Here is a 56534-nt window from a genome sequence, read left to right on the forward strand (position 1 = left end):
GCGAGAGGCATGGCAACGCAGACCGGGTCATGGAGGCGGGGTCACCCGGCACGCTGGGTTGTCTCCCCGGCCTGAGCGGGTACGGCGGGCAGGGCGACGGTGCAGGAGGCGCAGCGTCGGGCTTGGGCGGGTACGGGGCTGAGGCATTCGGGGCAGTCCCGTTTGGGGGCCTGGACATCGTGGTGCGGGGCGAGGCGTTCGTGCAGCTTGTTGATCGGGAGCACGACCAGGAAGTAGAGGGCGCTGGCGAGGAGGAGGAAGCTGATCGCCGCGTTGATGAAGGCGCCGTAGGGGAACTTGGTGGCCCCCAGGGTGAAGGTCTTGTGGCTCATGTCACCGGTGACGCCGGTGGCCAGTCCGACGAGTGGGGTCAGGAAGGCGCTGACGAAGCCGTTCACCACGGCGGTGAACGCTGCCCCGATGACGATGCCGACGGCCAGGTCGACCACGTTGCCGCGCAGGATGAAGCTGCGGAAGCCCTTCACCTTCTCACCCCTCGGGGGCTCTTGACGTCGATGGGCGGCACCGAAAGCACGGTCAGCCCCTTCCCTTCGCCTCGGATGCCCTGCCGCCCGTCCTCCATGCCGGTCCGGCCGTGCGTCGCGGTGATGTACGTCAGGCACCCGTCGCGGCCTGAGGGGGACACCTTCTCCACCGTGTGTTGTGACCGGTGGGTGATGGGGTCAGCTGCTGGCGAGTATCGGGCCGGCCGGGGCAGCGAGTGTCTGGTGAGCGTGGGGGCAGGGCGTGACAGAAGTGGTTGCGGCAATCCGCATCCGGCGCAGGAGATCACGGGTGGTGCGCCTGCGCAACGTGCTGCGCCAGGTCAGTCCCGGGTGGCGGGACCGTAGGTGTGACAGCGCACGGGTGCCCAGACCGGTGCTGTGGAAGCGCTCGTCGATGGTGACGGTGGTGATGACGCCCTGGGCGCAGTCAGTGCAGATCTGGTAGCGGACCTGGCCGACGACTTGTCGGATGTACACCAGGAGCAGGCATTCGTGGCCCGGTCCGGGGTCGTCCGGGATGTGCGTCGACAGGAAATCGATTGCCCGGTAGGCGAGGACGCGGCGGCGCAGACGGCCGGTGCGTCGGCCTCGGCGTGAGTGCTTGGCGCCGTTGTGACCGGGCGTCGATGTCTCGGCGGTGGAGGCCTGGGCGCTGAGAGTGCTGCTGGTGGGACGCGCTTGGTGTCCGTGCATGATGTCTCGGGTGCCCGAAGAGCCGACGGATACCCGTGCAGAGCCGGGCGAGCCGCTGTCCAGCACTCGACGAACCCGCAGACAGCCCGCAACCCAACCAAGCACTACTCGTGGCGTGAGTCAGAGATTCTTGCGGTAGTTCTCGCGAGCCGCCCGATAGCAAGGTCTTGGATGCAGTCAGCCTGTCGAGGCAGAAGTCCCACGTGGTGCCGGCTGTCGACCACCGAGCGCGGGACGGCACGGCACGGCACAGTATGCGATCTGCCCACCAGCGGCGGCTCCCAGCCTGGCCCCGTGCCGGGGATGTCAGCGTAATCAGCTGAACGTGTTGCAGCTGGAGACGCGGCCGGAGCGGTAGCCGGTGGAGAACCACTGCTGGCGCTGACGCGCGGAGCCGTGCGTCCAGGTGTCCGGTGTGACCCTGCCCTGGTAGCGCTGCTGGATACGGTCGTCTCCCACGGCGGCGGCCGCGTCCAGCCCGCGGCTGATGTCGTCCTTCGTCACGTCGGTGATCAGTGGCTTACCGCTCCTGGGGTCGGGGGTGGTGGTGGCGTGGTGGGCCCACACTCCGGCGTAGCAATCCGCCTGCAACTCGAGTTTCACCGAGCCGCTGTTCTGGCCCGTTCCGCTGCCGCGGGAGATCGTTCCGCTGAGGTCCTGGACGTGGTGACCGTATTCGTGCGCGATGACGTAGGCCTCGGCGAACGGGCCGCCCTTGGCGCCGAACTTGCTGCTCAGGTCGTTGAAGAAGTCGAGGTCGAGATAGACCCTGTCATCGGCTGAGCAGTAGAACGGGCCGACGTCGGAGGTCGCGTTCCCGCAACCCGTGTTCACACTGCCGGTGAACAGGAAAGTCGGGGACTGCTGGTAGGGCTTGCCGACGGCTGTCTCCGTCTGCTCCCAGAATGCCTGCACGCTGTCGACCACAGCGACGATCCGGCACTCCTCCTTGCGGTTGGCGTCGGCACCGGTCCGGCAGTCCGCCGCGAGGTCCGCGGCCGACTTGCCGGACGAGGACGTGTCGCCGCTGCCCGAGTCGAACATGCCGGGGTCGACACCCAGGAGCACGGACACGACCAGCACCACGAGCCCGACCAGTCCCCCGCCGACGGTCTTCCCGCCGCCGGGGATGCCGGACAGCGTACCTCCCCGCCCGTCCACGACCTCGGACGTGTCCAGAGCAGCATCGTCGTCGAATTGCATACGGTGACCCTCCCTCAAGCAGCGCGCCGGGCCGCCCCGCGTCGTCCCGCTCGCCTACCCCGTAGGAGAGCCTCCCCATCCCGCCCTCTTCCTGCTTCGCCTCTGGAAGGAGCCAGCGGGCGACGCCGCTACGCCGCTCTGCGGGTCGCGTCCGTCGACGCGGTCGTCCCCGCCCACCCAGAAGTCGACTGGAAACAGCTGCGCGCGCTGGAGAAAGGTCGGCGCTCCCCGCTCGCCGCACCGACCAATCAGGCCGCCCCGGCCTGACAGGGGCCGCTGCTCGCCGACGCCGTCCTCCCCCCCTCCGACGGGAGGGGGAGAGCCGTTTTCGTGGTCAGCTGCGGCGGCGGAACAGACCGCGAGCTTGCACGGCTCCTGGTTGTGCCTCGGCTCCGGTGGCGTGGGCGCCTGGATGCGGGCGGCTTTGGCTGCAGCTTCCTCGCGGACGGGCACCCTGGAGGCGCTGGCCGTAGCCGGTCTGGACCCGGCGCCCGTCCTGCGTCCGGGCGGACCTGCGGGGCCAAAGACCTCGTGGCTCACAGACCCGGACGGGTACCGGATCGAACTGGTGGAGTGGCCGGCCGGACACTCCGAAGGCATGACCGCGGCGCACTTCTCCTGAGTGGCGGGCGGTCCTGCCCGGCCCCTGGCGGCGGCTGTCGCGACCGGGTCCGTCCGCCTCGGGCACGCGGTCCTGGCCCATCCAGCGGCAGATCTGCTTGTCGCGTAGGAGTCCCACGCAGCGGTCCTCGTCCTCGGGTGGGTGGGGGCGGAAGCTGAGTCATTCGGTGTGCAAGACGGGTGTCATGTGGGCTCCTCGGGCGGTGCGGGCCAGGCGCATGGTCCCCTCGTCTGCCTGACCGCACGACTTCGGCACAGCCCTTGGGTCAGCACACTTTGCTGTCACTCGGGAGGTTCTTGCAGGACCGCCAAGAGAGCCGCCGAGAAATCGATAGACGATCCCGGGCTCCTCCGCCGTTCCGCGTCCAACGGATCCACGGTCGTCGACCAACTCCGCGGACCGTCGCACTAGTTGCATTACGATCACCTGGCCGCTGCTGGGCAGGACATCGCGAGGGGACACGGTTGTGTGGAAAACAGAGAGCCACGGAGGCGGTCGGCGGGGCTGGGGCGTGGCTGCGTCGACGGTCGTCACGGCGCTGCTTCCGCTGGTAGCGGGGTGCGGCGGGGGCCATGACGACTCCGATCCCCGTGTCAACGGCACCGAGGCGACTGCCGGACAGCAGGGCGGCAGCGAGAACGCAGGCAAGGGGAAGGGAGCCTTCCCAGACAAGGGTGTCATCATCACCGCCTTGTGTTCCGTACCCGCGACCAAGCCGGCCAGCGTGACGGTCACGGGTTGGAATCCCACGACGTGGGAACAAACCGTCTCGCGGACCTTCACCGTCCCGGCGGAGGCCGTGGTCGCGGAGGCCGACGACGTAGCCTCCCCTCTCGTGGAGCTGTGCGCCAACAACTTCCCTGATGTCGGCACATCGGAGGACGGGCCGCGCACCCTCCCCGCCACCCGGCTGCGGCAACTCTTCGACGAGGACTTCTCCCGGATGGCCGTCGTCCTCATCGATCGACAGACCGAGGCGACAGGGGTGGGCTACGTCGACACCAGCGGCAAGCTGACCAAGCTGTCCGCCGAACAGGGCGACGACTTCGGCGACACGCCCAGAGAGGAGAACGCCGTCTTCGCCCGTAACGGCAGTGCTCTCTGGTTCACCGAGACCGACTCCTCGGATCATGTGCGCATCGCCAGCCGTTCCGTCACCGGGGATCACGCCGTGACCCAACAAGCGGGCGGTGACGGCGAGTACATGGACGGGGCCGGCCTGGCACTCGCGGGTGACCCTGCGCGCGGGCTCTTCGGCAAGGAAGTCCGGGTCAGCCCCGGCGGGCGCAGGGCGACGGCCTTCATCACCTGGCAGGGTTACAACGTGGTCGACACGCCACAGCGCAGTGCGCTGCTCACGGCCAAGGGTGTCACGGCCGCCAGCATTCCGGTCGGCGCCGACTGCCACCCCAACGGCTGGGTCGACAACAAGACCGTGCTGTGCGGCCCACGAAACGGCGAAGCCAAAGACCCGAAGCGGAAGAAATTCCTTCTGGACGCTGGATGTCTCTCGACTCGACGGCACGGCGGATCTGGTGAAGGGTGCCCTGGGCGGTCCGATCATCCCGGCGACGGATCGCAAGAACACGGTGCGGGCCATTGCGCCGGACGGAAAGCAGATGATTTTCGCATCGCTGCAGGGCACCCGGCTCGATTACTATGCCTCCCCCATCACTCCCGGCGCGACCCCGAAGAAGATCACGGCAGAGGGCGCGGACCGGGCGCTGGGCGCGGGGGACGTCCTGGAGTGGCGGTGAAGGCCGACGTCCGGAAGCACCGCTTCGGTGTCGCGGGGCGTGGAGCGTGTAGTGGAGGACTCCCGTGGGCGTGAGAACGCCGCGGGTCGTCGTCGGACTGCTCCTGGCGTAGCCGCGGCGCCTTGATCCCGCGGAGCGAATCACCGCTCTCCGCCCGCGCGAACAGCTGCGTCAGTCGCCCTCCCTCGCGGCGCTCGTCATCGCCAGCGTCCGCCTCCACACCGAACCAGACAGTGCCCTCGGCGAAGACCCCCGAGTCTGCGACACGGTCGTCCGAGTGCCGGGGTCCGCTGCCGCCGCTGCCCAGGCCGGTGATTATGGTGCACCGGTGAGCGACATGACTGGTGAGGACCGCCGTTTCCCACCCGCGCTGGCCGATCTGGCCGACGTGGACATCGACTACGCCGACGGGCGGGGCATCGACTTCGAGCCCTACTCAGCCTTCGACTCGGCGGAGGAGACCACCGGCTGGCTGCGGAGCTGGACGGGCAACGACGATCTCGACGGGAGCCCGTATCGCGTGTTCGGTCAGGACGGCACGGGCGGGCTCGCCGCGCTGTGGTGCGTGCGGGCCGGGCGACCGCTGGCGGAACAGCCCGTGGTGTTCCTGGGGTCCGAGGGCGCCGTCGGTGTCGTGGCCGGTGACCTGTCGGACTTCCTGTGGCTGCTGGCGGACGGCGTCGGACCGATGGAGGCGGTGGAGTTCGGCGCTGTGACCGGCCGTGCGGACCCGGCCCTCGTGTCGCTGGCCGAGCGGCACGCGAGCAGGCCACGCCGGACGGCACGCGAGATCGTCGCTGCCGCCCGGGCGGAGTTCCCCTCGTACGGCGACGACATCGCGGCCCTCTGCCGCTGAGGGCCTGCCGGGTGGCTGTCAGCCCTTCACCGAACCGGAGGTCAGTCCCTCGACGATGTGACGGCTGGCGAAGGCGAACAGCAGCATCGTGGGCACGATCGTGAGCACGGCCGCCGCCGACATCGAGCCCCAGTCGATGTTGAAGCTGGAGATGAAGCCGTTCAGGGCGGTGGGGACGGTCTTGTTGCTGTCGCTGTTCATGAGGGTCACCGACAGGAACAGCTCGTTCCAGCAGTTGACGAAGTTGAAGATGAAAGCGGCGATGATGCCGGGGCGCATCACCGGCAAGAGGACCCGGAACAGCGCCGCGAAGCGGGACAGGCCGTCGATCATGGCGGCCTCCTCCAACGCGTCCGGGATGTTCTCGAAGAAGCCGCGGAGCATGACCGTGCAGAAGGGGATGCACACCGCGATGTACACGAGGATCAGGCCCAGGCGGTTGTCGACCAGTCTCAGGTCGGTCATCAGCAGGTAGAGCGGGCCCAGCGCGATGAACGAGGGGATCATCTGGGTGACCAGCGCGGCCATCAGCAGCGCCGACTTCGTGCGGAACTCGAAGCGGGCCAGCACGTACGCCGAGAGCATCGAGATCGCCGTGGCCGTCACGCCGGCCACGGTCGACACGACGAGGCTGTTGGTGAGGTAGGTGCCGAAGTCGGCGGTGCCGAACAGACCGCGGTAGTTCTCCAGGGAGAAGCGCTCGGGCCAGTACGCGATGGGGAAGTGGAAGATGTCGCCCGGTGCCTTCAGCGAGGTGACGGCGATCCAGTAGAGCGGAAAGACCGTGAAGAGCAGCCACACCCCGAGGAAGGTGAACTTGACGGCCCGGCCGGCCGCCGACCCCTTGCCGGTCACGACCTCACCCCCTTCTTCTCACGCGTGGCCAGGAGGAAGAACACCGCGAACACCAGCAGCGCGGCCACCACGAGAAGGCCGAGCGCAGACGCCCTGCCGTAGTCGCCCTGCTGAGTGATCTTGATCATCCAGGTGGTCACGATGTGCGTCTCGTCGTTCGGCCCGCCTCCGGTCATGCCGAAGATCAGGTCGGGGAAGTTGAAGATCCAGATCACGCGGAGCAGCACGGTCAGGGCCAGCGTGGTGCGGATGTACGGGATGGTGATCTGGAAGAGCGTGCGAGTCCTGCCCGCGCCGTCCAGCGCCGCCGCCTCGTAGAGCTCGTCCGGGATCGACTGGAGCGCGGCCAGGATCATGATCGTGAAGAAGGTGACGCCGTACCAGATGTTGGCGACGATCACGGCTGCCATCGCCGTGTCCGGATCCGCCAGCCAGGCGATCGGTTCGTCGATCAGTCCGGCCTTCTGCAACAGGTCGTTCACGACGCCGAACTCGCTGTTGAACAGCCAGCGGAAGAGGATGCCGATGAGGAAGCCGGAGATCGCCCAGGGGAAGAAGATCAGCGCCTGGTACAGCCCCCGGAAGCGGAAACGCCGGCGCAGCCACAGGGCGAGCGCGAAGCCGATGACCAGCTGCGGGACGATCGAACCGACCACCCACAGGGCGGTGTTGCTCAGCACGGTCCCCCAGGCGGGGTCGCTGAACACGTCGCCGAAGTTGTGCAGCCCGACCCACGAGGTGTCGGTCAGGTCGGTCAACTTCCAGTTGCGGAAGGCCATCTGACCGCCCGCGATCACGGGGTAGTAGGTGAAGATCGCCACGAAGACCGCGGCCGGTGCCATGAAGGCGGCGATGCTGAGGCCGCGCCGGGTGGTGAACTCGCGCCTGCGCCCGCCCCCGCGGGGGACGCCGCCCTTGCGGACGGCCTCCCCCGTGCCCGGCGCTGTCTTCGGCGTCCTGGTGGAGGTGAGGGGCATGTCTACTGCTCCTGCCGCCGCTTCTCGGTCCAGTACGCGTCCCAGCCCGCGAGCAGCTTCTTCGGCGTCGTCTTGCCGAGGATCAGCTTCTGCACGTCGGTGTCCGCCTTCTGCTGCCACTCGGCCCACCAGCTGACGCCGCGCGGCTGGGCGACGACCAGGTACTTGTCCGGCTGCTCGGTCATGGTGACGTAGCTCGACCAGGGGCCGGTCCGGTAGAAGGGTTCGTCGGTCGCGGACTTGAGGATGGGCACCAGGCTGTTCTTCTGCGTGAACGAGGTCGAGGCGTCACCCTGGGACAGGAACTCGACCAGCTTCACCGCCTCGGCCTTGTGATCGCTTCCCTTGGCGACGCCCCAGCCGGCGGTGGCCAGCGGCTGCACGGTCTTGCCTTCGGGCCCGGCCACCAGCGGCGCGGTGGCCCACTGGTCCTTGGAGATGGACTTCGACTCCGAGACCGTGGCGATCACTTCGGGGTCCTGAAGCAAGAACGCCGTGGAGCCGTTGGAGAACGCCTCGACCATCTCCGGATAGCCCCAGGAGACGGAGGACTTCGGGGACGCCTTCTTGAAGAGCTCAAGGTAGTTGTCGATCGCGTCCTCGGCCTCGGGAGCGGAGAAGATCGTGCGACCGTCCTTCAGCTTGAAGCCGTCGGCCGGGTCCACCTGGTCGGCGAGGTAGGCCTCGATGGCGGCGGTGGCGTTGCTGTGGGAGTTGGCGCCGCCCCGGAATGCGTAGCCGTACCGGCGCTCTGCCGGATCGTGGATGGCGGACGCCTGCTCCAGCAGTTCCTTCCAGGTGGCCGGCGGCTTGTCGAAGCCCGCCTTCTCGATCAGGTCGGTTCGGTAGAACAGGCTCAGGCCGTAGAAGCCGTACGGGACGAAGTACGTCCGGCCCTCGGCGTCCTTGGAGGCGTTGACGGCGTTCTCCGTCATGGCCTGCCAGCCCTTCCAGCCCTCCAGATCCTTCTTCATGTCGTACAGCCAGCCGTTGTTCGACCAGGGCCCGACGGTGATGTCGCGGACCTCCAGGACGTCCACCCCGCTGCCGGACTGGAGCATCTGCTGGAGCTTCTGGTCGGCCTGCTCGGTGGGCGGGGAGACCAGATTGACCTTGATCTTGGGGTTCTGCCGCTCGAAGTCGGCTATGAGGTCCTTGAGCAGGGCGGTGCGGGTCGGGTTCGTCAGGCTCTCGACCATGTCGAGGGTGACCGTTCCGCTCGCCTGGGGGCTCATGGTGGAACAGCCGGTGAGGAGGGTCGCCACGGCGGTGCCGAGCGCGAGGGCCACCGTCCTTCTTCTCATGGTGCTGACCTCTTTCCTGTGCTCTGTCGTGCCCACGTGCCGAGGACGGGGACGCATTCCTCGGCGAAGTACTCGTAGTCGGCGGCGGTGTTGTAGACGTGTGCGGACAGGCGCATGTACCCGGCGCCTGCGAAGCTGGTGAAGGCCGCCTCCACGCCCAGCTCCCGGGCCACCCGGTCCCGCAGGGCGTCCGCCTCGATCCGGTCGGCGGCGAGCCCGTCCGGCAGGCGCACCAGACGCATGCCCGGGACGGGCATGCCGACGTCGACCGGGCAGTCCGCGCCGGACGGATCGGCGAGCGCCGCGCCGATGACACGGGCGCCGTAGTCGACCAGGTCGTCCATGTAGCGGCGGGCGGTCGCCCAACCCCAGGTGTGCTCGACGAAGGAGAGGGACGTCGGCGCGGCCAGGTAGGCGGTGGCGTCGACGGTGCCCTGCTGGTCGAAGCGGTCGGGGAAGGGATCGGCCGCGGCCCAGGAGTCGATCAGCGGGTGGAGGCGCTCGCGCAGCGGCCCACGGGCGATGAGCGCCGCGGTGCCGCGCGGGGCGCAGCCCCACTTGTGCAGGTTGCCGGTCCAGAAGTCGTACGTGGCGCCGGCCAGGGGCTCTTCCAGCAGGCCGGGCGCGTGTGCGCCGTCGACGAGGACGGGGATGCCGCGACGGCGGGCCTCCGCCCCGATGCGTTCCACCGGAAGTCGGCGTGCGGTCGCCGAGGTGATCTGGTCGACGACGACGAGGCCGGTGGCGTCGCCGAGCTCGGCGGTGACCGCCTCGTACGCCTGGTCCTCGTCCGCGTCCAGTGGCACCCGGGCGGTGCGGACCCGGCCGCCGCTGCGGCGGGCCAGCCGCTCGGCGCCCATCGTCACGGCACCGTAGCCGTGGTCGGTGACGACGATCTCGGAGCGGGGAGGCAGGTCGAGCGCGGAGTAGACGACGCTCGTGCCCGCGCTGGCGTTCGGTACGAGGGCGAGATCGCCGGCGTCGGCCCGCAGGAAGCCGGCGAGCTCGACCCGTGTCGCGGCGAGGCGCTGGGGCAGCGCCGGGAACCACACGACGGGTGAGCGTTCCATCTCGGCACGCAGCAGGGCCTGGTGCTCCTGTGCCACCAGCGGAACGGCACCGAAGGAGCCGTGGTTCAGATGCTTGAGGGCAGGGTCGAGCGACCAGGCCCGGTCGGCGGGCCGGCCGTCCGCCAGGAGCAGGGGGCGCGGTGCGGTGGTCACCTCGGTCTCACTCACGGGACTCCACATCTGGGCAGGGCGGTCCTGCGGAGGTTCACCCTCCGCCGGACACATCTGATGACTCGGCATCCTGCCCACCTTCCCGAGCGGAAACAAGGGTCGTACAGTGAAAGTCATCAGATGACTTGCCGGGGAAACGTACCCGGCACATCTGATGGCCCGCCGGGCCTCGTTACAGTTCTCCGAGGGACGCGGCCTGATCGCGGCTCGCCCGGGGAGGAAGAAGGAATCGGATGTCCGCAGTCGAGAAGGCCTTCCACGGCCTGCGGCACATGATCGGGACCGGGCGTCTCGGCCCGGGCGAGCGCATCCCGCCCGAAGGGGATCTCTGCGAGGAACTGGGCGTGTCACGGGGGTCGCTGCGCGAGGCGGTGCGGATGCTCGCCGCCCTGGGTGTCATCGAACCGCGGCACGGCTCGGGCACGTACGTCTCGCAGTTGAGGCCACAGGACGTGATCGGAAGCCTCTCCCTGACCCTCGAACTTCTGCCGCTGTCGGGCCTGTTGGAGGTCTACGAGATCCGGCGGGTCCTCGAGGCGCACGTCGCGGCCCAGGCGGCGGCACGCTGCACCCCGGAGTCGGTGGACACGCTCTTCGCTCTCATCGAGGACATGGAGGCCACGAGCGACCCCGCCAAGGCGTCGGAACTGGACCACCGTTTCCACGCCGAGATCGCTCGCCTGGGCGGCAACCCGACTCTGGCCACGCTCCTCGCGGTCTTCCGCTCCCGGTCCCGCAAATACCAGGTCTTCACCCTGCCCGAAGGCCCCGAACTGCGCAGGAAGAGCGACGAGGACCACCGCGCCTTGGCCACCGCCATCGCCGATCGCGACCCGGTCGCGGCGGCCGGCGCGGCGCAGGCGCACGTCGCCCAGACGGAGCGGTGGCTGCGGGCTTTCATGCCGCCGGTCGAGGAGATCGACGACGCCGGCTGAGGTCATGGGCGACCGGGACCGGAGTGAGCGCCGATACCGGAGTGAGCACCGGTACCGATCTGCGCAACGGTCGCGAACCGGGACCCTCGGCCAGCGGGCTTCCGGCGCAGCCCGCCGGGTGAGGCAGGCGTTCCTCAGCGAGGACACCGCGGCCGCCGAGCACACCCCGCCGGGCTTCCCCCTCCCCCACATGCCGCCGCCAGGGATGTTCCGCGCGCGAACCGCCCCGGGTGAGCGGTGTCTCACCGCGGAGACGTTGCTATGCAACTAGGCGCATAGCAAGATCCCACCATGGCGCTCGAACACGCGATCCTCGTCTCCCTGCTGGAGAAGCCGGGCTCCGGCTATGAGCTCGCCCGGCGGTTCGAGCGGTCCATCGGGTACTTCTGGACCGCCACCCACCAGCAGATCTACCGCGTTCTCAAGCGCATGGAGAGCGACCGCTGGGTCGACGTCCGCGAAGTCCCGCAGTACGGACGTCCGGACAAGAAGGAGTACTCCGTCGCCCGGCCCGGACGGGAAGCGCTCTCCGCATGGCTGAGCGAGCCGACCGAGCCCGAGAGCGTGCGCCACGATCTGGCGGTGAAGATCCGGGGCGCCGCCTTCGCTGATCCGGCAGCCCTGATCGGCGAGGTCGAGCGGCACCAGCAGACGCACACCGACCGCCTCGCTCACTACCTCGCGGGCGAGTCCCGCGACTTCGGGGACCCACCGACGGACGGTTTGCTCGACGCCGAGCGGGAACTCCAGCACGCCGTACTGCGCGGCGGCATCGCGTACGAACGCATGATGATCGCCTGGCTCGACGACGTCCGAGCCACACTCGCCCGCTTCGAGACCGGTGGCTGACCGGCCGAGCCCCCCCCCGGGACTCACACCCGGGCCCACCCTCACCCCTCCCACCCCTCCCAGCCGAAAGGCGGCACACGTGACCGACGCGCTGCTCTTTAACCCGCGCACCTACGACCCCGCACACTTCGATCCGGAGACCCGCAGGCTGCTGCGCGCCACCGTCGACTGGTTCGAAGAGCGGGGCAAGCGCCGGCTGATCGAGGACTACCGCACCCGCGCCTGGCTCGGTGACTTCCTCGCCTTCGCCGCCAAGGAGGGCCTCTTCGCGACCTTCCTCACCCCCGCCTCCGCCGCGGCGGAGGACGGTGGCGACCGACGGTGGGACACCGCCCGCATCGCCGCCCTCAACGAGATCCTCGGCTTCTACGGCCTCGACTACTGGTACGCCTGGCAGGTCACCATCCTCGGACTCGGCCCGGTGTGGCAGAGCGACAACGCCGCCGCTCGTGCCCGCGCCGCCGAACTTCTCACCCAGGGTGAGGTGTTCGCCTTCGGCCTGTCCGAGAAGGCGCACGGCGCCGACATCTACTCCACGGACATGCTCCTGGAGCCCGACGGCACCGGCGGTTTCCGCGCCAGTGGTTCCAAGTACTACATCGGCAACGGCAATGCCGCCGGGCTCGTCTCGGTGTTCGGCCGCCGCACCGACGTCGAGGGCCCCGACGGCTACGTCTTCTTCGCCGCGGACAGCCGTCACCCCTCCTACCACCTGGTCAAGAACGTCGTCGACTCCTCGAAGTTCGTCAGCGAGTTCCGTCTGGAGGACTACCCCGTCACCCCGGACGACGTCCTGCACACCGGTCGCGCCGCCTTCGACGCCGCCCTCAACACCGTCAACGTGGGCAAGTTCAACCTGTGCACCGCCTCGATAGGCATCTGCGAGCACGCGATGTACGAGGCCGTCACCCACGCGCAGAACCGCATTCTGTACGGCCGCCCCGTCACGGCCTTCCCGCACGCGCGACGGGAGTTGACCGACGCGTACGTCCGGCTCGTCGGGATGAAGCTGTTCAGCGACCGCGCCGTCGACTACTTCCGCACGGCCGGCCCCGACGACCGCCGCTACCTCCTCTTCAACCCCATGACGAAGATGAAGGTGACCACCGAGGGCGAGAAGGTCATCGACCTGATGTGGGACGTCATCGCCGCCAAGGGCTTCGAGAAGGACACCTACTTCTCCCAGGCCGCCGTCGAGATCCGCAGTCTGCCGAAGCTGGAGGGCACCGTCCACGTCAATCTGGCGCTGATCCTGAAGTTCATGCGCAACCACCTCCTCGACCCGGTCGCCTACGAGCCGGTCCCGTCCCGCCTCGCCGCGGCCGACGACGACTTCCTCTTCCGCCAGGGCCCGGCCCGCGGCCTCGGCTCGGTGCGCTTCCACGACTGGCGGCCGGCCTTCGACACCTACGCCCACCTGCCCAACGTCGCCCGGTTCCGGGAACAGGCCGATGCTCTGTGCGAGTTCGTCCGCACGATGGCTCCCGACGAGGAGCAGCGCCGTGACCTCGACCTGCTCCTCGCGGTCGGTCAGCTGTTCGCGCTCGTCGTCCACGGGCAGCTGGTCCTGGAGCAGGCAGCCCTGTCGGGACTCCACGAAGAGGTGCTCGACGAGCTCTTCGCCGTCCTCGTACGGGACTTCTCGGCGCACGCCGTCGAGCTGCACGGCAAGGACTCCGCCACCGAGGAGCAGCAGCGCTGGGCGCTCGGCGCGGTGCGGCGCCCGGTCGTCGACGGCGGCCGTTCCGAGCGGGTCTGGAAGCGCGTCGAGGCACTGTCCGGGGCGTACGAGATGATGCCCTGACCTGAAGCCTCGGCACGCCCCGGGACGCACCTCGCAGACCACGCGCGAGGCGGGCCTCATGCCGCTCGGGAGCCGCGTCCGGATGCTCGAGCAGGTCGTACTCGGCGAGGGTGTGCGGACTCGGCTTCCCGGCGGCGGCAAGGGGGGCGGAACCGACAGCTGTGCACCGTACGCGGGTGCTCGTCAGCGCGTGTGCCGCTCAGGCGGACAGGACGGCGGCGTGAGCGAGGGCAGCGGTCTGCTGTGGCGTTCCGTCGATCGGGACGGCCGCGCCCCTTTCCTCCTCGCCCAGCGGTTCGAGGTCCGCCACTTGCGAACGGAGCAGTTCGGGCGGCATGAAATGGCCCCGCCGGGCGGTGATGCGTGCGGCGATGAGCTCCGGCGAGCCGTCGAGGTGGAGGAAGAAGACAGATGGCGCGGCGGAGGCCAGCCGGTCACGGTAGCGCCGTTTGAGTGCCGAGCATGTCACCACTCCGCCGCTGTCGGCATGGTCGACCAGCCACTGTGCGACCTTGTCGAGCCAGGGCCCGCGGTCCGTGTCGTCGAGGGGGCGGCCCGCTCGCATCTTCGCCACGTTCGACGCAGGGTGGAAGTCGTCCCCCTCGGCACAACCGACACCGAGGCGCTCTGCCAGCAGTCGGCCCACTGTGGTCTTCCCCGAGCCCGAAACGCCCATGACGACAACCAAGGGAACGGTGTGGTGAGGCATTCAGGTCCTTCCTTCGAGATGGTGTCACCGGCCGATCAGAGTTCGATGACCACCTTGACGTCGTCCTGTTGTGGGCTGAACGCTTCCGTCGCCCGTTCCAGCGGCACCCGCCGAGTGAGCATGCGCTCCAGCCATGGCAGGTCCGCCTGCGCCAGGGCGTCGGCAGCCTGGCGACAGTGGCGCAGGTTGGCGTTGACCGATCCCACCACCGCGTCGTTCTGCAAGACGATCTCCCTGTTGATGGCGCCGCCGTCCACGGTGGTCCTGCGGTCCGTGGGAGACACCCCGGTCAGGCACACGACTCCGTAGGGCGCGGTGCCCGTCAGGGAGGTGAGGACCACCTCGTTCGCGCCCGTGGCCTCGATGACGACATCCGGGCAGACATCGGTGATGACCTGCCCGACGTCCCCCGCGTGGTACGTGGCACCCAGGTCCCGTACCAGGGCGGGCTTGGTCCCCTCGGTCACCCGGTCGAGCACATGCACCTCCAGACCGCGCTGTGCGCCCAGAAGAGCGGCCAGCAGACCGATGGGCCCAGCACCCGTCACCAGGACGCGGCGTGGGTCGAACCACGAGCGGGCACCGACACGCTCGACCTGTTCCCATGCCTTGGCCACCACGGAAGTAGGCTCCAGCAGCACACCTACGCGCTCCAGATGCGGCGCGAGCTTCACCGCGTAGTCGGCCTCCACGCACCACGTCTGCGCGCCGAAGCCGTCGATGCTCTTGATGCCGCGTTCGGTGTAGCGGCCGTTGCGGCACATGTCGAACTCGCCCTGCGCGCACGCACCGCAGGGCTCCGGGTCCGGCCGCCGCACCACCCCGGCCACCAGGTCGCCGGCCGTGAAGTCACTGCCGGGCGGCGCCTGCAGGACTCTCCCGAGGGATTCGTGCCCCAGCACCAGCCACTCACGATCCGCGGGAGCCCAGCCGTACTCGCCCTGGACGATCTCCTTGTCCGTTCCGCACACTCCCACGGCCAGGCCCTGCACCAGCAGCTCTCCGGCTGCCGGAACGGGATCGGGCACATCCCGCACCTCGAGGGACCCCTTCTCACCGGGCCGCACGGTCAATGCACGCATCGCCAACCTTGTCCCTCCTGTCATCGGCGCCGTTCGTGCGCACCGCTTCCTGACGTATGTCCCGTCCGGAGTCCTTCAGCACCAGTCGGCGCCGGTATGACGACCGGGGAGCGGGCGGGGGGCGGTGATCGTTCCGTGTGATCAAGGCGCCGCGGCTGCGCCAGGAGCAGTCCGACGACTCGCTGCGTGCGCGGGCCGCAGATGTGGGGCGGCCGTTCGACGTCGGCACCGCCCGTGGCGTCAGTGGTAGGCGTGGACGACGGCGTGGCCCTTGCCTCGGCCGATCATCCACTTGTTGACCGGGGTGGTGATCAGGAAGGCGACGGCGAAGCCGCCGAGCAGCGCCGACCAGAACAGGCCGTCGGACAGTTGGGCGTCCATCGCGCCCGGCGTCAGGGCGATGATCGCGTTGTCGACCAGTTCCATCACCGCGATGGAGACGGTGTCGGCGGCCAGGGCCACCTTGAGGGCGGCCTTCAGGGGCAGGCCGGCGCGCACGACGGCGAAGAGGGTGAAGGAATAGCCGAAGACGAAAGCGAGGGAGATCGCAAGGATCATGGTGGGCACGTTGCCCCACACCAGGGCGGTGCCGATGACCATGCCGAGGATCTCGCCGATGGCGCAGCCGGTCAGGCAGTGCAGGGTCGCCTTCACCGCCGTCGACCAGGACGCGCCCTTGCCGTGGCCGCCGCCGTGTTCCTGATGGCCCCCGTGGCCGTGGCCAGGTGCAGGGGCCGTGTGGCCGTGCGCGGTACCGGTGTGGTGGGTGCTGTGGTCCATGACCTGTCATCCCCTGTTCGGCTTCCAGCGTGGTTGACCGGAGGCGGTCCCACAACCCAGACCATATACCCCCTGGGGGTATATGGCGAGCGGGGCTGCCCGCCTGCTCCCGGGCGGCGCACCACCGTCCGGGTGCGGCCGTCGTCGGCGCCGCGGTGCGGCAGTCGTGGCGAGTGGTTCCAGGCAAGGAGAAGGAGGCAGGGGCGGCAGGCGTGATGTGCTGCGGGGGCTGGGTGGCGCAGGCACTGGTGGTTGTACCGCCGGTGCGGGACGGGGCAGGCACCGGTGGTGCCCCGCCCGGTGGACGGTGGTGCCCGCCCCGTGCTCGGTGGTGCCCGCCCCGTGCTCGTGGAGGGGCGTCAGTCGTTGCCGAGCAGCTTGTTCATCCGCTCGATCTCCGCGCTCTGCGAGGTGATGATCTGCCCCGCCATCTTCTTGGCCGGGCCGTAGGCACCGTCGGCCTGCTCGGTCTCGGCCATCGCGACCGCGCCTTCATGGTGCTTGATCATCAGGTCCATGAAGGCGGTGTCGAACGCCTTGCCGGAGGCCTTCTCCAGCCGCTCCATCTCCTGCACGGTCATCATCCCGCCGGATGCACCGCCGTGCATGGAGTGGCCCATGGCCCCCTGGGCGGGCACTTGCTCGCCCCAAGAGGTCAGCCAGCCCGACAGCGTCTTGATCTCAGGGTCCTGGGCCTTCTTGATGTCGGCGGCGAGCTTCTTCACCTCGGCCGACTGAGCCCGCTCAGGCGCGAGGTCGGCCATCTCGACGGCTTGGCGGTGGTGCGGGATCATCCCTGCGGCGAAGGCGACATCGGCCGCGTTGTGCTGCCCTCGGGACGCCGGCGCAGAAGCAGCGGGGGAAGCGCTGTTGCTGTTGTGGCTTCCGTGCCCGGACGAGTCGTCGCCGTCGCCGCCGCAGGCGGCCAGGACGAACGCTGCCGCACTTGCGGCGGCGACGACAACGGTACGGCGGAACACGGAACGCGTACGGATCATGGTGCTGCAACTCCTTGATGCGCGGCGGTTCACGGCGCGCGATGGATCGGATGAAGGGCGTGCGAGAGCACGGCACCCGCGCAGATGGGCGCGCGGGGTGCCGGGCGGGCCGCTCTAGATCCGCAGAAGCTGCAGCTCGGACAGGTCGGGCGGCGCACGTCCGTCATGCGATGAGCCGCTGGGCGCGGTGACGAGACCGGTGGCGGCAAGTGCCTGGAGCACCGGGCCGACGGCCAGGGCGGGCGGTGTGTACGGCGAGCCGGTACCGGTGGCCGCACAGGTGGCGTCGGCGTGGTCGAGATGTCCCGGCCCGCCGTCCGTGTGCGAGCATCCCGCGCTCAGGTACGCGGTGCCGTCGGCGGCGGCCATGGCCATCTCGTGGCCGGCTCGCGCCTGCGCCGCCACGGCCCCACCGGGCGCAAGACCGTGCATGCCCAGCACTCCGGTGAGCACCGCCAGCACCAGCAGCACGAACAGCCGCCCGGCGGGGCGGCTGCTGCTGCGGATGCACCTGGTCACGGGACTCATCGTACGGGGCAGCCCGCACGCGGCAGGGTCCGTCGGCCAGTTGCCGCACCCCTTCACCCCAGGGGGCGTCACGCTCCAGGGGCGGGACCCGGCACCGGGCTTCCCGGCGGGGTGAAGGCCGCCTGAACCGTGGCGGTGATGTGGCCGGCGGTGTGCTCGGAGGTCAGGCGGCCCGCGCGGATCTCGTCCGCGGCACTGTGCATGACCGAGTGCAGGACATTGACCAGTCACGCGATCGGCAGGTCCGTACGGAAGACCCCTTCGGCGCGACCGCGGGCGACGAGGGTCTCCACTCGTGCGGCCGGGCCGCTGTGCAGCTCGCGGATGCGCCCGGCAGGCAGTTCCCGCTGGGCGGCGACCAGCAGCGCGCGGGCCTGGTCGACCAGCTGCCAGCCGACACACTGTCCGTCGCCGAGGCGTTCAACATCGCCTGAGCGCAGGGCACTCGAGGACTCCGCAGCCGGGGGCGCCCCGGCGACCGTCGCTTCGTTCACTCCGGGTGCCACCGGCGACTCTGTTCCCGAGGCTTGCAACCAGGTGGTGCCCCGCAGCGTCTCCCGGCCTCGCGACCTAGCCTGTCCGCATGGATGCGTTCGCGGACCGACTCGAGGGCGGGTGGAACTGGTGGGAGGCCGCCATGGAAGAAGCGCAGGAAGGGCGCTGGGTCCGTGACGCCGTGGAACGACAAGTGGTCAAGGACATCGCTGCCGCCACGAACCCTCTGCACGGCGGACGGATGGCCCCGTTCACCGAGGACTCGTGGCACGTACGCATCGGGAGGATCGCGAACTGGGCCGGGGTGCTGCGGCTCGCGGCCCGATCCGGCGGATGGGTGCTCCAGCCGGTCGCCGGACGCCGTCCACCGCGCCCTGCGGGCATGACCGAGCTGCTGTCCGGCATCTACGCGGTCGGCGAGCAAGGAGAAATCTGGATGCGGTACCTCCTGCAGGGCCAGTTGCCACCGGAAGACGAGATCGCGAAGGCTGAACGCTTCCTCACCGGGCCGGGATCCGTCGAGGACCTCGAGCTCTTCTTCTACGACTGAAGAGCCGTCCTCAGGCTGATGCCGCTCCCGGCCCGGAAGGTGATGCCGCCAGTGCGCTCTCCGCGTTTCCTGATCCACAAGTCCTGGCCATTCCTCAGCAGCGACGTGGGCCTGACAGTCAGGCGCTTGCCGGTTTGCACCACACTGGTGTTCGCCACCAGCACGCAGGAGCAGCACGATGAACCGACCCCTCCGCCTGACACTCGTACTGACGTTGAGCGCACTGTTGGGTGGATGCGGCAGCAGCCCGGACATGCACAGGCCCGAAGTCGCTCGAAAGCTCTTCTGGAGCGCTGAGTTCGCGGGTGCGGCCGGCACCCGTCCGCCAAGCCGGTCGTGGAACACCGAAACCGGAAACCGGGAAGCCGAGGGGTGGGGCAACAACGAGTTGCAGTACTACACCGACGATGCGGCCAACTCCGCTCTCGATGGCGCCGGGCACCTGGTGATCGCGGCACGGCGTGCCCCCGCCGGCTCGCAGCTACCGTGCTACACACGGAAGTTCTGCCCGTGGACCTCTGCCCGTCTGACCACCGAGGGGAAGGTCACGCTCACCCGCGGACGAGCAGAGATCCGCGCGAAGTTGCCCACCGGCACGGGCCTGTTGCCGGCGATCTGGATGCTCGGCAACAACGGAGTCGAGTGGCCCGGGCAGGGTGAGATCGACATCTGCGAGGTGGTTGGCGGAGAGCCGCGAACGGTGTACGCAACCGCGCACGGACCGTCCTACTTCAACGAGAACGGGATCGGTGGCTCCACCACTCTGCCGAGTGACGCGTCGCAGGACTTCCATGTCTACGCCGTCGACAAACAGCCACACCGCATCACCTGGTCCATCGACGGCAAACCGTACTTCACCTTGACTCCGGCCAAGCTGGACCGGCCAGGCGACTGGGTCTTCGAACAAGATATGCACCTCCTGCTCAACATCGCCGTAGGAGGCGACTGGCCAGGCGCGCCCGACAGCACCACGCCCTCCCCCGCCACGATGACCGTGGACTACGTTCGCTTGTACGGTGACGGTCGCGGGTGACGGCACGGGCGTGCCGCATCTGGCAGTGCTGCCCCACTCCCCCACCGTCTCCGTGGCCTCCCGGCCGAGTACGGGTCAGCCGGGCGGGACGCACACTCGCGCCGTTGCCGGCTCGGGTTGGTACGGGTTCGCCCGGCCTGACTCAGAGGCGGAGTGCAGGAGGCTCAAACGAGTTCGTCTACTCCCGCTCGGAGAATCGGACTCAGAAGTCGTCCGCGCCGTTGCGGAGTTCCGGGGTCCAGTAGCCGGTGAGGGCCCTGGCCGGGTCGACGGAGATGCCGTCGCTGCCGGGGGCAGTGACGGCGATGACCGTGGAGTCGCCCGCCAGTTGCACGGAGAACGCCGACACGGGCTCGTTGTCCTCGTCGACCCCGCCGTCCGACAGCTTGACCAGGCCGTAGGCCGGGGCCCCGGCCGTGAGCACGACCGGCGTGGCCGGCTTGCTCTTGGCGACGGCCGGGACGTCCTGCTTGTGGCTCTCCAGGAACTGGATGTGCGGGAAGCCCGTCAGCCGGCAGGAGTGCCCGGAGGTGTTGCGCGCCGTGAGCACGATGTGGGTGTAAGGCGGGCCGTCCTGCGTGGCGGCGGTGACGCGGACGTCCCGCGCGGTGCAGACCGAGGTGGAAGCCCTCCCGCGTCCTCCCGTGGAGCCGGCCGAAGAGGCGTCGGTGGATCCCTGTGCCGCCGCCGAACGCGCGGAGCCGGTCGACCCGGACGCCTCGGACGTGCCCGTGCCCTCGACTGCCGTCGTCGCACCCGCCGCCGGGGACGACGCCACCGTGGCCGCGGTGGTCGGCCGGGACGACGACGTGCTGCCTGAGTCGCTCTGGCAGGCGGTGAGCGACAGGGTGAGAGCCGTGCCCGCGACGGCGAGCAGCGTGGAGCGGTGCAGCGTGTTCATGGAGATGTCCCCTGTGTGTAGTACGAGCCGCAGCGCGGTGCCGTCGGCCCGGGTGGTGATACCGGTCGGTCGACGACGGAGGGTCCTGGCCTGTGCGCCCCTGTGCCCCGATGTTGCGTCGGCTGGGACGGGAGACCCGTACAGGTCCGTGAACAGGCGCTCCGTGTCGGCCTTCAGTCGACCACTTCCGGTAGTCCTCGCCCAGGCGGTTCTCCCGGCAGAAGTACGGTCGGCACTATGTCTGCCGGGAGCTTGCGCCGGTACGGGCCGCACGATCATCGTCATCCGCGGTGCACCACGGCCTGTGTCCGGGCAGACCTTTCGGGCAGCGGTTGCGGGTCGTACGGGTGAGCGCCGGACTGAGCCGGAGGCGCTGTGCCACGAGGCCGGGGTGAGCGTGCGGGCGCTGGCCGACGACAACGAAGTCGCCGGATCAGTTCGGCGCGCCGGGCCGTCACCGACCGTAGCGGGAGTACGAACTCACCTACCTCGCGCGGGCCTCACCCGCCTCGTGTCTTCGGTGGGTTCTCCCGGCTCCCGCAGTTCAGCCAGTTCGGCCGCGGCTTCGACTTGCCGGGGGTGATCCAACTCGGTGAGGGCCTCGTGGGCAGCCGCCAGGGTCTCCCGGGCTTCCTGGTGACGGTCGATCCGGCGGAGGACACGGCCGAGGTCGAGGCGGGCTGATTCGCACCAGGCGGGCATCCGCCCTTTGTCGAAGCGGGCCACCGCGAAGCGCAGCGGGGCCTCGGCCTCGGCCCAGCGCTTCAGCGCCGCGAGGTCGTTTCCGATGTGCTGCCGGGCCGACGCGAGGTACAGGCCGATGAGGTCGGGGGATTTGCCGGGTACGCCGGCGCTGCACATGGCCTCGCTGCGCCGGTGGATGGTCAGGGCCTCCTCGGCGCGGCCGGCCTGGCGCAGATAACGGCCCAGATTGTTGAGGGTGGACAGCTCGGCGAGGCGACTTCGTACGTCGTTGTGCCGGCCCAGTTGGTCGGCCGCTTCGCGGAGTCGGGTGATGGACTCCTCGACCCGATGGAGCCGGTGGAGCGCTTCGGCCGCGTAGTTCAGCGCCCAGCCGGCCTGAAGCCGGTCGTCGATCTCGCGCGCCACGTCCAGGGCGGCTTCGGCCGTGGCCAGCGCCGAGTCGTGGTCATAGAGGCAGACGTTGTAGGCCCAGGCCAGGTAGTTGAGGTGGACGGCCTCGTCCCGCTTGCTGCCCAGCGCGCGGGCGGAGTCGACGGATCGCCGGAAGACGTCCGCCCACAGCTCCCAGTGCAGGGTGCGATCGGAGAACCAGTGCATGGCCTCTGCCGCCTGGACGACCTCTTGGTGTCGGCCGTCTGCCTGGGCCCGAACCAGGGCCGCGAGCCACTGAGCCCGCTCCGCTTCCAGCCAGGTGTGGGCCTCTTCACGGTTGGCGGGCGCAGTGGCGGGGTCGGGATCAGCGTCGTCGGCGTGCTGACGGTGTTCGGCATCGAAGAGCAGCGCGGCGGTGGTGGCCCGGCGCAAAATCCACTTGTCGGTCCGCTCCCGGGCGGCGGCGACCTGAGCCGGCTCGTCCTCTTCAAGCACCTTTTCGCCGGCGAACAGGGCGAGCAGATCGTGGAAACGGTAGCGGTCGGCCGTGGGGTGGGGCTGCAACAGCCCGGCATCGGTCAGGTCCTGTGCGCAGCAAGCGGCCTGGCGCGGCGTCAAGTCGGCCAACAGGGCCAGGGTCTCGGGGCCGAAATCGGGCCCTGCGGCGAGAGAAGCACGGCGAAAGACGGTTCGGGTGGCCGGGCTCAGCTGCCGGTAGGACAGGTCGAAGGCGGTCCTCACCTGGAGGGAACCGGCGCGCAGGGTGTCCAGACGGCGTTCGTGCGCGGCGAGTTGGGTGACGAGTTTGGCGATGCTCTCGCCGGGCCGGGAGGCCAGGCGCTGCCCCGCGATACGGACCGCCAGGGGAAGGTTCCCACACAGGTCCGCGAGGTCGCGGGCGGCCTGGCTTTCCCGCTGTACGCGCTCGGGGCCGATGATGCGGGTGAGCAACTCGACCGCTTCCTCGCGGCGCAACAGGGCCAGTTCGGTGCGGTGGGCCGCTTCCAGAGCGGCCAGAGCGTGCCGGCTGGTGACCAGGGTGAGCGAAGGGCCCTGGGCGGGCAGCAGCGGGCGTACCTGCTCCTCGTCGGCGGCGTTGTCGAGCAGCAGCAGCACCCGCCGGTCGCGCAGCACGGACCGCAGCAGACCGCTGCGGTCCTCCATGCCGGTGGGTATGGTCCCTTCGGCCAGCCCCAGTGCCCGCAGCAGCCGGGCGAGGGCGTCGCGCGGGTGCGTCGGCGTGGTGTCCATGCCGCGCAGGTCGACGGCGAACTGCCCGTCGGGGAAATGGGGGGCCAGGGAGTGGACGGCGTGGACGGCGAAGGTGGTCTTGCCCAGTCCGGGCTGTCCGCAAATGACCGCGACTGGCGGATGGGCCGGGTCGAGGTCTTCCGCCAGCTTCAGCAGCCGCGCCAGGGCCGGGCCGCGGGCGGTGAAGTCGCGCAGATCACGGGGCAGTGCGAGGGTGTTCGGCGCGACGGGTGCCGTGATCGGGCCCGTATTCGTGCTGGCGGCCGGACCTGTCGTGTCCCCGGAAGCCGGCTGCGTGGTCGCCCCGGCGGTCTGCCCCGGGGTGTCTTCGGCGGCTTGCCGGGGTGCGGACGGGGTGGTGGGGCGAGTACGGGGGCGGGGGCGGCCCAGGCTCGCGGCCCGTTCCAGCTCCCGGGCATCGGTGGCGTCGAGTTTCAGCGCGGCGGCCAGGGCCTCGACGGTTCGGCGCTGTGGTCCCCGCGCGCGGCCGCGTTCCAGGTCCGACAGGGCCCGAACGCTCACTCCCGACGCGTGTGCCAGGTCCTCCTGACTGAGCCCGGCTCTCCTCCGTAGACCGTGCAGGCGCTCGCCGAACCCGCCGGTGGCCGGTGTACCGGTGCTCATTCTCGGAACATCCCCCTGGTCCGTGTGGTCCGGCACAACGCCGGAGCCGTCCGGCGCAATTATGACAAGGCGTTACTTCTGCCGGTGATACTGCCTGGGCCGCCCCGCTGCCCTCCGGTTGGCTGAAGGTGCTTGGGGACCGGGGGGCCACCCACCCGGCCCCGGTCCGTCGTCCTGTGCACGGAGTCCTCGCACTGGCGAGAGAGCTCCGTCGCACGACTCATCGCTCGTCACCCCAAGGAGTACCTTCCGCATGAGGCGTTCTTTGTCCGCTCGTGGGCTCATGAGCCGCATCCTGATTCTCACCCTGGCGTTGCTGGCCGCTGTCGGCCTGACACAAGGGTTGTCCCCGAAGGCCCATGCCGACCCCGAGCGGCCTTGGACCCGCATCGACTGGGACATCACCCATCTGCGGCGGGGCACCAGCAGCTTCTCGGCCGGCCAGGCCTACGACTCCATGCTCGAGAGCCTGCGCCGTACCGTCAGCCATGCGGTGCAGGCCGACTTCCCGCACAGTGCCACCACCCGGCAGACGGGCTCCTACGTCGAGATCGCGCTGATCGACCACACGGAGGCCAACAGCCACCGCCTCTCCCTGATCCTCGAGGCGAGCAACCTGTACGTGGTGGGTTACTTCACCCCTCAGGGGCGCTACATGTTCTACGGGCTGGACTCGGCTCCGGTCCGCACCGCCTACAACGCCGTGTTTCCCAGGAACCGCCTGGAGCAGGGCCACTTCCAGTCGCTCCCGTTCCGGGAGAACTACAACAGCTTCTCAAGGGAGGAGTGGCGGATGAACGACTCCTTCACGGGGCTTCGCGGCGACATCGACCATCTGGCCAACATGCCCGCCCGCGCTCCGGGGCAGAACACTCCGCCGGCAACGGCAGCCGGTCGGGCACTCACCTCGGTGGTCGCGGCGGTTTCCGAGGCCGCTCGCTTCCGGTGGATTCAGAACCGCATCGGCAACACGATCCGGGTCGGCTACGACCATGACGAAAACGGCCGGCAGGACACCCTCGGTCGTTTCGGCGCTGAGCTCGAACTGAGCTGGCGCAGGCTCTCCGCGATGCTGTCGGCCAACCTCCGAAACCGTGCCGCTGCGCCCATCACGATCGACGACCGGGTGTACCGCAACAGCACCGACATCGAGCTCGGGAACGGCCGGCGAGTGCCGGCCCTCGGCCTTGCGGTCGCGCTGGGCTCCCAGTTCTGACGAACCCTTCGCCGGCGTCCGGTTGAGAGCGCCGATGACAGGTGTGACCCCGCTTGGTGTACGGGGGTGCCGAAGCAGGGGGGAAGGAGCCGCCTCACGACACAAGTCGAGGGGGCTCCTTCCCCCCTTCCAGGTATCGGGGACACCTTGGTCGTGGACCATCGGTTCGCGCCCACGGCGTCCTCAACCGGGGCACCGGGGCTCCTGGCGGCCCGTGCTCATCCGCCCTCCCCCCGGCGTTGAGGCGGACGGCGAGCGACGATCGGCAGCCGTCAGCGGCCGGGCACTTCTCAAGCCACCTTGATGACAACCTTGCCCGAGGCATGACCGTGCTCGACGGCGGCGAGAGCGGCCGGGGCGTCGGAGAGCGGATGGACCGCTGTGATGACGGGGGCAAGGAGTCCGTGGAGGGCCAGCCGGGCCGACCGCTCCAGGTTCTCGCGGTCGACGCGACGCTCGACGAAACGCCCACCGAGATCGGGCACGGACATGTCACCCACGGCGATGACATTGCGCGGATCCCGGGCCAGCGGAGCGACCGTCCGCAGCGAGGCGCCTCCGACCAGGTCGACGATCCCGTCGAAGCCGTCCGGAACCAGTTCGCGTGCCGCGGCGGCGACGTCCTCGGCGGTGTAGTCGATGAACCGCACCCCGACGGCCTCGGCGTGCTCGCGCTTGGCCGTACTCCCGGTGCCGAGTACACGCAGCCCGCGCCCGGTGGCCAGCCGGGCGACGGCGAGGCCGACTCCGCCTCCGACCCCGTTGACCAGGACCGTGGCACCGGCCGGCAGGCTGAGCTGATCGAGCACGTCCACCGCTGTCGTCCCAGCCACCGGCAGCGTCGCCGCCACGGTCGCGGACAGACCCTCGGGTATGCGCGCGGTGTTCGCCGCGGACAGCACCGTCGTCTCGGTGTAGGTGCCACCACCGGTCAGTGCGAAGCCGAACACCGCATCACCCACCTCGAGCCCGCTGACGTCCTCGCCTCGGGCGAGAACGGTTCCGGCTGCCTCCATGCCCAGCACGCGGGGGAACGGACGCCCGCCGTCCAGCCCGTCGACCAGACCCGAACGCAGCAGGTGGTCTAGGGGATTCACGCTGGCCACGTCGACGCGGATCAGCACCTCGCCGCGACCGGGGACCGGATCGGGACGATCGAAGAACTCCTGCACCTCAGGCCCGCCATGCCGGTCGAAACCCCACGCCTGCCCCATCTTCCGCCGCCCCTCGTATGACCGACCCGGCGCTTCCGGGCGTGATCACCATCCTCACCTCTGACGTTGACGTGAGGGGCAACCGGCTGAGACGCGGATCACAACGCCAGGCCGACCGGGCCAATGGCTTCAGGGCTGTGGACAGCTCCACCCCGTGCCGGCTCTCGGCCCTGATCAGCACGCCGGGAGTGCAACCCGGGGCGCCATCAGATGCCCCGAACAGGGACGGCTCCCCGCCTCGACAGGAGGGCCGGACGACGAACAGGGCCCGGGCGTCCTGCTGGCGAGGCCCGCCCCGTCCTGAGCCCGCGTTTCCCCCCGACTGCCACGCGGGGCCGGGGCGTTGTCGGTGGCGGCCGGTACGTTGCGACCATGGGTGTCTATCTGGTGAGTGTCGTCGCGCAGGACTGGTCGCAGCCCGGGGAGGACGGGTACGGGGACGCCGCCGCCGCGCTGAACACCGAACTGGAGCGGCGCGGCCTGCCCCCGTACGAGCTGCGGCAGGCTGCACGGGAGGCTCCGGGCTGGTTCGAGGAGAAGGTCAGCCCATCCATGGACGGCTTCGTGGCGCTGTGCAGGACACTGCTGACGGATGCGGAGTCGTCGGCCCTCCTCGACTGGAACATGCTGGTGCCCCTCGCGCTGGAGGAGGAGATCGTGCTCCCCGTCGGCACCGCCTACTCCGGCGAGGAGACTACGGTCGCCGGGGCCCCTCGGGTCCTCGCCCTGGCCGAGCGGCTGGCCGACGCCGTGAGACTGCCCGTGGACGCGATACCGGCGGGTGGGAACCTCGCGCTGACCTTGTGGTTCCTTGAGGGCGGGGCGGAGCGGACCGCACGGGTGCGGCCGGGAACGTGGGCCGAGGATCGGGACGCGGCCTTCTACGTGGCCCTCTACCTGCGCGCCGCGCAGTACTCCCTGCGCAACGGCTGCCCGATGGCCTACTCCTGACTCGGCCACGACGGCGGCCGACCGTCCGTCTCTGGTCGGCACCGCCGCGTCGCGCCGCTCCCTGAACCCGGTGGCACTCCTGCGCACACCCGGGCACGTGGGCCCGAGACGCCTGTGGCAGGCGGATTGTCGTGCCGCGCACATGGGCGACCTGGGCTGCGCCGACCGCCGCCAAGCCGCTCAACGCTGCCACCCCAGCTCGCTGTAGGGGCGGCCGGCCGGATCGTGTCGATGGCGACACGGGTGCAGGGGACGATCGGCTCCGGCAGGCCCTGCGCGTCCCACCACTCCCGGGCTTCCGGGTCGAGGGCTGCATCGTCATGTGCAGGAACAACTCGTCGAACCAGTCACCGCCGATCTGTGCGGTAGTGCTGGAGGCGGCGTAGCGGGCGGTGTTCTCCATGGACGCAATGTGCGGGAGGCAGGGCAGCAGGGAGCGCTGAAGGCGCTCGGCCGCGGTACGGGTGTGCTGGTGAAGACGGGCGTTGTCGAGCCGGGGCGGGCCCGCGCGACCCGCCCCCGACCCGCTCTCCCGGCCTCACTCGTACTCCGTGCCGCCCTTTCGTGTGAGATACGCCGGACTCACCGCCTTCGCGATCGCCCGCCCCCCGGTCACCGGGCTGTACCGCTCACTGGACGGCCGTATCACCACGCCCTCCCGCAGGTGCAACCCCCGCCCCGACACCGTCTCCCGGCCGACGGCGACCTCCAGCACGTGCTCGATGTCGTACGGCCCCTGGAACAGGCGCGGGACCAACGGCAGCTCCCCCTGAAGCAGTTCGGCCGCGTCCAGCCACCGCACCTGCCCATCGATCTCCGCGGAGACGTCGAAGACGGCGTACCCGAGCGTGTCGCGGCGCCCGTCCGCGCCGTACGTCAGGTCCTGTACGCCCGCTCCGTACACCTCGCCGAAGATCCCCACCCGCCGTGCCCCCAAGCGCCCGGCGAGCCGCGCCGCGGCCTCGGCGACACCGTGCCCGCGCACCGCACGCCAGTACAGATTGCGCGGATCCTCCTTCAGTGCCAGCGCCTTCGCGCCAAAGCCTTTGGACGAGACGTGCACCCGACCCTCGCCCGCGACATACGTCAGCAGGCACGCCGAACCGTGCAGCTTCTCCGTCAGGACCACGTCCTCGCCGGGCGTGAAGATGTCGGGGAACCGCTGGATGTTCTCGATGTCGACCCACGGCAGCAGCTCCGACGCGGCCTCCACGTCGCCGTTCATCATGGGTGGCACCGGCGGCACCCACTTGGTGATGCCGAGCAGCGCGGCGAAATCGGTCCCCTCCAGCGCCGCCCGGGCCAGGTCGACCCCCGCCAGCGCCCTGGGCCGGCACACGATGCCCTGCGACAGCTCCCCCCGCAGCCGCACCGCCTTGACCCGGTCCGCGTTGCCGCCCGCGAGCCGCCCGGTCAGCCCCAACTCCTCGATCAGCTCGGACGGCAGCACCGACTGCTCGGGGATGTACACCGCAGCCTCACCCGTGCGATACACGCCCTTGGCGACGACGGCCCGGTACAGGCCCACCTGGGCCAGCTCGAGCGCATCGGCGTTCGGGTGTTCATGCACGGTCAACACTTCGGCTGTGACGCGCAGCGTCGACATGGGGGTCTCCTCCAGGTACCTACGTGGGTTTCATCGCCGCTCAGTCTCCGCACGGGAAAAGGGCGGGTCCAACGGATTGGCGCCTGGTAGCGTCACGCCCTTCGGTCCGCGAGGCAGCCGCGCACGGAGCCCTGCGGGGATCGCCCTCCCGGCCTTCGCCCGGCTCCGTGCGGCCCTCGCCGACATCGCCGCCGCCCTCGATGCCGCCGACTCGCAGGGATCCGATGCCGACGAGCGGGTCGTTCCGCATCGTCCGTCGGTGGATTGCCGATCCGCGTCAGACCCGGTCGTGGACGGTGGAAGTACGCCTCAGCTGACCCCGAGGCCGACCGCCAGCGTCAGTTCGAGGACCCGGTGCGGCGAGGTGAGATCCGGGAACAGCTCCCGCAGTTGCGACATCCGGTACCGCACTGTCTGGGGATGGACGAACAGCGCCGCAGCCACCTCGTCCCGCCTGCCCTGGTGCAGCAGCCACGCCCGCAACGTCTCCTCCATCCGCCGCGCCCGTGCAGCAGGCAGGGTCCGCAACGGCGCGAGCGCTCGGGCACGCAGGTCTGCGAACGCGTCCACGTCGGCGCTCAGCACCAGCTCGGGCAGGTGTTCCTCGGTGTCGCGGATGTCGGAGGAGAGGGAGCGCGCGCGCAGGGCTCGTGCGTACGAGGCGGAGGCCAGAGTCCATGGCCGGGCCGGGCCGGCAACGGCCGTGCGGTCGGTCAGTCTCCGCAGGAGTGACCGGTCGGCGTCGGGGACGAGCAGCACACCGGTGGCGTCCGGCAGATCGTCGAGGACGAGGGTGTTCGGGTCGAGCCTGCGGTAGGCCGGCCGGGCCTGGGCGGCGGGCAGCAGGACCGCGGTGAGAGAAACCGGAGGCTGCCACCCGGCCCGTTGGGCGGAGGCCAGCAGCACCTCCGGGCTCGCGCCGGCGAGGAGGTCGCGGGCCAGGTGTTCCAGCTGGCGCTCGTGGGCCCTGCCCTGGGCGGCCAGTTCGTCGGCGTGGCCCGCGGCGCTCGCGGCGGAGAGCTCGTCGATGTAGGCGAAGGTCAGCTCGGCGAACTTGGCCACCTCGGCGGCAGGCAGACCTGCCGGTACGGCACCCTCCGCCAGGCATCGCCAGGCCACACGTGCGCCGACACGGTAGGCGCTGAGCAGGGCGTCCATCGAACGGCCGTCGCGCACCTCCCCGCGGCCCAGCTCGTAGGCCGCGTCACCGGCGTCGCCCCCCGTGGCCTTCCCGCTCGCGAGGTCCAGGTAGTGCCCCAGAGCGGTGCGGACGGCCCGGCGGATCGTGGCGCCCATGTGGCCCGAAAGGGCGTTGGCATAGGGAGGCACCTCGTCGATGATCGCCTGGACGATCTCGTCGGCGGTGGTCTTCAGCGCGGCCCGAAGTACGGTGACCGTCTTCTCGTCCAGGGCCAGTTCGCTGGCCCTCTGGATTGCATGGCTCACTTTTTGTTCCCTGCGAACAATTCTGGCGACCAGATTCACATCCTACGGTCAGGACTTTACGCACTGAGGCGCAGCAAGCTGAAGTCATGAGGAGTGCAGCCCTGCGCGGCAGGGCGTGGAAACTACTGGAGATGGTCACGACACCGCTGCTGCCGTCGGACTACCTCGACCTGGTCAGCCCGCTGCGTGCCGGGGCCGACCTGCGCGGGCGCATCGAGTCCGTGCACCCGGAGACGGGTGACGCGGCGACCATCGTGATCAGGCCGGGACGGAGCTGGCGTGGCCATACCGCCGGCCAGTACGTGCGGATCGGGGTCGACGTGGACGGGGTGCGCCTGTGGCGTGCCTACTCCGTCACCTCGCCTGCCCACCGTCAGGACGGCCGCTTCACGATCACGGTGAAGGCGATCCCGGACGGCAAGGTCAGCAACCACCTGGTCCGCAGGGCGGAGCCGGGCACGCTGATCCAGCTCGACCAGCCGACCGGAGACTTCGTGCTGCCCCGGGTCAGGCCCGCCAAGGTGCTCTACCTGACGGCCGGCAGCGGCATCACGCCCGTGATGGGCATGCTGCGCGACACCGAGCTCGCCGACGTCGTCATGGTCCACTGCGCGCCACGGCCGCAGGACGTGATCTTCCGCAAGGAACTGCACGACCTGGTCACGGCCGGGAAGCTGCGTCTCACCGAGGTGCACACCGACACGGACGGCATGCTGGACATCGCCCGTCTCGACGAACTCGTGCCCGACTGGGCCGGCCGCGAGACCTGGGCGTGCGGGCCCGCGGGTCTGCTCGACGCCGCCGAGAAGCACTGGGCCGATCACGGCGTCCCGGAGCGTCTGCACACCGAACGCTTCCGCCCCGGCATCGTCGTCACCGGCGACGGCGGCGGCGAGGTCACGTTCAGCGCCACCGGCAAGACCGTCGACGCGGACGGCACCACGCCGCTGCTGGACATCGGCGAGGAGGCCGGCGTGCTCATGCCGTCCGGGTGCCGCATGGGCATCTGCTTCGGCTGCACCACGCCGCTCAAGGCGGGCGCCGTCCGCGACCTGCGCACCGGTGAGATCACCGAGGCGGAACCGGGCGTCCTCATCCTGACCTGTGTGTCCGCCGCGGCGGGCCCCTGCGACATCGAACGGTAGGAACACCTTGACCGCAATCGACCCCACCGCCCACCTCACCGCGGAGCAGATCGAGGAGCTCGGCCGCGAGCTGGACGCGATCCGCGACGAGGTGATCGCCGATCGAGGTGAGAAGGACGCCGCCTACATCCGCAAGGTCATCTCGGCGCAGCGCAAGCTCGAGCTGGCCAGCAGGGGCGTGCTGCTGTTCTCGTTCTTCCCGCCGGCATGGCTGCTCGGCACCGCCGGTCTGTCCGTGGCCAAGATCATGGACAACATGGAGATCGGCCACAACATCCTGCACGGCCAGTGGGACTGGATGCGGGACCCGAAGATCCACTCCACCACCTGGGAGTGGGACCACGTCTCGCCGGCCGACCAGTGGAAGCACTCGCACAACGAGCTGCATCACAAGTACACCAACGTGATCGGCAAGGACAACGACCTCGGTTACGGCATCATGCGCGTCGACGAGGACCAGGCGTGGCACCCGGTCCACCTCGGCCAGCCGCTGTGGAACTTCATCAACGCCTGCTTCTTCGAGTACGGCATCGCGGCGTACGACCTGGAACTCGGCAAGAACCTCAGCAAGCGCCGCCGCAAGAACCCGGAGTTTCGCGCGCGGGCCAGGGCCGTGGGGCGCAAAATTCGCAAGCAGGTGCTCAAGGACTACGTGATCCACCCGCTGCTGTCGGGCCCCTCGTTCCTCCCCACGCTCGCCGCCACCTTCACCGCGAACCTGGTCCGCAACCTCTGGTCCCACTCGGTGATCATGTGTGGGCACTTCCCCGAGGGTGTGCAGGTCTTCGAGCGCCGGTCGATCAAGGGCGAGACGCGCGGCCAGTGGTACCTGCGCCAGATGATGGGCTCGGCGAACATCAGCGGCAGCAAGGCCATGCACTTCATGACCGGCAACCTGTCCCACCAGATCGAGCACCACCTCTTCCCGGACCTGCCGAGCAACCGGTACGCCGAGGTCGCCGTGAAGGTGCGTGCGCTGTTCGAGAAGTACGAGCTGGAGTACGTCACCGGGCCCCTGCCCAAGCAGGTGTTCTCCGCGTGGCGCAAGGTCTTCCGGCTCTCGCTGCCGAACAGGAAGGTGGAGGTCAGCACGCACACGCCGGACCGCGAGAAGGAGCTTGTCGCAGCCTGATCGGTGGGCGGCGCAGTCCGTGAGCGCCGGTGGAGAGCAGGGCGCCGCCGGCGGTCGGTGGGCCGGCGGCGTGCGCGCGGTTGATCTGAGAGGTCTCGTCGTACGCGCACCGCGTCCGCCGGCGGCGACCGTGCGGTTCAGATGCCGCAGGTCGGGGCGGACCAGTACGGGGACGGGTCGAGTGCCACGTGGGTGTGGTCGTTGTGGTCGGGGTAGCCCGGGCCGAGGATCTCCGAGAAGCCGTGTGTGCGGGCCCGTTGGGCGAGGCGGCAGAGGGACGGGGAGCCGGTCAGATCGGCGGCGTCGCCGTACAGGTGGCGGCTGGTGGACGAACCTCCGACGGCGTTGTTGCAGGCGTAGGAACGGAAGCCGCTGGAGACGGTGAGCGGGACGTCGCCGAGCGCGTGTCGCATCGCCTCCAGTTTCCACATGGTCTTCAGCGCGTTGGCCTTGGCGGTGGCCGCCGGGACAGCGCCGCCCGACCAGTCGGAGTTGCAGCGGTTGAGCTCGGCGTAGGAGAAGTGGATCGGCGTGCAGTCCGCGTCCTGCAGCGCGTAGAGCTTGCTGAAGGTCGCGGGGCCCGCGACCCCGTCGGCGGCGAGGCCGTAAGCAGACTGGAACGCCCGCACGGCGGCGGTCGTGCGGGCGCCGTACTGGCCGTCGTAGGAGAGACGTTCACCGGAGGTGACCCAGCCCGCCACCCGGATCTGCACCTGGGTGACGTCGCTGCCGGAGGCGCCCTGGGACAGGGTTCGACTCCAGGTGTAGCACTCGTCGGCGTGTGCGGTGCCCGCGGTGGCGCCCACACCCCCCATCGCACCTGCCGCGAGCATGACAATCACAGTGACGAGTCGTGCGATCCGTCCGAGCATCCAGACCCCCTGGTCGTCGGTGCGGCCACCACTCCCGTGGCGGCCGTCGAACTCAGACTGAGCGCAAGTGCTACGCGCGTCAACAGTGCGGTCGTGACGGGCAAGGTGAACGGTGGCGGCACTCGTCACGCGAGCAAGACCTCGCCGATCCGTCGGAAGGCACCGTTGTAGGGGTCCAGTGCACATGCCACTCCGACGCACACAGCCGCGCCCGACACGGCCCAGTGTCGTTTCCGTCCAAGACACCGGCCCCGGCGGCGACCTAGCCTGATCCCAGGAGATCGGCCCGTGATCAGGAGATGCAGATGCGCAAGTTGGTCTACACCGGCTTCATGTCGCTCGACGGCGTTCTGGACTCGCCCGGTGGGCCCGAGGAGGGGCACCGCAGCGGTGGCTGGGTGGTGAAGGACCTGGAGTTCGTCCCCGAGGCGTGGTCGCTGAAGGGCGAGGAGCTCGCCGACACCACGGCGCTGATGTTCGGCCGTCGCAGCTACGAGGCCTTCGCATCGGTCTGGCCCGGCTCCGAGGACCACGCCTCCTACCAGGAGCTGCCCAAGTACGTGGTGTCGAGCACCCTGCCGGACGACGCCCTGGTCGACGGGTGGGGGCCGTCGACCATCCTGCGTACGACGCAGGACGTCGCCGCGCTCAAGGAGAGCGAGGGCGGCTCCATCTACATCCACGGGAGCGCCGAACTGGCACGACGGCTGTCGGAGGCCGGTCTGATCGACCAGTACAACCTGCTCGTCTTCCCCGTCCTGCTCGGGGCCGGCAAGAGCCTGTTCCACCGGGCCGACGCCGACAAGCAGATGCTGTCACTGCGGGAGTCGCAGAGCTATTCCAACGGAATCCTGAAGCTCGTCTACGACGTCCGGCGCTGACCGAGGTCGAGCGCGATGGCGCCGCCCGCGCCGTCGCGCAGTTGGCCGGCGGTGCGGCCCACATAGGTGCGCAGCGCCCGGGCGAGGTGCGGCTCATCGAAGTAGTCGAGCTTGGCGACGACGTCGGCGGCCGTGTCACCGGCCGCCAGCAGTTCCGCCGCCGTACGGGCCCGCTCGATCTGCCGTACGGCACCCCGCGTCAGCCCCGTGGCGGCCCGGAAACGGCGCTCCACGGTCCGTCCCGACACCACCGGTTCGTGGCCTCGCAGAACCTCGGTGACGAGCGGGTCACGCCCCACCGTCCCAGCCTTGACCAGTCGCTCCACCAGGGCCTCGGCGTCATCGGCACCCGGGGTAGGCCAGCGGGTGCCGTCCAGCCGGAACGTCCGCCGTGTGGTGTCGGGGAGCTCCACACCGCCGTCGACCAGCTCCGGAGTGGACAGGACGCGCAGCGAGGTGCCCAGGGCGAAGTCGATGCCGGTGAAGACAGCGCCGACGGGGACGGGTGCCGTGCTCGTCCGGGTCTCCGGGCCGGTCACGGCCGCCCACGACCGGCCGTCCTGCTCCCAGAACACCAGGCCCCAGCGCACACCTGCGACCGCCGTCATCGTCGTGACCTGCTCACTGGTGCAGGTCCACACGCTGTCGACCCACGGTGAGTCCGACCGGCGTATATCGAAGCGCAGCTCCACACCGGCAGGATACGACGGACCAAGCGGCGAGTGCCGGGCGTGCGGGCACTCCCCCAGGGCTCACTCATGCGGGTCCGCGCCGCCGTCCGGGCCACGGCGATCACCGCGGAAAACCGGGTGACCCCGTCGTCGCACGTCAGGACAATGGCCGGGTACCCAGAAGCGAAAGGCGGCCGACCGTGACCGTCCCCAACGTCCTGCTCTCCGGCATCGTCGGATCGACCGCGTACGGCCTCGCCCACGAAGGCTCCGACGTCGACCGCCTCGGCCTGTTCGCCGCACCCACCGCTCAGCTGCACGGACTGCACCGGCCCAAGGAGTCGCACGTCAGCAAGGCGCCGGACCACACCCTGCACGAGGCGGCCAAGTGGTGCCGGCTGGCGCTGGGCGGCAATCCGACGGCCATGGAGCTGGTATGGCTCCCGGACGACCTGTACGAGGTGCGGACCGCGCTCGGCGACGAACTCATCGGCATACGGACGGCGTTCCTGTCCGCCCGGCGTGTCCGGGACGCCTATCTGGGCTACGCCACGCAGCAGTTCCGGCGGCTGGAGGCCCGCGGCGACGGCTCGTTCTCCGCGGACACCCGCAAGCGCACGGCGAAGCACGCCCGGCACCTGAAGCGGCTGTGCACCCAGGGCCTGACGCTGTACACCACTGGGCAACTGACCATCCGCGTCGAGGATCCGGAGGAGTACCACGCCTTCGGTGAGCGCGTCGCCACAGACTCCTCGGCCGCGCGGCCCTTGCTCCGGCACTACGAGGAAGCCTTCGAGGCAGGCCCGTCGGTGCTCCCGGACGAGCCCGACGAGGCTCCGGTCGAGGCCTGGCTGCACCGCGTCCGCGCGCACTTCTACACGGAGCCGACAGCCGCCGCCGCGGCACACCGGTGAATCTCAGCGCGCCCCGAGCCTCACTCACACGTGTGCAGACACCGGTGCACCCCACGGCCTGCCCCTCCCGACGAGATGAGCCACGTTGCCCACCTTGCCCAGTTCTTCCGTCAGGCCGATCGCTGCTCTGACGATCGAACTCTTCCGGCCCGCCGATCACCTGGGTCCCGCAGCCGAGTTGCTCGCTGCCCGCCATCGGCGTGTCGCCCGGCTCGAGCCGGCGCTGGGCGGGCGCTTCGCCGTCCCGGAAGAGTGCCGGGCCTTGCTGGAACAGGCGTGGGAGGACGGCGCCCGTGGTGCGGTCGCCGTCCGGGACGGCGCAGTTGCCGGATACCTGCTGGCCCGGAGCGGCGAGGGACAGCGTGGTCGTCACTGCTGGACGCAGTCCCACCACGCCGCCTACTCGCCGGCTGCCGGTCCGGCGGTCCTGCACCGGCTGTACGCCGCTTTGTCCGCCGACTGGCTGGCCGACGGACGCCTGCACCACTATGTGGTGGCTCCCAGTGCAGACCTGCCGCTGTGGCTGACGCTGGGGTTCCCCCACGAGCAGGTCCACGCGATCGCCGACGTTCCCGCGACGGCGCCGACCGCGGCACCGGACGGTGTCCGCAAGGCAGTCCCCACCGACATGGACGCGCTGGAGCCGCTCCTCGGGCTCATCAACGAGGCGCACGCGGCACCACCGGTGTTCGCGTTCACGGACCAGCCGATGTGGGACGTCCTGCGGTCCGGCCACCTGGAGCTGATGAACGATCCGGCCGTGGCGTACTGGGTGTGCGAAGGGCAGGACGGCATCGACGGTTTCGTCGTCATGCGCCCAGTCCCCCGCGAGGAGGCCTCGATCCTCAAGCCCGAGGGCTCGGTCGAGCTTCTCCTGGCCGCGACGGCTCCGCACGCCCGCGGTACCGGCGTCGGCCGCCGGCTGACCGAGTGGGCGCTGGCAGACGCGGCACAGCGGGGCCACACGCTCTGCGTGACCGACTGGCGGGCCGCCAATCCCTTCTCGTCCGTCTTCTGGCCTCGCCGGGGATTTCGGCCCGTCGCCTACCGGCTGCACCGCATGCTGGACCCACGGCTCATGGGCCCCGAGCACGTCGCCGGGGTCTGACCGGCCCTGTTGCGTCCAGCACGGGCCGACAGCTGGTCCTCCTGCCAGTCCGCAATTTCCGGCGGTCTCGCTGACGCCGCGCTACTTCGATGGATCGGTGTCATAGTCGTGCCTGGCCTGCTCAACCTTGTCCAGGTTGTCGGCAGCCCATTCGGCGAGGTGAGCGAAGAGGGGGGCCAGACTGCGACCCAGCTCGCTGATCTCGTACTCGACCCGAGGGGGGACCTCCGGGTGATACGTACGCACGACCATGCCGTCGCGTTCCAGCTGCCGCAACCGCTGGGTCAGTACCTTCGGTGTGATCGTGCCGATCCGTCGTTCCAGCTCGACGAACCGTTGCCGGCCATGCCTGTGGAGAGTCCAGAGGATCGGCGTCGTCCACCGGCTGAACACGATGTCCACGACCGCACTGGTCGGACAAGCCAGCTCCGGGTCGATCTCCGCGGCTGCCGCCCACTCAGCTGTGCCGGCCATCTGCACCCCTTGAGATAGTCACTTTCCTCTAGGTACCTACTATATCGACGGTGTTAGCGTCCCCGTGTCGCTCGGATGGCGACAACATGCTGACTGGATAGGGGAGTTGTTCATGATCGTAGTGACGGGGGCAACCGGCAACGTCGGCCGATCGCTCGTGCAGACCCTCGCGGCAACCGGTGCTCAGGTGACCGCGACTTCCCGGGGGATCTCGGACGCGGATGTACCGGAGAAGGTCGAATACCGGCAGGCGGACCTGATCGAGCCTGAGAGTCTCAGGCCCGTATTCGAAGGAGCCGACGCGCTGTTCCTCCAGAACGGCGGCCTGAGCGCGCACCTGTTGAACCCACAGGGCATCCTCGATGTCGCCAAGGACGGCGGCGTCGGCCACGTCGTCCTCCTGTCCTCGCAGGGCGTTGCGACCCGCCCCCAGTCGGCCTCCCACGGGGGCATGGCACGCGCCATCGAGGATGCCGTGCAGCAATCAGGCATGTCCTGGACGATCCTGCGGCCCGGCGGCTTCCACTCGAACGCATACGCCTGGGCCGAGTCGGTCCGCACCCGAAGGACCGTCGCCGCGCCGTTCGCCGACATCGGCCTGCCGACCATCGACCCGGACGACATCGCCGAAGTCGCGGCCGCAGCCCTGCGCGAGGACGGCCACGCCGGACGGATCTACGAGCTGACCGGGCCGGCGCTCAACACGCCCCGTCAGCGGGCCGAGGCGATTGCCGCCGCACTGGGCGAACCCGTCCGGTTCATCGAGCAGACCCGCGGCGACGCCCGTGCGCAGATGCTGCAGTTCATGCCGGAGCCCGTGGTCGAGACCACGCTGGCCATCATCGGCGAGCCCACCCTTGCCGAACAGCGCATCAGCCCCGACGTCGAGCAGGTCCTCGGCCGCACACCCCGCACCTTCGCCGACTGGGCTCACCGTCACATCGCCGCTTTCCGTTAAGGAGGGATCTTGTCTCCGAGTGGGGAGCAGTCTGGCATCGCGAGGGCCTCTCGTGGCGTGGTGAGGGTGGTTGCGGCATCGGTACCGATGCCAACGCCAACGCCACCACCACCACCACCGGCAGCGAGGCAGCCTTCTCCCACAAGCTCAACACCGAGAAGCGGCCCACGCCTTTGTTCGGTCTCGACCAGAACCCACGAATCCGGCCGGAGCGGACTGCCCGCCACCGGCTCGCGCTTCGGTTGCGCGGCCTGCTGACACACCGCACACAGCCGAGCATGAACAACGTCCCGAAGGGCCAAGCCCTTCGGGACGTTGCGCCATTGCCAGAGTTTCAGCAGCATCGCCGACCCTGAGCGGCACTTGGGCGCTTCCGGAGGACTGGGCCCGATCCGGATCGGCCCGGACGCCATGGGCGGGGGCGGCGGCGAGGTCGACTACGTTCGGGTGACCGGCCATGAGTACCGGTCGCTGTCTCGACTGCGCGGACTACCCCGAAGCGGAGAATCGCCATCACGTGCCGTGCAAGCAGGGCACCCTGATCAATTTGTTGATGGAGTACCGGCAACAGTTCACTGAAGCAGCGGGGGCTCAGCCCCGCGAACGAGGCTATCCAGGACGGCTCCGCTGCCGTGATCACACTCGCCACTCGGTGATCATCGCGCAAGCCGGCCTCATGCTGGGACGACCCACAGCTACGCTGCTCGGGGCAGTCCACAGTGAGCGAGACCGGGGGGAACCGTGAACCGACCTCTGCTGTTCCTCGACGTGGACGGGCCGCTCAACCCCTATGCAGCCAAGCCGGAGAGGCGTCCCGACGGCTACACCACACTCCGAGTTCCCCGGAACGATGCCCAGGAGGACGACGGAGGCCTTGCGTTCCGGCGGCGCCCCCTGCGGGTCCGGCTCAACCCGGAGCACGGACGAATCCTGCTCCAGCTCGGCTTCGAGTTGTGCTGGGCCACCACATGGACGGACGACGCCAACCGGTGGATCGCACCGGTCCTGAGCCTTCCGGAACTTCCCTTCGTGGACTTCGGCGACGCCCTGCTCCGAGAGCGCCCTGACGGAGTCCACTGGAAGACCGGACCGCTGGTGAGCTACGCAGGCGGCCGTCCCTTCGCCCGGGTGGACGACGAGCAGAGCGAGCTGGATCAGACCTACGTGACCGCCCACCACCAAGGACCCGGGCTCCTCCACCACGTCAACCCGCGGATCGGTCTGCGCGAGAACGACTTCCGGACGCTCGCCGACTTCGCCCAGTCCCTGGACGCCTCACGAACCACCGGCTGAGCACCTCGCCATCTCGGCAGGCAGCTTCGCACCCGAATCCGAGATCTTTGCGGGACAGCCCTTGGACAGTTTCAGCCAATTGGTGGACTACCGGAGAGATCACCAAGCACACGTCGGTGGGGTCGGAAGCCTCACCGGACCCCGACTGCCGCTCGACCAATCGAAGCCGAATCCGGTTCGAATTGAAGGGTCCGCTGGTAATATTCCCTCTTCGAACCAAAAAATCGAGATGTGGATACCGGGACTGGGGGACCAATGGCGAATGCGGACGATCTTTTAGGCCGGCTGCCTGCGGCGGGTCCCACCCGGGCAGCCAACCGCAGGAAGGTCCTCCTCGCCGTGGCGATCAAGTCCGGCACCCAGGCCGACATCGCGCACCGCACGCTCCTTTCGCAGGCCACCGTGTCGGCCGCGGTCCGCGAACTCGCGGAGGCGAACCTCGTGCCCACCTCCAAGGAACGCGGCAAGGTCTGCCTGTCGGCCGTGAACGATGTCGGCGTGGGCGTGCACCTCGGCTTCAACCACATGACCGTGGTCGCCCGCAGACTCGACAAGGAATTCGACCAGGTGACGTCGCGGGTCAGCTCGGGGGGCGTCAGCAGGGGCTGGTCTCGGGCTCTGCCTGAGGTGAAGCAGATGATCGATGAGGCGATCGAAGGAACGGGGCGGCGCCGCTCGGACGTGTTCTCCCTCGGCATCGCCGTGCCCCGGATGATCAACCCGCGTACCGGCGGCTTCACCCCGCCGATCCTGCCGCCCTGGCGGGCGGGCGACGACCCGGTGAAGGACCTGGGGACGTGGCTCGGCGTGCGCGCTTTCATCGACAACGACGCCAACCTCGGCGCCTTGGCCGAACAGACCTACGGCACACGGGAACATGCCGAGACGGTGGTCTACGTGAAGGCCTCGACGGGTGTCGGCGCCGGCATCATCGTGCACAACAGCGTGCTGCGGGGCCACGGCGGCATGGCCGGAGAACTGGGCCACTTGACCGTGGACCCGCACGGCGCGGTCTGCCAGTGCGGTGGACGCGGCTGCCTCGAGACGGTGATCGGCGCCGACGCGCTGATCGCGCAGGTCCGTGCCGCGCGGGCGGCACGCAACAGCGTGCCCGCACCGGAGACGCTGGAACAGGTCATCGCAGCCGCCCAGGCACAGGACGCCGTCTGCATGCGGGTGATCCTCGACGCCGGCCGGCGCCTGGGGCAGTCCCTGGCCCAGCTGTGCAACCTGCTCAACCCCGACCTCGTTGTCATCGGCGGTCAGCTCGCCGAGAGTCCGCTGCTGCTGGAGGGCTGCAAGGAGTCCTTGCGTCGCTTCGCACTGCCGGGCGCGGTCGCCGAGGACTCCGAGTTCGTCCTCGACCTCAGCGAACTGAGCACCCGGGCTGAAGCTCAGGGCGCTTTGATCCTGGGGCTTCGCGGCATGGAGCACGGGGCCAACAACACCTAGACACGCGATGGCGGACCTCGTGACCAACCCTCGGGTGCGCTCAGGGATGTGTTTGATGGCCAACGTCCCGTGCAGACCCCACTCTTCTTCGAATACGACGCCGCGGGCCCGATACCACCGTCGCACTCGTTCGAATGAGCGACCGTCGTCGACCGAATAGTTCCACCTTCCGTCAGCAGGCCCATTGACGGAACCGGATCACCCCTCTGCCGCCCGGCGACGAAGGCGGGCGCTGCCAAGCCGAAGCACCCCCTATAGAGGGCCGATTCGCCATCAGGAGCAGCCGGGGAATCGCTACACTTGAGGCCCCGCGGCCGCCGGTATGGCCGGCGCCGCGACTTTCCCCGTTACGATCCTTTTCCGGGGCAGCCGATGCCCCTGACCCGAGGCGGCCTCATGACCTACGAGCCCACTGCCGTATCCCCGTACGAGGACTCGGGATATCCGCGACAAGCGGTAACGGCCGAGGTCGTACCGTCTCCCGAGGAACCGGCCGCCTACGAATCGCCGATGCTGGTCGACCTGGGTCATGTCCGTAAGGTGACGCTGGGCAGTTCCCCCAGTGGGAGTGCCGATGCCAATGCCCAGTACTACTACTGACATTCGGGACAGCAGTCGTGCCCCAACCCGCTGCCGCAGCCGCAGCCACGGATCTGCACTGCTCGTCTCCTGCTCTCCCCCCTCCTGACGGGCCAACCGTCGCGGGACTGCTGTCGTCGGCACCTGCCCCGGCGCCGCGTGGAGCCACCCCGCTGTGGCCCGGCGAACCCCGGCTCTGGTCCTGGGGGGACTGGCACAGCGGTGAGGTCCGCACCGTGCAGTGCGCACTCGTCCGGCTGGCCGTCGTCGGCCAGTGCCTCGCGGACGACGTGACGATGCGCGACGACTTACGGCTGGCCGTGCAGGACGGCCGCTGGGAGCGCCTGACTCGATGGCCGGGCGCCTACCTGCTGATCACGCTCCACGACGATGGTCGCCTCATCGCGTATGCAGACCCAGCGGGGCAGTTCCCCCTCTATTACGGGCGCCGCGGTCACAGCACGGTCCTGTCCACCCGGGCGAGGACGGCGGCGGCCCTGTCCGGGGCAGCCGGCCGACCCGACACGGCCGCGCTCGCCGCGCACATCGTCTGCCCCGCCGTTCCAGAACTCACGGAGGGGCGCACAGCTCACGACGGCATCCGCCGACTCGGTGGCGGCCAAGCCCTGGAAATCACTCCCTCCGGCGGCTGCACCCTCTGGACGTACGAGGACCTCGCCCCCGACCCCGACGCACGGTTCGAGGACAGCGCAGCCCAGTTGCGGTCAGCCCTCACGCGCGCCGTCGCCCTGCGCACCGACAGCGCCCCACGGATCACCTCGGACTTCAGCGGCGGCCTGGACTCGACCTCCCTGGCCTTCCTCGCCGCCCGCACGACCCGCTGGACGCCGCTGGACGCCTTCGTCTACCACCACCCCGACGCACCCACCGGCGATCTCGCCCACGCCCTGGTCCACGCCGAACATGCCCGGTCCATCCGGCTCTCCGTGACGTGCGGCAACGAGGAGTCCCTGCCCTACAGCGGCCTGTCCGAGCACGGCTCTGCGGACCAGCCCGACCCGGCGGCAGTCATCGGCGCCCGAACCCGCTTGCGCATGGACCACATCGCGCGCGGCGGCCCCGGCATCCATCTGACCGGCGAGGGCGGCGACGCTCTCTTGGCCGCGCCCCCCGCCTCTCTCGGTGACATCGCGGCCACAGCCGGACTGCGCCGGCTCCTTGCCGACGGGCGCGCGCTGGCCCGCATGCGCCAACTCTCCCCGGCAGATGTCATCCTGCGAGCAAGACGCCTTGCCCGCACCCCTCTGCACCGGGCGATGAGGGATCTCGCCCGCCGTCTCGACGAACCCCTGGACCATCCGCCTCAGTGGGCGGACGCGGTTGCCTGGTGGCCGGCTCCGGGGCCGGAGACGACCTGGCTGGCCACCGGAGCACGCCGCCACTTGGTCGAACTGGCCGAGGAGCGTGCCCGATCGGCCGGCCCCGCATCTCCCTCAGCGCCCGCGACGCCGGGCACCCGGGCAGTCCTGTGCGAGCTACGTACCTCCGCCGCCACGCAGGCTCACCTCACCGCCGTGGCACGCCCGTTCGGCATCTGGCCGCACGCTCCCTTCCTGGACAATGAGGTCGTACGGGCCTGCACCCGGCTCCCGTTGCCGCACCGGATCGACCCGTTCACCGCCAAGCCGCTGTTGGCGGCCGCTCTGACCGATCTGGTTCCCGGCCCGGTACTGCGGCGCAGGACCAAGGGCGACTACGCGGCCGAGAACTACCGCGGCGCCCGCCGCTCCATGACACACATCAGGGAACGGCTCCTCCGCTCCCCGCTGGCCGACCTCGGAATCATCGAACCCTCGCGGGTGATCGCCTCGGTCGAACGGGCAGCCGCGGGTTTGCCCGCACCCTTCCCAGCGCTGAACCGCCTGCTCGGCGCGGACCTGTGGCTGACGGCCGGCGACAGCAGACGGGAGCATCCATGACGCGGTTGAGCGTGTCCGAGCACGTGCGCGAAGGCGGTACCTCACCGCACGGTGGCAGCGTGCTGCTGGACCTGAGATCCGGCCACTGCTTCGCGATGAACGCCATCGCTCACGCCCTCTGGCAGGAATGGCGCCGTAGCGGGAACTTCGACGCCGCGGTGTCGGTATTGGCCGGCCGTTACCCCGACCTGCAGCACGACCGGCTCCGCGAGGACGCCCGCCGCCTTGCCGACGACCTGATCAGCCTCGGCCTCCTCACCGCGTACGCCCCGAGCCGGCCGCCCTCCGCAGTGGAGCAACACACAAACCCGACGGGCGACGCTCCGCCTCCTACGGCGGACCATGCACTGGTCACTGCGAGCCGAAGTCCGGGTGATCGCGCATCCGCCTGGCAAGCCCCAGCGCAGGGCGAGGACCTGCATGGCGCGGAAGTGCCCCGGTTCGCAAGCCAGATGACAATGACCGCCGACCCGGTGCGGGCCGAAGGCGACCGCTCATTTCGCGGCGCCGTCAACGCGGTAATCGGCCTCTGCGCGCTCCTCGGCGCTCTGCTGTTGATCCGGTTGCCGTTGAAAACCGTCTTCTTCACCGTGCGCTGGACCGCACGTATCTGGTGTCGGCGGGAGGCCACGCCGGAGCAAGCCGTAGCCGCCCTGGCGGCGGTGCGGCGGGCAGCCCGGTGGTACCCGGGACGCGCCGCCTGCCTTGAGTTGTCCCTGGCCACGCTCGGGGTCCTGGCCACGACCGGCCGACGGGTGGTGTGGTGCATCGGCACGGCGGACGACCCGTACCGTTTCCACGCATGGGTTGAAACGCAGGGAGTAGCCATCGCCTCACCTGACGAGTACGGCAACTCTGATTTTCGCCGTGTTCTGGTTGTGAGCTGATCAGTCGGGCAAGCCGGCCGTCGGAACGGGGCGCTGCGAGCGACCCACTCCACGCCCCCCACTACCGCGCTTCAATTCGCACACGCCTGACGCCTGTCGGGGTCCCTACCGAATAGTTCCAAGAACGTCGTCGAAAACTCGTGCGCAATCCCCTTCATCGGCCAGACTTTGTACGCTAGCCTGACAAAGCGAAGGGGCGGTCACCGGTCTCCCGGCAACCGCCCCCGTTGGTGGGGTCTGCTCGCCCCTCAGACGCGCGGCAACAGCGCGTCGACCAGCGTCATGTCACCGTTTCCTCGAGTCATTATGATCAGGAACACGAGGACCATGACGATGATGACCACTCGCACGTGCCGCCAACGCACAGAGATAGAACAGCGGGTGGTCATCGTCATCTTCATACCCATGTGACTTCACCTCACCTTCCCGCGCGTCGACACCGGCGCCCGGCGATGCGGGTGCGGCGTCGACTCCGCGTCGAAGACAAGTGTTCCCGTCAACCTGCTGCAAAACAATGGCCTTTGCCGCGTCCCCACGCGCCGCGTGAGCCCCAGCTCTGGGGAGTCCAGTCTGCGTCGCACTTCGATTCGCCTGTGGCAAGCGAGTGAGACATACCATTGGAACGAGAACCGAAAATTGAGACCGCTCTCTGCCCATGGCTCCACCTCAGCGGACACCATGGAATGCAAACCGTCTGGCACCGCCATATCGTCAGCGAGATTTCCGTCGGCTTGATGCCCGCCGGCGCACGCCCAGCACCCGATTCGAAGCCGAACGGATAATGAACACCCTCGCGCTCATCGATTAACGCGGTGCAGACCTCAAATCGACGCCTCCTTTGCGTAGGAGACAGCACCTCGAACTCATCTGAATGTGATGCAAGTCACATACACGGGCATGGGTGTCGGGCGCAGGCCTCCTGACCGCCGTCGAACGCCCCCGGCGTGCACCGGAGCGCCCCCGCCTGAGGGGATGACCGTCGGCGCTCCTGCGCCAACCATGGGAGCGGGCCGGGCCGGGACCGGCGCCACGGAGGCGGCAGCCGTCGAGAGCGTGCGGGAGGCAGCAATGGGGCGACGTTGGCTGGTGACGGGGTGTTCCTCGGGACTGGGCAGGGCTCTGGCCGAGGCGGCGGCGCGGGAAGGGCACGACGTGGCGGTCACCGCGCGCGACACCGCCGCCCTGGACGACCTGGCCGCCGCCTGGCCCGGGCGGATCGTCCCCCTCCCGCTGGAACTGCGCGACGCCGCCCAGTGCGAGGAGGCCGTCCGCACCGCCGCCGACCGTCTGGGTGGGGTCGACGTCCTCGTGAACAACGCGGGCGCCGGCCTGTTCGGCGCGGTCGAGGAAGTCTCCGACGCCGAGTTGCGCGACCAGCTGGAGACGCTGGTCGTGGGCCCCTGGCGGCTGGTCCGCCTGGTCCTGCCGCTCATGCGCGCCCAGGGACGCGGGCACATCGTCAACGTCTCCTCCCTGGCGGGCCGGATGGCGTTTCCCGGACTGGGCGCGTACGTCGCCGGGAAGTACGCCCTGGAGGGCATGAGCCAGGCGCTTGCCGCGGAGGTGGGCGGCCAGGGCGTGCGCGTCACCGTAGTGGAGCCCGGCGGTTTCGCGACCCGCTACGGCACGTCGCTCGCGGAGTCGGACCGCCGGCTGCCCGAGTACGCCGCGGTCACCGCCGAAACGCTGAACGCGGTGCGCGGTATGGCGGGCGACCCCGCCACCGGACGGCCCCAGGACTTCGCCGCCCGGATCCTCGCCATCGTCGCCGCCGACGGGCCCACCCCGTTGCGCATCCCGGTGGGCGATGACGCCTACACCTACCTGGAGATGGCCGAGCAGGCCGCCCGCGAGGAACTCGCCGCCGCCCGCGCCTTGGTCGGTGGCCTGTCACCGCTGCCGTCCGCCACGCCGTAGCAGCCGCGCCACGCACCGCCGACACGTGTGGCGGCCCGACCGCGGCCTGACCGCGGCTCGCCCGCCAGTCCCACCATCCGCCGGTCAGCGAACCGTGAGCGTACTTGCGGCCGCACAAGGCCGCCGTACCTCACGTGTGATGAACTGTGGCCGGGTTTCGGGACGTTGATCTCGTCTCGAACAAGGGAGTGGGAGGGGCCGTGGGCCTTGGTAGGGGGACGTGGCCGCGACTGACCGCCGTGGTGCTCGTCATGGCGGTGGCGGCCGGGTGTACGGGGCAGGGTGAAGGCACGGGCGGCGGGAGCGACGAGGACCTGCTGCGGAACCACGACTGGACGCAGATGCCGGGCACCACCCTGCGGAACGACACCCTGCGGGTCAGCGCACTGGATCGGCACATCGTGGAGCAGGACTCCTCCGGCGGCCAGCCCAACCCCCCGCTGAACCTGGCCGGCCCGCATCTCAGATCCGATGGCGACTTCACCGTCACCGCGCGCATGTCCGGTGTGGGTGACGATGGCGGCGACTCATGGCTGCGGCTGTACGGACGTGTACCGGTCATCTACGACGAGTGGCGGCAGGAGCGGCCCTCACTGCGCGTCGGCGTGACTGCTGACGGAGAGGTGACGGTACAGATATGGGACGGCGAGGGCGATGAGCCTGCCACCTCCAAGGAATTCGGCTGCGGCTGCTCGGGGACGGTGACGCTCGCTGTGTCGAGCATCGGTGACACCTTCCGCGTGGAAGCCGACGGGCGGCGGCTGGGAACCGTGCACGACCCGGGCGTGTTCGCCGAGGGCACTGTCTGGTTCGGATTGGAGGCGGACGCAGGCGAAGACGACCGTCGCGAGGGATGGCGTCTGACGCAGCTGACCGCGCGGGCGGAGAGCGGTGACTCGCTCCGCGTGATCAAGGCGCCGCAGCTACGCCAGGAGCAGTCCGACGACTCGTTGCGTGCGCGGGCCGCAGACGTGGGGCGACCGTTCGACGTCGGCACCGCCCTGGCCGAGAACCCGCTGCTCACCGACTCGGGCTACCGGGCGCTCGCGGGAAGCCAGTTCTCCATGCTCACACCGGAGAACGCGTTCAAGCCACAGTTCCTCCACCCACGCCGGGGCGTCTACGACTTCCGCGACGGGGACCTACTCGTACGTTTCGCACGCGCCAACGACATGAAGGTGCACGCACACACCCTCGTCTGGCACGAGGCCCTGCCCACCTGGATGCGGGAGAACGACGACCCCGACGAGGTGCGCCGGACCATGCTCCGGCACATCGCCATGGTCGCCGGGCACTTCAAGGGAAAGGTCGCGGAGTGGGATGTGGTCAACGAGCCCATGTCCGACGACGACAGTAGCTACACCAATGGGGATCTCGGTCTGCGCTCCGAGCAGAGCCCGTGGTTCGAGGCCATGGGCGAGAGGTACATCGACGAGGCGTTCAGGGCCGCCCACCGGGCCGATCCGAAGGCACGGCTATTCCTCAACGAGTACGGGGTCGAGGAGGAAGGCGAGCGGTGGGACGCCCTTTACGCTCTGGTCAAGCGACTCAAGGAACGCGGCGTGCCGATCGACGGCGTGGGTTTCCAGAACCATGAGTACGCACTCGGCGACCGCACCGACCCGGAGACCTTCCGCAGCCATGTACGGGATCTGGCAGAACTCGGGGTTCAGGCGCGGGTGTCGGAGATGGACGTCCCCATAGGCGAAGACGAGGAGGACGGGCAGCAGATCCAGGCTGATGAGATGGCGGGCAAGCTCCGGGTCTGCCTGGAGGAGCCGAACTGCACATCGTTCTCCACCTGGGGGTTCACCGACCGGTACGGTTCCACCGCCGACACCGAGATCTACCCTCCGCGCGCGGCCGATTCCCTGCCGTGGGACGCCGCTTTGCGGCCGAAGCCGGCGTACGAGCGCTTGCTCGAGACCTTGGACGAGACGTGAGAAGGCAAGGTGCGATCTCGGTCTGATGTCGATGGTGATGAGGATGCCGTGCGGCACACCGCCTTCGGCGATAGCGGCGTCACTGCGTCGGCCTGGTTCGCCTCAAGGGGATGCTGCTCCGGTCGCGCAAGCTGGTTCATGCGAGGTCGAAGGCGCGACGGGCGCGTTCCACCTCGGACATGTGTGCCGCAACCCAGTCCAAAAGCACCTCGATCGGCTGCCGCATCGTCTTGCCCAGGGGGGTGATCCGGTACTCGACGGCGACGGGGCGGGAACTGAGGAGCACGCGCTCCACGATGCCGTTGCGCTCGAGTCGGCGCAGCGTTGCGGTGAGCGACTTCTGGGTCACCGCAGGGATCGCACGGCGCAAGTCGTTGAACCGGCAGGGGCGTTCGCAGAGTTCGTTGAGGACGCTCAGCGACCACTTGTCCAGCACTTGGTCGAGGAACTCCCGATGGGGGTGCTCGATTCTGAGCTCGCCGTCGTCGCTGTGCGCAGTAGCCGGCACGATACCTGGTCTCCTTGAAGTGTCCTTCGTCTACCAGGTAGCAAAGGTATACCTAGTTTGGCCGAAGTGAGGAGACCTCCATGTCCGTGCGTCGTTTCACACCCGCAGGCATGATGCAGCCCACCCCGTACGAGCATGTGGCCGTGGGCACGGGAACGCGTCACGTGCATGTCAGTGGCCAGGTTGCCCGGTCGGCAGACGGGATGCCCCTTGCCCCGGGAGACCTCGCCGGACAGGTCGCCCATGCGCTGCGGAACGCCGGGAAGGGACTCGCGGGGGCCGGTGCGTCATTCGATGACGTCCTGAGGCTCACGTTCTACGTCACGGACTGGGCGCCCGAGAAGAGCGGCGCGTTCATGGAAGGGGTGGAGCAGGTGGCGGAAGAGATCGGATTGACGATGCCGCTTCCGCCCTCCTCGCTGATCGGGGTCGACTACCTCTTCGAGCCCGACGTCCTGGTCGAGGTGGAGGCGACAGCGGTCCTCGACTGAGTCGGCCCCTGGCGCCAAAGCGATTCGCACGCGTGGGCCCCCGGTCCTTCGGCGTCTCGAATGTCGGGGAGACGCCACAGTGCCCTGACGCGCCCCTCCCTGCTTCCCGGCCGCTGACCGGCACGCGGATCCTGGACACCATTGCCGGGAAGCGGCAATGCGAGGGTGTGCGCCTGGGATGCACCATGGGCTGCGGGGAGCACCACGGGGAACTCCGGTGCCGGACACTGCCGGTGTCCGGCACCGGAGGCCCGTCACAGCGTGCGCGTCCCAAGCGACCTACGGACGGGTCAGGTCACACGCCGGCCCATCTTCGCCGACTGCCGGTTGTGGCCCTTCGTGTCCCACCACTCCTCCAGATGCGCGCGAACCAAGTGCACCAGTTGTTGCAAGCGGTCAAGGGGAGGGGTGGGCGAGGTGAGCACGTCGGTCCAGGAGCTGTCGGCCCAAGGGAGGGTGACCGCCCAATGCTCCGCGGGGCAGCCCGGGCGTGCAACAGTCAGCTGGAAGATCAGCGTGGCACTGCGGTTGGGGTGGTGCTCGACCTCCAGGCGGACAACGTCGAAGCGCACCCCCTCAGCGGCGACGTACGAACCACTGAGTGCCAGCTCCGCTGGTGTCTGTTCCTCCACGGCCCTGCCCTCCCCAGCCCCTTCTCCTACAGCGCTCCACTAGCGCCTGGCGCTTGAGGCTCAGCACTACCGATACCACCAGCGCCACGGTCCACGCGTCGCCGAACAGGGCCTGACCATCGAGCCGGCGTCGAGCTCCTCCGCTAACACGCCCCGCTGTACACGTGACCCGGTAACAGCTCAGGCTCATCGACGGCATAGCCTCGGCCAGTGATCCGCAGCCGTAGCCAGACTGCGTGCTTCACGTGCCGGCGGTTGCAGCGAAGACCCGCCGTTCTAGTCGGCCGTGAGAGGGGCCCGCGTCTGCAGGCCCCTCTCACTACGTCAGGCCGCGATCAGCTCCTGCGACAACCACTGCGGCAGCAGCAGTTCGCCCGTGTGGACCACCGCGTCGAGGAGGGCTCGGGTGCCCAGCACCAGGTGTTCATCGGCGGTGTGTTCCCGGTTCGAGTGTGAGAAGCCGCCGGTGGAGGGCACGAACAGCATCGCGGTCGGCATCCGTGTCGAGATCACCGAGGCGTCGTGTCCCGCGTACGACAACAGCGGTGCACACCTGGCGGTGTGCCGGCGGCACACCTCCTCCACCACGCCGACGACACGCTGGTCGAAGACCGCCGCGGGCTTGGCGCTGGTGCACTCGATCTGTGCGGTGCACTCCTCCTCAGCGGCCACCAGGACCAGGAAGTCGGTCAGGGCCCGCTCGATCGCGTCCAGTGCCTCCTCCCTGCCTGCCCGGACCTCAAGTTCCACCCGGGCTGCTCCCGGGACCACGTTGGCGGCGGCCGGGTCGAAGGCGATGACGCCGGCGTTGCCGACGGAAGCCGGGTCGGCCTCCTGGCAGATGCTCCTCAACTCGGCCGCGACGCGGGACGCCACGCGGCCGGCGTCCTGCCGCATCTCGAACGGCGTGGTCCCGGCGTGATTGGCCTGCCCACAGGCGGTGACGCTGTAGCGCCGCACACCGACGATGCCGGTCACCGGCGCGAGGTCGAGGCCGGCCCGTTCCATGCGGGGCCCCTGCTCGACGTGCAGCTCGATGTACCCGAACAGGTCTTCGGCGTGCGGGTCACGGGTGAGGGCGGTGGAGCCGGTGAGCCCGCCCTGGCTGCCCTCCCTCACTCCCTCCTCGTCGAACCACGCCACGGACTCGACGTGGTCGGCCATGGGATGGTCGGCCTCATGGAGCGTGCGCAGGACCTCCATGGCCGCGATCACGCCGTATGCACCGTCGAGGTGCCCGGCGGCGGGGACGGTGTCGGAGTGCGAGCCGATGAGCAGCCACGGTCCGGTGGTCGCCGAGCGGCGGGCGAACACGTTGCCGGTTGCGTCGTAGGACGAGTGCAGGCCTGCCACGCGCATGGTCTTGTCGATCCAGTCGCGGGCGGCCATGTCGGCGTCGTTCCCGGCGATGCGGTGGACGGCGCCGTCGGCTCCGGCGCCGATCTGGGCGAGGTGTCTGAGGTCCTTGAGCAGACGTTCGGCGTTGATCTCCGGTATGACGGACATGCGGTTTCCCCCTGGGTGAAGCCGTGTGCGGGTGTCGGTGGGCGGTGGGTCAGCGGCGTGAGGACGACAGGGCGACCCCGGCGATGATCAGACCCATGCAGGCGAACTGGGCCAGGGTCGAGGCCTCGCCGATGGCGAAATGAGCGAGGGCCGCGACGCAGACGGGCTGCAGGTAGTAGACGACGCCTGCGCGAGTTGCGCCGATCATCTCTACCGCCTTGTTCCAGACGAAGAAGGCGAGTGCCGACGACGCGACGCCGATGTAGACGAGGGCGGCGAGGTTGCCGCCGGTGGGAGTGAAGCCGCCTTCCACGTAGAGGGAGACGGCCTGCGCCGGGACCAGCATGACCAGGCCGAACAGCACGGTTGCAGCCAGGAACACCACCGAGGGGATGTCCTTCGGCTTGCGCTTGAGCAGCGCGGAGTACCCGGCGAAGGTGCCCATGGCGGCGATCATCCACAGGTCGCCCACCGCGAAGTCCATGCCGAACAGCACGGCGAGGCTGCCTTTCGCCACCAGTGCCACCACACCCGCCAGGGCGAGCAGCATCCCTGCGGCGCGGACCGGGGAGAGACGCTCTCCACCGAGGGCGGCGAACACGGCGATGAGCACCGGGGAGGCGGCGGCGATCAGGGCCAGATTGGTAGCCGACGTGGTGCGCCCGGCGATGTAGATGAGCGTGTTGAACAGCGTCATGCCCAACAGGCCCACCAGCGCGATGTACCGGGTGTGCTTGCGGATGGCCGCGCGGTGCTCCCACAGGCCTTTGGCGGCGAACGGCGCCAGCGCCAGAAGGGCGATGGCCCAGCGCCAGAATGCGGTCTGCACGGGGGCGATGTCGTCGGACAGGGCGCGGGCGATGACGAAGTTCCCGGACCAGATGAGCGTCGCGGCCCCGGCAAGGAGAGGGCCCAGCCATACGGCGGCCCGCTTGGCGGGACTCACCGGCAGTTCGGAGGTGGTAGGGGCGGTACGTGCCTCCTTGGTGGTGGTTGTCGGCGTACCTTCGGTGGTCTTCGGCGTGCCTTCCAGGGTCTTCGGCTTGTCTTCTGTGGTGATCGGCGTGCCTTCGGTGGTGGTCACCGGGTCGGTGCTCCTTGGGACATCAGGCGGAATGGACGAGTGGGTGGGATGTCGATGCGCGGGACGGCCGGTGGTCAGCTCCACCCGGCACTGTCCGTGGGCGAGGCCAGGGGCCGGGCGATGCCGGCGACCGTGTCGCCGGTGCCCACCGGCTGGCCGCCTCCCGCACCCAGAAACGCGGTAGCGAGGACGGAGGTCGAAGCGGCGAACAGTAGGGCGAATCGGCGGAACACGGGCATACTCCTGCGCGGTCGGGACGGTGTCGGGACGGTCACGTGGTGGGCCGGACCGCGGCGGTGAGCTCCGCGCTGTCCGGTGACTTCCACGGTGCCCGGACGGCGACCCGCCGGGAAGTGGGACAGGCAGGCAGCAACCGTCCCGGCAGGCTCATGCCTGCTCGGCGCGGGCTGCCCACTGGGGCTCCGCGCCCCCGGTCAGGGCAGCCAGCCGTGCCGCTCGGCGAGCACCCCGGCCTCGAACCGCGAGCGCGCCCCCAGCCGCTGCATCAGCGACGACATCATCCGCCGCGCGGTGCGCACCCCGATGCCCAGTTGCTTGGCCGCGGCCTCGTCGGTCATCCCCTGGGCGAGCAGCTTGAGCATGTGCCGCTCCTGTCCGGTCAGTCCCTCCCCGTCGCGGTCCCGGTCGGCCGCGGTGCCGAACGGAGCCGCCTGCTCCCACACCGCTTCGTGCAGGGCGGTCAGGGCGGTGATGACGCACGGACCGGAGACCTGGACGGCTCCCGCGGCGGTGTTGTCCGGGTCGACGGGCAGCAGCGCCGCGGTGCGGTCGAACAGCACCATGCGGATCGGCAGGGCCGCCGTGGTACGCACCTGACCGCCGGAGTCGGTCAGCCACTGCGCGTACCGCAGCGTGTCCTGGTCGTTGCGCACGGAGTCCTGGTAGAGGGTCCGCATCTCCACCCCCCGTCCGAGGAGGGCGGCGTCCAGCGGCTTGGAGGCCTCCAGCTGGGCGAGCGGCTGGGCCCCGCCGGGGTGGAAGGACAGCAGCCGCTCGGTGCAGGAGTGGGTGAGACGCTCCAGGCGGTCCTGGATCCGCTCGATCGAGGGCAGCTCCTCGTAGCCGTATCCGCCGCCGGGTGCGCGTGCCTGTGTCTCCAGGATTTCCAGCGCCGCCGCCCGGCCCGCCGCGAACTCCTCCTGCGCGCGGCGCACTTCCTCCTCACGGCGGGCCAGGAGGATCTGGACGCCGACGTCGAGGCTGACGGGCCGCAGGATCGACGAGTCGGAGAACGTCGGCCGCAGGAGCCTCAGTTCACCCAGCCGGTCCAGGCCCGCGTGGATCTCCGCCTCGGGCAGGCCGAGATGGACGCTCATCTCGGGAACTCCCCAGCCGGGCCGGTCGAGCATCGCGCGGTAGACGGCCTCGGACGTGGTGTCGACACCGAGTGTGGACAGCACGGAAACATCCCCCGTTACTGGTTACTGCGCGCCCGTGCAGAGTCTTTCACGGCAGGCATGTTCGTGCCCAGCCGGATCCTGCCAAGCCCGGCGACTGTCCTGGGGCCCGGGGCGGGGACAGGCTGGCCCTCATGCGTATTCCCGTCGTGACCCTGGCCCACGAATACGGTGCCGTGCCTCCACCGGGGCTGGTCGACATCCTGTGGGCGCAGGCCCGCCCGGCGGACGGCGTCGAGCACATCCGTGTCACCGCGGGCAGGGGACGAGCAGTGATCACGTACTTCCTTCGCGCCGGGGACGACCGGTCGGCCATCGCGGCGGCCAGGCAATTGACGGACCGGGCGATCGCCCAGGCACCGGCCCTGCGGGGGTGGCGCGCCGTCTGAGGTGCCCCCCCTCGTGGCAGGAACTCGCGTCGTCACGCGGCAGGGGTGACCTGCCGCAGCAGCGCCCGTGGCCGCCCACGGCCGACGTGCCGTACCTCCACGCCGTGGAGTGTGTGGACCCGGATCTGCCGGTCGCATTGGCTGTGCGCCCGCTCTGTTCGCCACTGCGGCGCCGCTGTGGGTCACGGGAGTTTCCCTTCCTCAGGTGCCCTCATGTCTGCCGCTGTCGTGCGAAACATCGCCGACGGGACCAATCCGCCGGCCTCACGGAGTCGGATTCCCTGTGTGGTGGACACGGACAGGTGGCTTTGCGCGGACCCAGCGGGGGCACCTGTCCGGGGACCTCGCATCCGGCGCCCCGGCGACCGCCGAAGTCGTGTCGTCACCCAGGCAGGAACGGACAACGGTGCCGGTCGCGACCGGCGCAGGGATGGATGTCGGTGAAGGAACCCGTATTTATCGGCCCGAGCCCGGTGAAGCAGCCGGACCTGGCAGCGCTGGTGGAGTCCGTGGCACGCGGGGACACCGATGCCTTCGGCCGGCTGTACGACGCCGTCGCGGCCTCCGTACTGGGCGTGGCCCGAGCAGTGCTGCGTGACGCGGCGCAGTCCGAGGAGGTCGCCCAGGAGGTGCTGGTGGAGGTCTGGCGCACCGCGCCCCGCTACCGGCCCGACCGCGGTACGGCCCTGAACTGGATCCTCACCCTCGCCCACCGGCGTGCCATCGACCGGGTCCGCTCGGTGGAGGCGGCCGCGGCCCGGGACCACAAGGCCGCGCTGCTGGACCGGCTGCCGGAGTACGACGAGGTGAGCGAGCAGGTCGAGAACCGCCTGGAACGCGAACAGGTCCGCCGGTGCCTGCGCACGCTCACCGAGCTGCAGCGTCAGTCCGTCACCCTGGCCTACTACCGCGGGCTGACCTACCGCGAGGTGGCCGCCCAGTTGTCCCTGCCCCTGGGGACGGTCAAGACCCGCCTGCGTGACGGACTGATCCGCTTGCGCGATTGCCTCGGAGTGAGCGCATGACGACCGACACGGATCTGCACACCCTGACCGGGGCCTACGCCCTGCACGCCCTGTCCGACGACGAACGCGCACTGTTCGAACGGCACTTGAACGCGTGCCCGTCCTGCGCGGACGAGATCACCGAGTTCACGGCCACCGCGGCGAAACTGGCGGCCGCCGTCGCCGTCAGGCCCGACCCCGCCATGAAGCGGCAGGTCCAGCAACGTGTGACCACGGTGCGGCAGGTGGCCCCGCACGTCCCGCGCACGCCGTCGGCCGCGCGGCTGCGCCGGCGTCTTTCCCCGCTCGTGCTCGCCGCCTGCCTGGCCGCGGCAGCCGCCCTGGGAGGAGTGGCCGTGTGGGAGCACGACCGGGCCGAGGACGCCGTGGCGCAGGAAGAGCAGGCCCGTCGGCAGGCGGACGAGCTGGCCACCGTGCTGGGGGCTGCCGACGCGGTGTCGCGTCGCGTCCCGCTGCAGGGGGGTGCGAGCGCAGCCCTGGTCGTCTCCCGCGCGCACGACAAGGCCGTTCTGGTGGCGGCCGACATGGCGGCGCCGCCCGACGGCAAGGTCTACCAGCTCTGGTACGACCAGGGCGGCACGATGCGTCCGGCAGGGCTGATGGACAGCGACCGCACCCGTCAGGCCGTGACCCTGTCCGGATCGGCCAATGCGGCCTCCGCCGTGGGCATCACGGTCGAACCCGCCGGAGGGTCACCTCGCCCCACCTCGGCACCGGTGGCGGTGGTGGACCTGCCGGTGTGACGGGCGCGTCCGGACATCCGGACCGATCGATGAAGGCGGGTGGCTGAACGCAGTTCTGCTGCGTGTTCCGTTGCTCGCCGGGCCCCGGTGGTCAGCAGGTCTGCTGACCACCGGGGCTTTCTTCGCGCACTCTCGCCCTTTTCGACAGGGTGACCGAATCGCATTGCCCCCTTCGAGTGGACGGCCCGCCTGCGGCAATCCGCTCTTCCCCGGCGAGCGAATTACGCGTGACCGCCGCAGAGCGCGGCGCCCGGGCGGAATTGCGCTGCGCCCGGGAACGCGAAACAAGGAGAACAACCATGAAGATCCGTGCGATCCGGAACGCCGGTCTCGTCGCCACTGCCGGTGCGTTGGCGCTGGGTGCGGCCGGGGCCGCCTCCGCGGACAGCGGCGCCCAGGGCGTGGCCGCCGGCTCCCCCGGCGTGGCCTCCGGGAACGTCGTGCAGGTGCCGGTCCACATTCCGGTGAACCTCTGCGGCAACACGGTCGATGTCGTCGGCCTGCTCAAC

At 69.7% G+C, this 56534-nt stretch carries 55 protein-coding genes and 1 pseudogene (1 of these 56 only partly in view); 27 read left to right on the top strand and 29 right to left on the bottom strand.

The genetic code is table 11. The annotated features are described in order from the left end of the window. Window positions 1-41 precede the first annotated feature (41 nt). The 3 genes from mscL to ACH4C6_RS28780 form a co-directional block, all read right to left on the bottom strand. Window positions 42-485, bottom strand: a complete 444-nt coding sequence (gene mscL, locus ACH4C6_RS28770) for a large conductance mechanosensitive channel protein MscL (protein ID WP_398111532.1) — start codon at window positions 483-485, stop codon at window positions 42-44. Between the two features lie 198 nt (window positions 486-683). Further along, window positions 684-1199 carry a hypothetical protein gene (locus ACH4C6_RS28775; RefSeq protein ID WP_398111533.1) on the bottom strand — a complete coding sequence of 172 codons (516 nt, stop codon included), beginning with the start codon at window positions 1197-1199 and terminating at the stop codon, window positions 684-686. Between the two features lie 315 nt (window positions 1200-1514). Next, entirely contained in the window at window positions 1515-2402 is an 888-nt protein-coding gene (locus ACH4C6_RS28780; protein ID WP_398111534.1) for a neutral zinc metallopeptidase, read from the bottom strand. Window positions 2403-3535: 1133 nt separating this feature from the next. Between ACH4C6_RS28780 and ACH4C6_RS28785 the strand changes: the two genes are divergently transcribed. Both ACH4C6_RS28785 and ACH4C6_RS28790 read left to right on the top strand, forming a co-directional pair. After that, the gene (locus ACH4C6_RS28785; protein WP_398111535.1) at window positions 3536-4855 is read left to right on the top strand and encodes a hypothetical protein; all 1320 of its coding nucleotides are present in this window, start codon (window positions 3536-3538) and stop codon (window positions 4853-4855) included. Window positions 4856-5109: 254 nt separating this feature from the next. Then, window positions 5110-5637, top strand: a complete 528-nt coding sequence (locus tag ACH4C6_RS28790; RefSeq protein WP_398111536.1) for an SMI1/KNR4 family protein — start codon at window positions 5110-5112, stop codon at window positions 5635-5637. An 18-nt stretch (window positions 5638-5655) separates the two neighbouring features. Here the strand turns inward: ACH4C6_RS28790 and ACH4C6_RS28795 are convergent, their stop codons facing one another. The 4 genes from ACH4C6_RS28795 to ACH4C6_RS28810 are packed head-to-tail and all read right to left on the bottom strand — an operon-like array spanning window position 5656 to window position 10011. Next, on the bottom strand, window positions 5656-6492 hold the full coding sequence (locus tag ACH4C6_RS28795) for a carbohydrate ABC transporter permease (protein ID WP_398111537.1): 837 nt from the start codon (window positions 6490-6492) through the stop codon (window positions 5656-5658). Next, window positions 6489-7469 (bottom strand): carbohydrate ABC transporter permease, encoded by a 981-nt coding sequence (locus tag ACH4C6_RS28800; protein WP_398111538.1) that lies wholly within the window; start codon window positions 7467-7469, stop codon window positions 6489-6491. Before ACH4C6_RS28800 ends, ACH4C6_RS28795 begins: the two co-directional genes overlap by 4 nt. 2 nt (window positions 7470-7471) lie before the next feature. Continuing rightward, a complete protein-coding gene (locus tag ACH4C6_RS28805; RefSeq protein WP_398111539.1) occupies window positions 7472-8773 on the bottom strand; it encodes an extracellular solute-binding protein in 1302 nt (433 codons plus the stop codon). After that, window positions 8770-10011 carry an aminotransferase class V-fold PLP-dependent enzyme gene (locus ACH4C6_RS28810; protein WP_398111540.1) on the bottom strand — a complete coding sequence of 414 codons (1242 nt, stop codon included), beginning with the start codon at window positions 10009-10011 and terminating at the stop codon, window positions 8770-8772. Before ACH4C6_RS28810 ends, ACH4C6_RS28805 begins: the two co-directional genes overlap by 4 nt. Window positions 10012-10247: 236 nt before the next feature. Here ACH4C6_RS28810 and ACH4C6_RS28815 point away from each other — a divergent pair, with 236 nt between their 5' ends. The 3 genes from ACH4C6_RS28815 to ACH4C6_RS28825 all read left to right on the top strand — a co-directional run bounded on the left by ACH4C6_RS28815 (window position 10248) and on the right by ACH4C6_RS28825 (window position 13602). Then, window positions 10248-10949 carry a FadR/GntR family transcriptional regulator gene (locus tag ACH4C6_RS28815; protein WP_398111541.1) on the top strand — a complete coding sequence of 234 codons (702 nt, stop codon included), beginning with the start codon at window positions 10248-10250 and terminating at the stop codon, window positions 10947-10949. Window positions 10950-11240: 291 nt separating this feature from the next. After that, on the top strand, window positions 11241-11798 hold the full coding sequence (locus ACH4C6_RS28820; RefSeq protein ID WP_398111542.1) for a PadR family transcriptional regulator: 558 nt from the start codon (window positions 11241-11243) through the stop codon (window positions 11796-11798). A gap of 79 nt (window positions 11799-11877) precedes the next feature. After that, the gene (locus tag ACH4C6_RS28825; RefSeq protein WP_398111543.1) at window positions 11878-13602 is read left to right on the top strand and encodes an acyl-CoA dehydrogenase family protein; all 1725 of its coding nucleotides are present in this window, start codon (window positions 11878-11880) and stop codon (window positions 13600-13602) included. 199 nt (window positions 13603-13801) lie between these two features. Here ACH4C6_RS28825 and ACH4C6_RS28830 read toward each other — a convergent pair whose 3' ends face one another. The 7 genes from ACH4C6_RS28830 to ACH4C6_RS28860 all read right to left on the bottom strand — a co-directional run bounded on the left by ACH4C6_RS28830 (window position 13802) and on the right by ACH4C6_RS28860 (window position 18193). Next, window positions 13802-14311, bottom strand: coding sequence for a gluconokinase (locus tag ACH4C6_RS28830; protein WP_398111544.1), 510 nt, complete (start codon window positions 14309-14311; stop codon window positions 13802-13804). A gap of 35 nt (window positions 14312-14346) precedes the next feature. Continuing rightward, window positions 14347-15393: a glucose 1-dehydrogenase gene (locus tag ACH4C6_RS28835; RefSeq protein WP_398111545.1), complete on the bottom strand. Its 1047-nt coding sequence runs from the start codon at window positions 15391-15393 to the stop codon at window positions 14347-14349. Between the two features lie 240 nt (window positions 15394-15633). After that, complete coding sequence (locus ACH4C6_RS28840) at window positions 15634-16173, bottom strand: DUF4396 domain-containing protein (RefSeq protein ID WP_398111546.1); 540 nt, start codon at window positions 16171-16173, stop codon at window positions 15634-15636. Between the two features lie 359 nt (window positions 16174-16532). After that, a complete protein-coding gene (locus tag ACH4C6_RS28845) occupies window positions 16533-17171 on the bottom strand; it encodes a DUF305 domain-containing protein (RefSeq protein ID WP_398111547.1) in 639 nt (212 codons plus the stop codon). 114 nt (window positions 17172-17285) lie between these two features. After that, window positions 17286-17690, bottom strand: coding sequence for a DUF6153 family protein (locus ACH4C6_RS28850; protein ID WP_398111548.1), 405 nt, complete (start codon window positions 17688-17690; stop codon window positions 17286-17288). Window positions 17691-17767: 77 nt separating this feature from the next. Beyond that, window positions 17768-17902: a hypothetical protein gene (locus tag ACH4C6_RS28855; RefSeq protein WP_398111549.1), complete on the bottom strand. Its 135-nt coding sequence runs from the start codon at window positions 17900-17902 to the stop codon at window positions 17768-17770. A 24-nt stretch (window positions 17903-17926) separates the two neighbouring features. Further along, entirely contained in the window at window positions 17927-18193 is a 267-nt protein-coding gene (locus ACH4C6_RS28860) for a hypothetical protein (protein WP_398111550.1), read from the bottom strand. Window positions 18194-18282: 89 nt separating this feature from the next. Between ACH4C6_RS28860 and ACH4C6_RS28865 the strand changes: the two genes are divergently transcribed. Beyond that, entirely contained in the window at window positions 18283-18744 is a 462-nt protein-coding gene (locus ACH4C6_RS28865; protein ID WP_398111551.1) for a hypothetical protein, read from the top strand. 178 nt (window positions 18745-18922) lie between these two features. Continuing rightward, entirely contained in the window at window positions 18923-19777 is an 855-nt protein-coding gene (locus ACH4C6_RS28870; RefSeq protein WP_398111552.1) for a family 16 glycosylhydrolase, read from the top strand. Between the two features lie 202 nt (window positions 19778-19979). Here ACH4C6_RS28870 and ACH4C6_RS28875 read toward each other — a convergent pair whose 3' ends face one another. Next, window positions 19980-20678, bottom strand: coding sequence for a DUF4232 domain-containing protein (locus tag ACH4C6_RS28875; RefSeq protein WP_398111553.1), 699 nt, complete (start codon window positions 20676-20678; stop codon window positions 19980-19982). A 480-nt stretch (window positions 20679-21158) separates the two neighbouring features. After that, window positions 21159-23630: an NB-ARC domain-containing protein gene (locus ACH4C6_RS28880; protein WP_398111554.1), complete on the bottom strand. Its 2472-nt coding sequence runs from the start codon at window positions 23628-23630 to the stop codon at window positions 21159-21161. Window positions 23631-23913: 283 nt separating this feature from the next. On the opposite strand from ACH4C6_RS28880, the gene ACH4C6_RS28885 reads away from it, so the two are divergent. After that, complete coding sequence (locus ACH4C6_RS28885) at window positions 23914-24846, top strand: ribosome-inactivating family protein (protein ID WP_398111555.1); 933 nt, start codon at window positions 23914-23916, stop codon at window positions 24844-24846. 290 nt (window positions 24847-25136) lie between these two features. On the opposite strand, the gene ACH4C6_RS28890 is transcribed toward ACH4C6_RS28885, so the two are convergent. Next, window positions 25137-26060, bottom strand: a complete 924-nt coding sequence (locus ACH4C6_RS28890) for an NADP-dependent oxidoreductase (RefSeq protein ID WP_398111556.1) — start codon at window positions 26058-26060, stop codon at window positions 25137-25139. A 372-nt stretch (window positions 26061-26432) separates the two neighbouring features. Between ACH4C6_RS28890 and ACH4C6_RS28895 the strand changes: the two genes are divergently transcribed. After that, on the top strand, window positions 26433-27011 hold the full coding sequence (locus tag ACH4C6_RS28895; RefSeq protein WP_398111557.1) for a hypothetical protein: 579 nt from the start codon (window positions 26433-26435) through the stop codon (window positions 27009-27011). A gap of 538 nt (window positions 27012-27549) precedes the next feature. Here the strand turns inward: ACH4C6_RS28895 and ACH4C6_RS28900 are convergent. Both ACH4C6_RS28900 and ACH4C6_RS28905 read right to left on the bottom strand, forming a co-directional pair. Continuing rightward, window positions 27550-28617: an RNA ligase (ATP) gene (locus tag ACH4C6_RS28900; protein ID WP_398111558.1), complete on the bottom strand. Its 1068-nt coding sequence runs from the start codon at window positions 28615-28617 to the stop codon at window positions 27550-27552. 309 nt (window positions 28618-28926) lie between these two features. After that, entirely contained in the window at window positions 28927-30063 is a 1137-nt protein-coding gene (locus tag ACH4C6_RS28905) for a PucR family transcriptional regulator (RefSeq protein WP_398111559.1), read from the bottom strand. Window positions 30064-30149: 86 nt separating this feature from the next. Between ACH4C6_RS28905 and ACH4C6_RS28910 the strand changes: the two genes are divergently transcribed. Beyond that, window positions 30150-31208, top strand: coding sequence for a ferredoxin reductase (locus ACH4C6_RS28910; RefSeq protein ID WP_398111560.1), 1059 nt, complete (start codon window positions 30150-30152; stop codon window positions 31206-31208). 7 nt (window positions 31209-31215) lie between these two features. Next, entirely contained in the window at window positions 31216-32340 is a 1125-nt protein-coding gene (locus ACH4C6_RS28915) for a fatty acid desaturase family protein (RefSeq protein ID WP_398111561.1), read from the top strand. Window positions 32341-32477: 137 nt separating this feature from the next. On the opposite strand, the gene ACH4C6_RS28920 is transcribed toward ACH4C6_RS28915, so the two are convergent. Continuing rightward, window positions 32478-33212 carry a D-Ala-D-Ala carboxypeptidase family metallohydrolase gene (locus ACH4C6_RS28920; protein ID WP_398111562.1) on the bottom strand — a complete coding sequence of 245 codons (735 nt, stop codon included), beginning with the start codon at window positions 33210-33212 and terminating at the stop codon, window positions 32478-32480. A 305-nt stretch (window positions 33213-33517) separates the two neighbouring features. On the opposite strand from ACH4C6_RS28920, the gene ACH4C6_RS28925 reads away from it, so the two are divergent. Beyond that, window positions 33518-34093, top strand: coding sequence for a dihydrofolate reductase family protein (locus ACH4C6_RS28925; protein WP_398111563.1), 576 nt, complete (start codon window positions 33518-33520; stop codon window positions 34091-34093). Here the strand turns inward: ACH4C6_RS28925 and ACH4C6_RS28930 are convergent. Continuing rightward, a complete protein-coding gene (locus tag ACH4C6_RS28930) occupies window positions 34075-34785 on the bottom strand; it encodes a helix-turn-helix domain-containing protein (RefSeq protein WP_398111564.1) in 711 nt (236 codons plus the stop codon). The two genes, ACH4C6_RS28925 and ACH4C6_RS28930, sit on opposite strands and share 19 nt — an antisense overlap. A gap of 179 nt (window positions 34786-34964) precedes the next feature. On the opposite strand from ACH4C6_RS28930, the gene ACH4C6_RS28935 reads away from it, so the two are divergent. Further along, entirely contained in the window at window positions 34965-35678 is a 714-nt protein-coding gene (locus ACH4C6_RS28935) for a DNA polymerase beta superfamily protein (RefSeq protein WP_398111565.1), read from the top strand. Between the two features lie 94 nt (window positions 35679-35772). After that, complete coding sequence (locus ACH4C6_RS28940) at window positions 35773-36786, top strand: GNAT family N-acetyltransferase (protein ID WP_398111566.1); 1014 nt, start codon at window positions 35773-35775, stop codon at window positions 36784-36786. Window positions 36787-36867: 81 nt separating this feature from the next. On the opposite strand, the gene ACH4C6_RS28945 is transcribed toward ACH4C6_RS28940, so the two are convergent. Further along, on the bottom strand, window positions 36868-37260 hold the full coding sequence (locus ACH4C6_RS28945; protein WP_398111567.1) for a winged helix-turn-helix transcriptional regulator: 393 nt from the start codon (window positions 37258-37260) through the stop codon (window positions 36868-36870). A 112-nt stretch (window positions 37261-37372) separates the two neighbouring features. Here ACH4C6_RS28945 and ACH4C6_RS28950 point away from each other — a divergent pair, with 112 nt between their 5' ends. After that, a complete protein-coding gene (locus tag ACH4C6_RS28950; protein WP_398111568.1) occupies window positions 37373-38218 on the top strand; it encodes an NAD(P)H-binding protein in 846 nt (281 codons plus the stop codon). Between the two features lie 550 nt (window positions 38219-38768). Here the strand turns inward: ACH4C6_RS28950 and ACH4C6_RS28955 are convergent. After that, a pseudogene (locus tag ACH4C6_RS28955) lies at window positions 38769-38867 on the bottom strand (IS5/IS1182 family transposase); the annotation flags it as partial. Window positions 38868-38959: 92 nt separating this feature from the next. Here ACH4C6_RS28955 and ACH4C6_RS28960 point away from each other — a divergent pair. The 5 genes from ACH4C6_RS28960 to ACH4C6_RS28980 all read left to right on the top strand — a co-directional run bounded on the left by ACH4C6_RS28960 (window position 38960) and on the right by ACH4C6_RS28980 (window position 44369). Further along, window positions 38960-39511: a hypothetical protein gene (locus tag ACH4C6_RS28960; RefSeq protein ID WP_398111569.1), complete on the top strand. Its 552-nt coding sequence runs from the start codon at window positions 38960-38962 to the stop codon at window positions 39509-39511. Window positions 39512-39766: 255 nt separating this feature from the next. Beyond that, window positions 39767-40963: an ROK family transcriptional regulator gene (locus ACH4C6_RS28965; protein WP_398111570.1), complete on the top strand. Its 1197-nt coding sequence runs from the start codon at window positions 39767-39769 to the stop codon at window positions 40961-40963. Window positions 40964-41359: 396 nt separating this feature from the next. Next, complete coding sequence (locus ACH4C6_RS28970; protein WP_398111571.1) at window positions 41360-41563, top strand: lasso RiPP family leader peptide-containing protein; 204 nt, start codon at window positions 41360-41362, stop codon at window positions 41561-41563. A 17-nt stretch (window positions 41564-41580) separates the two neighbouring features. Beyond that, window positions 41581-43482: an albusnodin/ikarugamycin family macrolactam cyclase gene (locus tag ACH4C6_RS28975; RefSeq protein WP_398111572.1), complete on the top strand. Its 1902-nt coding sequence runs from the start codon at window positions 41581-41583 to the stop codon at window positions 43480-43482. Beyond that, complete coding sequence (locus ACH4C6_RS28980) at window positions 43479-44369, top strand: lasso peptide biosynthesis B2 protein (protein WP_398111573.1); 891 nt, start codon at window positions 43479-43481, stop codon at window positions 44367-44369. The genes ACH4C6_RS28975 and ACH4C6_RS28980 overlap by 4 nt, the downstream gene beginning before the upstream one ends. A 248-nt stretch (window positions 44370-44617) precedes the next feature. Here ACH4C6_RS28980 and ACH4C6_RS28985 read toward each other — a convergent pair whose 3' ends face one another. Continuing rightward, complete coding sequence (locus ACH4C6_RS28985; protein ID WP_398111574.1) at window positions 44618-44776, bottom strand: hypothetical protein; 159 nt, start codon at window positions 44774-44776, stop codon at window positions 44618-44620. Window positions 44777-45437: 661 nt separating this feature from the next. On the opposite strand from ACH4C6_RS28985, the gene ACH4C6_RS28990 reads away from it, so the two are divergent. Further along, the gene (locus ACH4C6_RS28990) at window positions 45438-46286 is read left to right on the top strand and encodes an SDR family NAD(P)-dependent oxidoreductase (RefSeq protein ID WP_398111575.1); all 849 of its coding nucleotides are present in this window, start codon (window positions 45438-45440) and stop codon (window positions 46284-46286) included. Window positions 46287-46486: 200 nt separating this feature from the next. Next, complete coding sequence (locus ACH4C6_RS28995) at window positions 46487-48229, top strand: endo-1,4-beta-xylanase (RefSeq protein WP_398111725.1); 1743 nt, start codon at window positions 46487-46489, stop codon at window positions 48227-48229. Window positions 48230-48365: 136 nt separating this feature from the next. Here ACH4C6_RS28995 and ACH4C6_RS29000 read toward each other — a convergent pair whose 3' ends face one another. Then, window positions 48366-48737, bottom strand: coding sequence for a winged helix-turn-helix transcriptional regulator (locus tag ACH4C6_RS29000; RefSeq protein ID WP_398111576.1), 372 nt, complete (start codon window positions 48735-48737; stop codon window positions 48366-48368). 80 nt (window positions 48738-48817) lie between these two features. Between ACH4C6_RS29000 and ACH4C6_RS29005 the strand changes: the two genes are divergently transcribed. After that, on the top strand, window positions 48818-49228 hold the full coding sequence (locus tag ACH4C6_RS29005) for a RidA family protein (RefSeq protein ID WP_398111577.1): 411 nt from the start codon (window positions 48818-48820) through the stop codon (window positions 49226-49228). 290 nt (window positions 49229-49518) lie between these two features. Here ACH4C6_RS29005 and ACH4C6_RS29010 read toward each other — a convergent pair whose 3' ends face one another. The 4 genes from ACH4C6_RS29010 to ACH4C6_RS29025 form a co-directional block, all read right to left on the bottom strand. Then, entirely contained in the window at window positions 49519-49860 is a 342-nt protein-coding gene (locus tag ACH4C6_RS29010; protein WP_398111578.1) for a hypothetical protein, read from the bottom strand. Window positions 49861-50184: 324 nt separating this feature from the next. Continuing rightward, the gene (locus tag ACH4C6_RS29015) at window positions 50185-51366 is read right to left on the bottom strand and encodes a M20/M25/M40 family metallo-hydrolase (protein WP_398111579.1); all 1182 of its coding nucleotides are present in this window, start codon (window positions 51364-51366) and stop codon (window positions 50185-50187) included. Between the two features lie 49 nt (window positions 51367-51415). Further along, window positions 51416-52399 carry a DMT family transporter gene (locus ACH4C6_RS29020; protein WP_398111726.1) on the bottom strand — a complete coding sequence of 328 codons (984 nt, stop codon included), beginning with the start codon at window positions 52397-52399 and terminating at the stop codon, window positions 51416-51418. Window positions 52400-52884: 485 nt separating this feature from the next. Further along, the gene (locus ACH4C6_RS29025; RefSeq protein ID WP_398111580.1) at window positions 52885-53871 is read right to left on the bottom strand and encodes a LuxR C-terminal-related transcriptional regulator; all 987 of its coding nucleotides are present in this window, start codon (window positions 53869-53871) and stop codon (window positions 52885-52887) included. A 131-nt stretch (window positions 53872-54002) separates the two neighbouring features. On the opposite strand from ACH4C6_RS29025, the gene ACH4C6_RS29030 reads away from it, so the two are divergent. From ACH4C6_RS29030 to ACH4C6_RS29045, 4 genes are all read left to right on the top strand, one after another. After that, the gene (locus tag ACH4C6_RS29030; RefSeq protein WP_398111581.1) at window positions 54003-54257 is read left to right on the top strand and encodes a hypothetical protein; all 255 of its coding nucleotides are present in this window, start codon (window positions 54003-54005) and stop codon (window positions 54255-54257) included. Between the two features lie 440 nt (window positions 54258-54697). Continuing rightward, the gene (gene sigK / locus ACH4C6_RS29035; RefSeq protein ID WP_398111727.1) at window positions 54698-55282 is read left to right on the top strand and encodes an ECF RNA polymerase sigma factor SigK; all 585 of its coding nucleotides are present in this window, start codon (window positions 54698-54700) and stop codon (window positions 55280-55282) included. Next, complete coding sequence (locus ACH4C6_RS29040) at window positions 55279-56025, top strand: anti-sigma factor domain-containing protein (RefSeq protein WP_398111582.1); 747 nt, start codon at window positions 55279-55281, stop codon at window positions 56023-56025. The genes sigK and ACH4C6_RS29040 overlap by 4 nt, the downstream gene beginning before the upstream one ends. A gap of 299 nt (window positions 56026-56324) precedes the next feature. Beyond that, window positions 56325-56534, top strand: the 5' portion of a protein-coding gene (locus ACH4C6_RS29045) for a chaplin (RefSeq protein ID WP_398111583.1). Its footprint extends 60 nt past the window's final position; only the first 210 of its 270 coding nucleotides appear in the window; its start codon is at window positions 56325-56327; the stop codon falls past the right edge of the window.

It is taken from the genome of Streptomyces sp. NPDC017943 (genome assembly GCF_044328425.1).
In the GTDB taxonomy this organism is placed as follows: Bacteria; Actinomycetota; Actinomycetes; order Streptomycetales; family Streptomycetaceae; genus Streptomyces; species Streptomyces djakartensis_A.

Excerpts from the sequence above, each read along its gene's own strand:
- ACH4C6_RS28775 (WP_398111533.1), bottom strand. The coding sequence starts at position 1,199 with ATGCACGGACACCAAGCGCGTCCCACCAGCAGCACTCTCAGCGCCCAG.
- ACH4C6_RS28780 (WP_398111534.1), bottom strand. The coding sequence starts at position 2,402 with ATGCAATTCGACGACGATGCTGCTCTGGACACGTCCGAGGTCGTGGAC.
- ACH4C6_RS28800 (WP_398111538.1), bottom strand. The coding sequence starts at position 7,469 with ATGCCCCTCACCTCCACCAGGACGCCGAAGACAGCGCCGGGCACGGGG.
- ACH4C6_RS28805 (WP_398111539.1), bottom strand. The coding sequence starts at position 8,773 with ATGAGAAGAAGGACGGTGGCCCTCGCGCTCGGCACCGCCGTGGCGACC.
- ACH4C6_RS28815 (WP_398111541.1), top strand. The coding sequence starts at position 10,248 with ATGTCCGCAGTCGAGAAGGCCTTCCACGGCCTGCGGCACATGATCGGG.
- ACH4C6_RS28820 (WP_398111542.1), top strand. The coding sequence starts at position 11,241 with ATGGCGCTCGAACACGCGATCCTCGTCTCCCTGCTGGAGAAGCCGGGC.
- ACH4C6_RS28830 (WP_398111544.1), bottom strand. The coding sequence starts at position 14,311 with ATGCCTCACCACACCGTTCCCTTGGTTGTCGTCATGGGCGTTTCGGGC.
- ACH4C6_RS28835 (WP_398111545.1), bottom strand. The coding sequence starts at position 15,393 with ATGCGTGCATTGACCGTGCGGCCCGGTGAGAAGGGGTCCCTCGAGGTG.
- ACH4C6_RS28840 (WP_398111546.1), bottom strand. The coding sequence starts at position 16,173 with ATGGACCACAGCACCCACCACACCGGTACCGCGCACGGCCACACGGCC.
- ACH4C6_RS28845 (WP_398111547.1), bottom strand. The coding sequence starts at position 17,171 with ATGATCCGTACGCGTTCCGTGTTCCGCCGTACCGTTGTCGTCGCCGCC.
- ACH4C6_RS28855 (WP_398111549.1), bottom strand. The coding sequence starts at position 17,902 with ATGCACAGTGCCGCGGACGAGATCCGCGCGGGCCGCCTGACCTCCGAG.
- ACH4C6_RS28865 (WP_398111551.1), top strand. The coding sequence starts at position 18,283 with ATGGATGCGTTCGCGGACCGACTCGAGGGCGGGTGGAACTGGTGGGAG.
- ACH4C6_RS28870 (WP_398111552.1), top strand. The coding sequence starts at position 18,923 with ATGAACCGACCCCTCCGCCTGACACTCGTACTGACGTTGAGCGCACTG.
- ACH4C6_RS28875 (WP_398111553.1), bottom strand. The coding sequence starts at position 20,678 with ATGAACACGCTGCACCGCTCCACGCTGCTCGCCGTCGCGGGCACGGCT.
- ACH4C6_RS28880 (WP_398111554.1), bottom strand. The coding sequence starts at position 23,630 with ATGAGCACCGGTACACCGGCCACCGGCGGGTTCGGCGAGCGCCTGCAC.
- ACH4C6_RS28885 (WP_398111555.1), top strand. The coding sequence starts at position 23,914 with ATGAGCCGCATCCTGATTCTCACCCTGGCGTTGCTGGCCGCTGTCGGC.
- ACH4C6_RS28890 (WP_398111556.1), bottom strand. The coding sequence starts at position 26,060 with ATGGGGCAGGCGTGGGGTTTCGACCGGCATGGCGGGCCTGAGGTGCAG.
- ACH4C6_RS28895 (WP_398111557.1), top strand. The coding sequence starts at position 26,433 with ATGGGTGTCTATCTGGTGAGTGTCGTCGCGCAGGACTGGTCGCAGCCC.
- ACH4C6_RS28900 (WP_398111558.1), bottom strand. The coding sequence starts at position 28,617 with ATGTCGACGCTGCGCGTCACAGCCGAAGTGTTGACCGTGCATGAACAC.
- ACH4C6_RS28910 (WP_398111560.1), top strand. The coding sequence starts at position 30,150 with ATGAGGAGTGCAGCCCTGCGCGGCAGGGCGTGGAAACTACTGGAGATG.
- ACH4C6_RS28920 (WP_398111562.1), bottom strand. The coding sequence starts at position 33,212 with ATGCTCGGACGGATCGCACGACTCGTCACTGTGATTGTCATGCTCGCG.
- ACH4C6_RS28925 (WP_398111563.1), top strand. The coding sequence starts at position 33,518 with ATGCGCAAGTTGGTCTACACCGGCTTCATGTCGCTCGACGGCGTTCTG.
- ACH4C6_RS28945 (WP_398111567.1), bottom strand. The coding sequence starts at position 37,260 with ATGGCCGGCACAGCTGAGTGGGCGGCAGCCGCGGAGATCGACCCGGAG.
- ACH4C6_RS28950 (WP_398111568.1), top strand. The coding sequence starts at position 37,373 with ATGATCGTAGTGACGGGGGCAACCGGCAACGTCGGCCGATCGCTCGTG.
- ACH4C6_RS28965 (WP_398111570.1), top strand. The coding sequence starts at position 39,767 with ATGGCGAATGCGGACGATCTTTTAGGCCGGCTGCCTGCGGCGGGTCCC.
- ACH4C6_RS28970 (WP_398111571.1), top strand. The coding sequence starts at position 41,360 with ATGACCTACGAGCCCACTGCCGTATCCCCGTACGAGGACTCGGGATAT.
- ACH4C6_RS28980 (WP_398111573.1), top strand. The coding sequence starts at position 43,479 with ATGACGCGGTTGAGCGTGTCCGAGCACGTGCGCGAAGGCGGTACCTCA.
- ACH4C6_RS28985 (WP_398111574.1), bottom strand. The coding sequence starts at position 44,776 with ATGGGTATGAAGATGACGATGACCACCCGCTGTTCTATCTCTGTGCGT.
- ACH4C6_RS28990 (WP_398111575.1), top strand. The coding sequence starts at position 45,438 with ATGGGGCGACGTTGGCTGGTGACGGGGTGTTCCTCGGGACTGGGCAGG.
- ACH4C6_RS29005 (WP_398111577.1), top strand. The coding sequence starts at position 48,818 with ATGTCCGTGCGTCGTTTCACACCCGCAGGCATGATGCAGCCCACCCCG.
- ACH4C6_RS29015 (WP_398111579.1), bottom strand. The coding sequence starts at position 51,366 with ATGTCCGTCATACCGGAGATCAACGCCGAACGTCTGCTCAAGGACCTC.
- ACH4C6_RS29030 (WP_398111581.1), top strand. The coding sequence starts at position 54,003 with ATGCGTATTCCCGTCGTGACCCTGGCCCACGAATACGGTGCCGTGCCT.
- ACH4C6_RS29040 (WP_398111582.1), top strand. The coding sequence starts at position 55,279 with ATGACGACCGACACGGATCTGCACACCCTGACCGGGGCCTACGCCCTG.